The organism is Lelliottia sp. RWM.1 (genome assembly GCF_016859735.1).
In the GTDB taxonomy this organism is placed as follows: Bacteria; Pseudomonadota; Gammaproteobacteria; order Enterobacterales; family Enterobacteriaceae; genus Enterobacter.
Genome location: NZ_WLVC01000007.1, coordinates 1 through 57,671, shown reverse-complemented (window position 1 = coordinate 57,671; position 57,671 = coordinate 1). Strand labels below are relative to the sequence as shown.

Sequence of the window (57,671 nt, the reverse complement as noted above, 5' to 3'; positions counted from 1 at the left end):
CTGACCTGCGATATCCCTCAGGTGAAACCACTGAACATCGTCATAAAACTGGTGGAATGTAACGGTAAGCCGGTCGCGAAACTTTCTGACAGCCCAGGCAAAACCATCTGCCATGACAAAGCGTTTGTGCGTGCATTACGTAAAGCCTTCGATTTGCCGCAGGTTAAAAAAGCCAGTTAACCGCTTTCGGGAGCCTGACCAGCTCCCTCCTTCCTATTTATTTCCGATTTCTTCTCTTTTGACTGCGAAATCTGCTTGTCTGACGGCGGATGCCAGGTAACATAGATATCCCCCCTATGAGGGCGGACAAGTGTTTATTTTTTCCGACTATTAACAGAGAGAATATTATGAGCGTTGTGCCTGTAGCCGACGTACTCCAGGGCCGTGTCGCCGTTGACCAAGAAGTCACCGTGCGCGGATGGGTGCGTACTCGCCGAGATTCTAAAGCTGGCATCTCCTTCCTTGCCGTCTATGACGGTTCCTGCTTTGATCCTGTACAGGCCGTCATTAATAATTCTCTGCCCAATTACAATGACGACGTCCTGCACCTGACTACCGGTTGCTCCGTTATCGTGACCGGTGTGGTGGTTGCTTCCCCGGGCCAGGGCCAAAGCTTCGAAATTCAGGCAACGGCAATTGAAGTCACCGGTTGGGTTGACGATCCAGATACCTATCCAATGGCAGCTAAACGCCACAGCATCGAATATCTGCGTGAAGTTGCGCACCTGCGTCCACGTACGAACCTGATCGGTGCTGTTGCCCGTGTTCGCCATACTCTGGCGCAGGCGCTGCATCGTTTCTTCGACGAGCAAGGCTATTTCTGGGTTTCGACTCCGCTTATTACCGCATCAGACACTGAAGGTGCAGGCGAGATGTTCCGTGTATCCACACTGGATATGGAAAACCTGCCGCGCACGCCAGAAGGCAAAGTGGATTATGACAAAGACTTCTTTGGTAAAGAGGCCTTCCTGACCGTATCCGGCCAGCTTAACGGTGAAACTTACGCCTGTGCGCTGTCAAAAGTTTATACTTTTGGTCCAACGTTCCGTGCGGAAAACTCCAACACCAGTCGTCACCTTGCTGAGTTCTGGATGCTGGAGCCTGAAGTTGCCTTCGCTAATCTGAACGATGTGGCAGGTCTGGCGGAAGCAATGCTGAAATACGTGTTTAAAACTGTGCTTGAAGAACGTGCCGACGACATGAAATTCTTCGCCGAGCGTGTAGACAGCGATGCGATTGCTCGTCTTGAGCGTTTCGTCTCTGCTGACTTTGCACAAGTGGACTACACCGATGCGGTGGCGATCCTCGAAAAATGCGGTGAGAAATTCGAGAACCCGGTTTACTGGGGTGTTGATCTCTCTTCTGAGCATGAACGCTACCTGGCTGAGAAACACTTTAAAGCACCAGTTGTCGTGAAAAACTACCCGAAAGACATTAAGGCCTTCTATATGCGCCTTAACGAAGACGGTAAAACCGTTGCCGCGATGGACGTACTTGCCCCTGGTATTGGCGAAATCATCGGGGGTTCTCAGCGTGAAGAGCGTCTGGACGTACTTGACGCCCGTATGGAAGAGATGGGGTTAAACCCAGCCGACTACAGCTGGTATCGTGATCTACGCCGTTACGGCACGGTCCCACATTCCGGTTTTGGTTTGGGCTTCGAACGTCTGATCGCTTATGTCACCGGTGTTCAGAACGTGCGTGATGTTATTCCATTCCCACGTACACCACGTAACGCAAGCTTCTAATCCACATAATTCATAATGGCCAGCATCTGCTGGCCATTATTTTATTCTGCATTGTCAGCTTTCGTCAGTTCAAAGTCAGCATCTTTAAACTACAACCCCGTCATAACCACTACCTGTTACGTTTTGTTTCCACGAAATATCTACGAACAAAAAATAAACCGCACCTTTATTGCACCTAATACAAATCTTAAGCTTTAGCACAAATTTCAACCAACAAAACAGGTGTCTGGAAGTCTGAACGCCAACATAAGAAAAAATGAGCTGTTTAACTTCTGTTTATATGAAATGCCTTTATCGAAATTAAATATAAGCAATTCATATATATAGGAATGGGTTAGCGTTTTAATTCGCCAATCAGTTCTGAAATATGAGATGGTTCACAAAGTTCCTCAAAATACACAAACTCTTACACATTATTTCTTTTTGTTACCCAATCTTTATCTTTGTAGCACTTTCAGGCTAGCGAAACGGTTATATGAATGGAAAGATGCCTGTCAGATACATAAAGACACCAAACTCTCATCAATAGTTCCGGAAATATTTATTGACAGAATTTATTGGCGGCAGTGGCGAGTGTCATAAAAAAAAACCAATGAGGGTAATAAATGATGATGAAGCGCAATATTCTGGCAGTGGTAACCCTGCTCTGCTGGTAGCCGGTGCAGCTAACGCTGCAGAAATCTATAACAAAAGCGGCAACAAACTGGACTTCTACGGCAAAGTTAACGCCGAGCACGACTTCGTGACGTCTGGTGAAGAAACCAACAACAACGACGCAACTTATGCGCAGATCGGTTTCAAAGGCGAAACTCAGATCAACGACCAACTGACCGGTTACGGTCAATGGGAATACCGTTTTGCAGCTAACCAGGCTGAAGGTGGCAACCAGACTAACAAAAACCGTCTGGCATTTGCAGGTCTGAAAGCTGGCGACGCTGGTAGCATCGACTACGGTCGTAACTACGGTATCGTATACGACGTAGAATCTTACACCGATATGGCTCCGTCCTTCTCCGGTATGACCTGGGGCGGTAACTACGTTGATAACTTTATGACCAGCCGTAGCACCGGCCTGCTGACCTACCGTAACAGCGATTTCTTCGGTCTGGTTGATGGTCTGAGCCTGGGCGTACAGTATCAGGGCAAAAACGACCGCTCTGACGTTAAAACCGCTAACGGTGACGGTGTAGGTTACTCTCTGGGTTATGACTTCGGCGAAGGCTTCGGTGCAATCGCATCTTACAGCAACGCTAACCGTACTCTGGATCAGAAAAAAGACGGCGAAGGTGACAAAGCTGAAGCATGGGGTCTGGGTCTGAAATACGACGCAAACAACATCTACCTGGCAACCACCTATGCAGAAACCCGCAACACTACCCGTACCGGTAGCAGCGGTGATGCTGGTTTTGCTAACAAAACCCAGAACTTCGAAGTTGTTGCTCAGTACCAGTTCGACTTCGGCCTGCGTCCAGCAATCTCCTATGTTCAGACCAAAGGTAAAGACCTGGTTGGCGTGACCAACTCTAAAGGTACTTTCAAAGGTGGCGATGCAGATCTGGCTAAATTCATCCAGGTTGGCGCAACTTACTACTTCAACAAAAACTTCAACGTGTGGGCTGACTACTACATCAACCTGCTGGATAAAGACACTGCATACGCTGAAACCGTTGGCGGCCTGAACGGCAACGACGACATGGCTGCTGTTGGTGTGACGTACCAGTTCTAATCAGTACACCACTTTGTTATATGCTTAAAAAACAGGGCTTCGGCCCTGTTTTTTTATGTCTGAAAGCAAAAAATGGCGACTTTTGAAAAGGCGCACGCTTTTTGTCGCAAACGGTTGGCATTTTGTAAATCTACCGTTAACCTGATAGCGGATTTCACTTCTGTAATCACAATGGAACTTCGTCATGTTTGAGAACATTACCGCCGCCCCTGCCGACCCTATTCTGGGCCTGGCCGATCTGTTTCGTGCCGATGACCGCCCTGGAAAAATCAACCTCGGTATTGGTGTATATAAAGATGAAACCGGCAAAACACCGGTACTGACCAGCGTTAAAAAAGCTGAGCAGTATTTGCTGGAAAATGAAACCACCAAGAACTACCTCGGTATCGACGGTATCCCGGAATTTGGTCGTTGTACTCAGGAGTTGCTGTTCGGAAAAGGCAGCGCGATCATTAGCGATAAACGCGCCCGCACAGCGCAAACCCCTGGCGGTACTGGCGCGCTGCGTGTTGCGGCGGATTTCCTTGCGAAAAACACCTCCGTTAAGCGCGTATGGGTAAGCAACCCAAGCTGGCCAAACCATAAAAGTGTCTTTAACTCTGCGGGCCTGGAAGTGTGTGAATACGCGTACTACGACGCATCCAAACACGCACTGGACTTCGACGGCCTGCTGGCGAGCCTGAACGACGCTCAGGCCGGAGACGTTGTTCTGTTCCACGGCTGCTGCCACAACCCAACAGGTATCGACCCAACGCTGGAACAGTGGGAAACCTTAGCCAAACTGTCCGTTGAAAAAGGCTGGCTGCCGCTGTTCGACTTCGCTTATCAGGGCTTTGCCCGTGGCCTGGAAGAAGATGCTGAAGGCCTGCGCGCCTTCGCTGCCGTGCATCAGGAACTGATTGTGGCAAGTTCGTACTCCAAGAACTTCGGTCTGTACAATGAGCGTGTTGGTGCTTGTACTCTGGTTGCCGCTGATGAGCAGACCGTTGATCGTGCGTTCAGCCAGATGAAATCCGTGATCCGCGCAAACTACTCCAACCCACCAGCACACGGTGCATCTGTCGTTGCCACTATTTTGAGCAATGATGCATTACGTGCTATCTGGGAACAGGAGCTGAATGATATGCGTCAACGCATTCAACGCATGCGCCTGCTGTTTGTAAGTACCCTGGCTGAGAAAGGTGCTGATCGCGACTTCAGCTTTATTATCAAACAGAACGGTATGTTCTCATTCAGCGGTCTGACGAAAGAACAGGTTCTGCGTCTGCGTGAAGAGTTTGGTGTTTACGCTGTCGCATCCGGCCGTGTTAACGTTGCAGGAATGACGCCGGACAACATGGCGCCGCTGTGCGAAGCCATTGTCGCCGTACTGTAAGTACGATATAAAAAAACAAAGCCCGCTGATGCGGGCTTTTTTAATGTGAGTTACCAGACAGGCATTTCATCCTGAAGGAACGGGTTATGTGTACGTTCATATCCCAGCGTCGACATTGGGCCATGACCCGGAATAAACGTGACATCATCACCTAACGGTAATAACTTCTGTTTAATCGACTGGATCAACTGGCCGTGGTCGCCACGCGGGAAGTCGCTGCGTCCTACGCCACCTTTGAAAATCACGTCACCGGAGATCAGCAAACGCGACTTATCATCAAAGAAGACGATATGTCCTGGCGTATGTCCCGGACAATGCAGTACCTGTAAGGCCACATTCCCTACGCTGACGTTCTCTCCTTCATTCAACCAACGATCGGGCGTCAAGGGAAGACACTCATCAAGACCAAACATGCGGCTTTGGGCCGGTAACCCCTGCAGCCAGAACTCATCTTCTTTTTCCGGGCCGATGATTGGCACACCGTAGTGTTGCGCCAGCTCCGCCGCTGCTCCGACATGATCAAGATGACCATGGGTCAGCAAGATTTGCATCAGCGTCACACCACTTGCGGCGACTTCTTGCTTGATTTTCTCGGCGTCACCACCGGGATCAACAAGCGCGGCCAGTTTGGTTTGTTCACACCAGATAAGCGAACAGTTCTGGGAGAACGCGGTAACCGGAATAATACGATAGTTCATACTGCTCCTGTGTTTTGTTATTACCAGTGCCGAACTGGCCCGGTATCAATATGCACAAAGTTGCTGCTGGGGTAATATCCTACACCACCTGCGCGCATAGATAACGCAGCTTTGCGAATATTGGCTAACGAAACACCTTCAATATGGAAATCCATCGCCTGCCCTTTCGTGTGGTAGCTTTTTTTGGCTACGCCACGGCTATGGGCACGCAGTTCATTATTGGTATCAATTGAACGATAACCGGAAACAAGCTGCACAGGCCTGCTGGTTCCAAGCAGTCCCTGGAGGCGGAAGAGTTGGTCAAATAATCCTGGATCGATGGTCTTTATTTTATTCGCGCGGAAGTCACGGAAAAAATGGTTTAGTTTTGCTAATTCATCCTGAATATAGCCTCTGCCATCGAAAAACTCCGCTTTGAGCGACTCTCCAGTGTGAAGATTGTTGAGCGTCAAAATACGCGGACGAGGTGTCGAGAGGGTGGCAAATGCTGGCGTAGGCAAGATGGCCGCCGCGCCAAGCGCAACACCACCTAACGCCAGCAGTTTGCGGCGATTAGCGTCAAATTTGTCCATGATAATCAGGTCTACAGGTCAATGTTATCGTATATATGCTTAGCGCACGAAGGGCACCTTAACTGGCAAAACAACCTGCGTCAAGGCGCCCGACCCCAGTAAATACGCGGCTTGTAGCCATATTGCTGCGTACTCACCATCACTTACGACAACCAATTTTCCCGAACTACTTCATTTACCTGATTAATTGTTCAGCTTTTGGCAAAATTTGTGCACCCGATCGCGCGGTGAGATCGTAATTGTAAATATCTGTACGATATTGCGTACGCCCATCTTCGCCAACAAACGCTGTGAGATAGTAAAGATTCACTGGAATGTTGTTCCGGATATTAACGTAGCGGGTATCACCCTGTTTTAATGCGTCTGAAATCCGTGTGTCATTCCAGCCAGCATCCTGTAGCAACATATTTGCCAGTTCTGAGGCTTTATTCACACGCACACAACCCGAGCTCAGTGCGCGAGTATCTTTCTGGAACAGGTTATGATTCGGCGTATCGTGCAGATAAATCGCATCTGAGCTCGGCATATTGAACTTATACCGACCAAGCGAGTTATGTTCACCCGGAGCTTGCTGGAAACGGAACGGTAAATTCGACGGGGTAATCGTCGCCCAGTCAACCTGATACGGATCGATCGCCTCTTTGCTGTTCCAGCCACGCATCACTGTGTAACCATGACGCTCCAGATAACCGGGGTCGTTCCATACTTTTGGCAAAATATCTTTGCGTGCCAGCGTCGGCGGAACGTTCCATGGAGGGTTAACCACCACATTATTCATGGCGCTACTCATCATTGGCGTTTTACGATCTGGGCGACCGACGATAACGCGTGATGCCAGTACTTCACTGCCATTCTGATAATAGACCAGCGAGTATGCCGGGATATTCACCATGATACCGGTCGACAACGTACCCGGCAGCAGTCGTAGACGCTGGATATTTAAGGCCAGCACGCCTGCTCGCTGTGCGGGTGTAACATTCAACCAGTCACGCGTTGACTGCCCGATAACACCGTCCGCCCCCAGTCCTTGCGCCGTCTGGAACTGCTTAACCGCGGCCACCAGCTCACGATCGTAGGAAGCAGGTTTGTCACTGATCGCCAGCGTCTTCTTCTCTTTTACAGGAGCAGAAGGGCTCACGACCACACTTTGCAGGTCATCGCCAGGAAGCGCGATTTTAGGCCCTCCATCCAGTATGCCGGAACGTTTGAGGATCTCACGCAGAGCAGGAACATCACTGCTCCACTGACCAGGACGCAGCGATCCTGCTGCGCGTAATTGCGGCCACGGGCGAGTATCCGAAACCAGCGCGAGCAGTGATTGGTGCATCGCGCCATACTGCGGATGTGCGGGCGCCAGGCTTGTAATAAAACGCGGCAAATCACCGTTATCCAGAGACAATTGCCACTGGTTAATCACCGAGAGCGCGGGGGTTGCCAGTTTGTAAGGCTTGTCGCTGTACAACCAGCGGTTGCCATTAACCGGGATGCCTGCGACGAACTGGAGATAACCCATCATGGCATCAGAAAGCACCACATCGCGTGCCTGCCCTGTCACTGTCGGATCGGTAAGCAATTCAACCCAGGTTGTAAACTGTGGCTGGAATCCGGCAATAGCGACTTCTGCCAGTTGCTGCTGGAAAGCACGCACAGCATCGCGATTTTCCCACATCGGTTTCATATCGCGCGCAGCATACAGCAGCGTCAATTGATTAATGTACGCAGGCGTGTAACCGGATGGCAGCCCGGATTGCAGCTGTTGACGGAGTGTTTCCGTGTTGATGCCTTCAGGCAATGGCTTAATGCCCGCCATAATGGCCGTGGCTGGAGACTGATCCAACGGTTGCGACAGCGACGTTGGCTGTGCCCCCGTTGTTGCGGAACTGTCAGTCGGAACAATTTCAGGCTCATCGGCCTGCACAGTAAACAGTGGAGCAAACATCACTGCCAGGCACAAACTCAGCGCCGACAGTTGACGACCACGCATTTTCTTTAGCAACATCCCTTGCCCCCTGTTTTCTTTACGACATGCCCATCACTCTGGGGCTTTACTTCATTATAGAAAGGCGCAGACGCTGTTGCCTTACCTTATGTAAAGAAGTTTAAAGATAACGCAGCCGTAAACACAAGTTAAGTGAATAAAAAAAGCGGCGCTGTTGCGCCGCTCTGTGTAACAAAATGCTTTACGAAGCGTCAGCCGTGCCAGGTAACGACTCCGGAGGTTGCGGCGCAAAACCTCGCAGGCCAACCACGTGGACGTGTTCACTGTTCTGGTAAACTTTACGCACCAGCTTATAGGTGGTCCCTTTTTCCGGACTGATGTTCTCCGGCGCTGCAATGATCAACTGCATATCGAGACGATCGCAAAGCTCAAACAGCGTGGCAATGGAGCGAGCATCAAGACGAGCGGCTTCATCAAGGAACAACAAACGGCATGGAGAGATATCTTTTCCGCGCAAACGGCGTGCTTCATCTTCCCAGCTCTGTACCACCATCACCAGAATCGACATCCCTGTACCGATCGCCTCACCGGTTGACAAAGCGCCAGATTCCGCACGCAGCCAGCCATCCGAACCACGGTTAACCTCAACTTCCATTTCCAGATAGTTACGGTAATCCAGCAGCTCTTCACCGATGGTTTGCGGTGTACGTTGTCCCATATCAATCTGTGGATTCAGTCGTTGATACAGTTTTGCCAGCGCTTCAGAGAAGGTCAGACGGTTGCTGTTGAACAGATCCTGATGCTGTTCATGTTGCTCAGACAGCACCTCCAGCAGCGTGGAGTGCGCTTCACGCACATTCACGTTCAGACGCACGCTGTTAACCTGGCCAAAGGATACGCTTTGCAGACCCTGGTTCAGTTGGCGAATACGGTTCTGTTCACGCTGAATGGTTTTACGAATGATGTTCGCCACGCTACGTGAACTGATCGCCAGCTTCTGCTCGCGCGAGGTCAGCTCTTCCGTCAGACGACCCAGTTCGATTTCCATCTGTTCGATGGCCTCAACTGGATCGTCGGTACGGATTATGTCCTGACGGATACGTTCACGCAGGTGCTGGTAAACAGCCACGAAGAACTGAATTTTACGCTCAGGACGCTTCGGATCTTCCGACATACGCAGCACATCGCGCAGATGCTCGTTATCCGCTACGGCCAGACGCAACGCCCCCAGGGCCTTATCCGACATCGAACGCAGTTCATCCGCAGACAGATAGGCCAGTTCACGGCGATGCAGACGGCGTTCAACACCATTGTCTTTCACCATGCGCATCACGGCACACCAGCCCGCCTTTGCGGTCACGACTTGCTCACGCATTTCGTGATAATCACGTTCGAGCTTACGCAGACGCCGGGTCAGGTTATCCATTTCCGCTTCGCAGAAGGTCAGCGCTTTTTCCAGTTGGTTGCGGCGTGCCCGGTTATTGCTGAGTTGGCTATGCAGCTCATCACGACGGATCCGCGCCCTCTCCTCCGCACCACTGTCAGCACGCACACCGATATCCTGCAGCTCTTTATGCAGATCGTTCAGCAGCTCTTTCTTGGTATCAAACGAGCTTTTCAGCGAGGCCATTACCTGGCTGTACTGACTCAGTTGTGCGGCATGGCTGCGCATCGCCTCACGCGCACGAGTACGTTCAGCTTCAGCCTGCTCAAGACGCTGGCGCAGTTTCTCGTTCAAATCGCTGTTACCACTCAGCATGTCAGCTGAATCGGAATAACCGAAATGGGCACGACGCTGAACCACTTCTGTCAGGGCAAACGCCTGCTGGCGAGCATCACGCTGAACCTGTTGCGAATACGCGTAATCTTCTTTTAACTGTTCAAACTGTTCCGGGTCGCTTTGCAGGACAGAAAGCAGTGGCTCCAGTTTTGCCAGTTGATTACCGTGTTGCTGAACAAATCTCGCGGCTTCCTGAGCCTCGTCCAGACGTTCCTGAATTTCATCCACGCGATCGGCGAGCGTCTCATCCGCCAGCAGGTTCAGACGCGGCAGGATACGGTTGAGAGCAGCAACGCCCTCTTTTGCCTGCTCAAACTGCACGCGGCTTTGCTGGTTATCATTTTCATGATTGGCAATGGCACGTTCCAGCTCACCACGACGGGTGTTAAGTTTGCGAATTTCCGCTTCTGGATCAGCGTCAAATGCGACTGCCAGATGGCTACCGATAAAGCGGCTAAAGGCCTGGTGCAGACGCTGCGTTTTCTGGACGTCAAACGACAATGTTGCGAAACGTTCGGAAAGCGTTTCACGTTCGGCGTGAAGCGTCTCGATACGGTTTTCACGCGCCGCGCGGCCGAACAATGGCAGAGACGGGAAGCGGGAATAACGCCACTGGCGATCGGCGATTTTCACCACCACCGCTTTTTCCAGTTCGTCGACGCTAAATACGCTGTCATCGAACGACTGCGGATCGCCTTCGATCAGGTAGAGATCTTCAGGGCAATCTTCCAGCCCCTCAAGTTGATCGGCAATCAACGAGAGGTCCGGAACCACAATCGCGTTACGTGAAGGTCCATACAGCGCTGAGAAGTAAGGCGCATCATCCAGACCAACATCATCATAAATTTCAGACAACAGCACGCCGCCAAACCGCTCCGCCAGGGTATTCAGGCGCGCATCTTCTGCACCTCCCGGCTGGCTTAAGCGTTCAATTTCTTCGTCAACGTCACGTTTACGCGCACCGACTTCATCGCGCTCAACAATGGCTTCACGTTCACGCTCCAGCAATTGTTGCAGGTATTCAGTCACTTGCTGGCTTGATTCGAACTCTTCACCGCACTGCTCGCTGAGCTGATTCAGGCTGCTCTGCGCGGCCAGCCAGACAGGCGCACGCTGTAGCAAGGTTTGCGAACGCGACTGGAGTTGCTCCATCTCCTGGCGCAGAACCATACGCTGCTCGCTGGCGTTTGAAACACTATCGGACAGAGAAGCGATTCGCGCCTCCAGTTCCTGATGCAGGGTTTCGAGATCGTCAATATCGATCTGTTTCCCCTGGCGCTTGCAGAACTCTGCCAGTAAACGCTCAGCTTCTTGCTGTTCACGCAGGCGCTGTTCCAGTTCATTCAGACGCATACGCAGCGGCTGAACTTGCTCCGCCAAATGACGCTGGTTCACGCCATCCCTGAGCAATTCGCGAGCCACGTTCCAGGCCTCACTGCGCGCCAGAGGGCCATTAATGGCAACCACCAGCTGGTAAGCCTGTTCAAACTGGCTGTGTGCGGTTTGCGCCACACTCATTTTTTGGTCAAGAGAAAGCAGTTTTTCTGTCGCTTCCTGCTCTTTTGCCTGGAAAGTCTCCAGCCACTCCTCAGCACTATCAGGCGTTAAATCCGGAAGATGACACAGCTCTTTTGCGCGCTGCAATGCCTGCAGCGCCTGGGTGTACTGGATTGCACGCGTCTGCTGTACGTCCAGCGCCTGCTGGTAGTCAGCAAGCTGGTTCTTCAGCTCATCCACTTCCAGTTCAGCAGCTTCTGCACGCGCCTCGTTCTCTTCCTGCATGTCGGCAGCTTCAGCCACCACTTCATTTTGTTCTTCGAGGCGAATTTGCAGCTCATCAAGATCGGCTTCGTAGCGCTCGATTTTTTCCTGCTGCCGCAGTGCGGTCTGCACCAGATTCAGATGATCGCTGGCAGCCTGGTAGTCCGCCTCCAGATCACCTTCCGCACCATTCTGTTCGCCGAGTTCGCGTGCCATTTCGACGTGTTTATATTGTTCTGCCACCAGTTGTTTGCGGGAGGTAAACAGTTCACGACGGAACTCAAGCGCCTGATCCAGATGAATGCGGCGCTCGTTGGCGTGGCGCATATAGTCTGCGGCCACATAATTGGTGGCTTCACTGATCAGGTGTTTAAACAGGTCGCGATCAGATTGAGTGACCCGGATCGCTTCCAGCGTCATGCGGTTTTCACGCAGCGCCGCTTCCATGTCCTGGAAAGCCTTACGCACACCGCTATTCTCTGGCAGCAGATAGTCGCGCAATGAGCGGGTGATGGCACTGGAAATACCCCCGTAGAGGGACGCTTCAATCAGACGATAATATTTGCTACGGTCAGATGCGGTACGCAGACGACGCGCCACCACGCCCAGGTCAAACATCAGGGAGTGATAGTCAGTAATCGAGTTGAACTGCTTGAACTGCACACCTTCGATGGTTTCGAGCTTGTCTTTCAGCTCCTGTAGCGACAGTACACGCGCCTGGCGTTCATTCAGAGTTTCCGTTAACAATGCGGTTGGCTGAACCGAAGTTGGTAACCCCTGAATAGCAAACGGTTTGATGTCAACTTTACGATCGCGCCCCGCGACCTGCTGCAAGCGCACCCCGACAACCACACGCTGATGGCGGGAGTTGATCACATCCAACACGGAATAGCAGACGCCTGCTTTCAGTTTACCGTGCAGGCCTTTGTCGCGGGAACCGCTTGTCGCCCCCGCTTCGGTGGTATTACGGAAGTGCAACAGAGTCAGATCGGGGATCAACGCCGTAACGAATGCCGCCATGGTGGTGGATTTACCCGCACCGTTACCGCCGGAAAGCGTCGTGACCAGCTCATCCAGATCGAAGGTTCGGGCAAAGAAGCCGTTCCAGTTAATCAGCGTTAGTGAGCGAAATTTACCGCGTTCAATCATTACTCTTCCTCCCCGCTATCCGGCTGGTTGTCTTCATGCTCATCATTGAGCTGCAAATGGTTTTCCACCGGCATTGCTTCACCATCACGGATCATGCGCAGTTGCGCTTCACGCGCATCATCGCCTGCACGCACATCAGCGCCAAAGCGGAAGACTGATTCGGTGATGCGGAATTTGCTGCTGTCATGGCCCATAAACCAGACCATCCCCAGTCGGCGTAAGCGGTTCAGGGAAGAGCGAACTTTTTCCTGTAACTTCTGACGATCGAGATCCGATCCGGTTGAACGGTTGTTCACCAGCTTAAGCAGTTTGGATTCATCTGCCAGGCTTAACAGCTCATCGTAGAGTTCCTGCTGGGTGAAAATACCTTCATTTGCCAGACGCTCAGGGCTGAGATAGAGATAACAAAGTATTTTACCTACCATCATATCCAGTTCAGAGAGCACAGAACGTGGGATCAGCGTTGTGGAACGTGGGCGCAGGTAGAAAAAACCTTCCGGGGCACGAATCAACTCAACGTTATAACGCGCATAAAACTCTTCCAGATATTCCTGGAAATCCATCAAAAAGGCGTGATTATCCAGCTCGTCAAGGCCAATGTGACGACCGGCACGCAGCTGGCTGTCCAGCGCCGGAAACAACGGATTCGCCAGCGCCTGTGCCAGCTTCACTGGCATCACTTGTTCAATATTTGTCAATGACATGCGCCTGTACCTTGGCTCCGTAATCGTTAATCGGCTGCCACTTCGGCGGCAGGCCGGTGAAATCTGCTTGCGCTACGCCCAGGCGTACGGCCTGGTCGACAACAATACGTGCAATATCGAAATGACGCGCACGGGGATATTGCGCCAGATAGTCGCGCACCACGATGCCGAGATCCAGAGGCACTTGTCTGGATTTGTACACGGCCAATTGCTCTTCGATCATTGCTGCAAGTTGTTCACGAATTTCGTTGAACTCTTCATATTCCAGGTCCGGTGGTAGCTCACCCGTCACCTCTTCATCACGCAACGTCATCTCTTCGTCGCGCATATCCAGCAGGCGATCGGCATTCGCGTAGGTCAGCGCCCACGGCGCATCAAAATAACTCTGCACAGACTGGCGAAGGCGCTGAGCAAACACGCGGTTTTTATCCATATCAATCGCCGTACGGATAAATTTGTGCACATGGCGGTCGTAGCCGATCCACAGATCAATAGACTGCTGTCCCCAACTGATAATGCGGTCGAGTTTACTTTGTAAATCAAAGACAAGCCTGTCGACAAAATGCAGATCGTCATGAGCCAGTGTGGCATCCTGAATACGTAACAGGTTGGCCTGCAGCTTATCTCCTGCAGCCTCCAGCGTATCTTGCAGTTCACGTAACGTACCGGACGTTTCTGACAGTAAAAGTTCACAGCTAGAAATGGCTGCGCGCCAGTCCTTATTCAGCAACTGAGCAATATCATCTTTTACCTGCTGCTGCTGCTCGTCCATCAGACGCTGAGTCAGATCGATACTGTCGAAGATTTCCGCCACCGAGTACTTAAGGGGTGCATAGACGTTACGATGCCAATGGAATTCATCACCGTTTTCATCTGCTGCGTCGGCAGCTCGCTTCAACTCACCCGCCACGATAGATAGCTGCATAGACAAGCGCAGCGTAGAGAATTCACGTTGGCGGATATAGTAATCAGTGATCCCAATGCCCAGTGGTGTCAGGCGATAAATGGCGTTTCCTTCCGCCTGTTCGCTGGTAAAGCGGTTCAGCAGACGTTGACGCACCATCTCGTTGATTGCGTTGTTGGCACGCACGCTAATGGTTTCGCTGGTTTGCTCAAACGCATCACTGACATGGCGGAACGCGTCCACCAGTTCACCCTCGCTCATCTCTCCATCCAGACGCTCACCGTTCAGCGTCGCTACCGCCAGCAAGAAAGAGAGGCGATCGACGGGCAGCGAAATAGAGAAATCATTTTTCCTGGCCCAGGCAACCAGTTCGGGGACTGTCTGGGAAAACTCACTCATAGGTTATCCTTGCATCTGCGGTTTGCGCGCAGTGACGTGAATATAACGGCCAAGGCTGACATAGGGCTCCTGACGGCAATACCGCGTTTCTATTTCTGTTAAGGCGTCAAAACAGTCATGCTGTTTTTGTTTATCACGCAGATAATCATGAAACACTCTTACACCCGTTTTCCCGGTGATCTCCCATCCGATCTCTTCCAGCCAGCCATAGACCTGCTGAGGATCGCGCGGAAAATCAGGAGATAACGTGCGCCTTTTCTTTTTATACATTCCCTGCTGCACATAGCCAAAATTGCCTACAAGCACATTACGCATCAACAGACCGTTTGCATTGTAGAACATCAGCGACAGCGCACCGCCGGGGTTCAGCACCGACCACAGTGTTTTTAATACGTCTTGTGGTTCAGCAACCCACTCCAGCACAGCGTGAAACAATATCAGATCAACCTGTGTTTCCAAATGCTGCGCAATGTCCTGAGCGGCGCAATGTATAAAATGCATGTTGTCGCTCACACCTTTTTCTTCTGCTGCACGCTTAGCGCGACCGACCATCTCGGCGGAAAGATCGCACAGTGTGACGTGATGACCGCGCTCTGCCATTAAAATCGCAGTCTGGCCTTCCCCACCGCCAGCATCAAGAACACGCAATTTTTGGCTTCCGTAAGAGGCAAGCAGTTTGTCCAGATCCTGCCAAAGGATCGTTTGACGTAACTGCCCCTTGGTCGTGCCATAAATGTTTCGCGAAAACTTTTCCGCGATATCATCAAAATTGCGATCCCGCATTGGGAGAGCTCCACCCGCTAACAGCAAAACCGCTATTTTGTCACACCCACGCGGAGAATGAACCTCTCTGGTGTAATATCACTATCAATCGCCTGCTGTATGGTTAAAAAAGGAACCAAAAAGGATGCTTTTCACCCTAAAGAAAGTGATTGGCGGCATGATGCTTCCCCTTCCTCTGTTGCTCTCGGTCATTGCTCTGGGGCTGCTGCTGGTATGGTTCACCCGCTTTCAGAGAAGTGGTAAAACGCTTATCACGACAGGGTGGGTTGTCTTACTCTTGTTGAGTCTGCAGCCTGTCGCGGACGGGTTATTACGTCCTGTTGAAGATAAGTACCCGACCTGGCAGGGAAATCAGAAAGTAGAGTACATCGTGGTGCTTGGTGGCGGGTATACCTGGGATCCGCAGTGGGCCCCTAGCTCAAATTTAATCAGTAACAGTCTGCCCCGGCTTAACGAAGGTATTCGACTATGGCTGGCAAATCCGGGATCTAAACTGATCTTCACTGGAGCGGCAGCGAAAACAAACCCCGTGAGTACTGCCGAAGCGGGTGCGCGGGTGGCTGAATCGTTGGGAGTCCCCCGCTCAGCCATTATTACGCTGGACAACCCAAAAGATACCGAGGAAGAAGCCATCGCCGTAAAACACGCGATTGGTGATGCACCGTTTTTGCTGGTGACCTCCGCCGCACATCTTCCTCGCGCCATGATTTTCTTTGAGCATCAAGGGCTACACCCGCTCCCTGCTCCGGCGAATCAACTGGCGGTTACCGCTCCCCTGAATCCCTGGGAGCGGGCTATTCCGTCGCCAGTGTGGCTGATGCACAGCGATCGCGTGGGCTATGAGATGCTTGGGCGTTTCTGGCAGTGGCTTAAAGGCTCGTCAGGCGAGCCAGGGCATGAGTGATTTTGCAGCAAGGTCGAAGTTGCTACGATTAAAACGTCCCGTATTCACCAGTTGCGCGACTTCATCCCAGAGCAGGTAGAGCCAGCGCCGCCAGAGAAATGCCTCTGCAACCGGCGCACGCTGCAGATAGTGCCACAGTAGCCCTTCCGCTAACGCGCTGTCACTGAGCCTGAAAAGTTCATACTCGCGCGGCGCCCAAAGCATAATGCCCGGCCCAACCATTGCCAGCAACTGGTCAGTGCGCGAGTCCTTCAACATACTGCGCAAGGTAAAGTTACCGTGCACCAATACACAGTTGTCGTTAAAACCCTCGAACAGTGCAGGTAAACACTCCCGAGTGCGGAACAAGATGCGTTTGTCCTGCATCGTTAACCCGGTGTTATTAAACTGGTTGAGTGTTCCCCACAGGACCTCAACCCGCTGGCGATACCAGAGGGGCCAGAGATTCTCCTGCGTGCTATCAACCGGGCCCACCAGCCCACCACGGTCCTGACGATGCCAGCTCAGCAGAGCCTCGACAATCTGATCTTTCAGTTGCTCCCAGCGATCGGGTGTCCGTGCTGGCGCTTCAACTGATACCCCCCGTAAACGTTCAATCAGGAGCACATCCGGACCGGGGTGTTCCTCATGCGTCATCACACCATAAACCGTGGGCATACGGATCGTCCCTTCCCGCGCCAACATTGACATTTTCCATGCCAGTTGCCGTGCAACGCCAGGCGAGGTAAAACTTCGAGCCATCAACGGCATCGGGTTTCCCTGGCTGTCATATAACGCCCACAGTGCGGTATCCGCCTTCTCGTTCACGCATTCAACCCGGCTTAATTTCTCACCGAGCAGATGGCTTAGTTCGGCACGCAGTTGTTCCATATGAGATTACCCCCATCAAGACTACTGCTTTTATAATGAGCGTGCGGGGTGCAGATGTCACCCGAAGAGATCAATTAGAGAAAAGAAAGTGGCGAAAAAACCGGAGGAATGGCTATCCCCCCAGACGAGAGGGGATAGAAATGAAACTAACGCAGCTCCGCGCGAACGCGCTCAAGATCTTCAGGTGTGTCCACCCCTGTACCAGGGACTTCCTGTGCAACGGCAACGTGAATCTTCTCGCCGTACCACAGAACACGAAGCTGTTCGAGCATCTCAATATGTTCCAGCGGGCTTGGCGTCCAGGTCACATAGCGGCGAATAAAGCCAGCACGGTAACCGTAGATCCCCAGATGGCGCAGGAAGGTATCACCAATAGTCTCTTTTGAAACGGCAAAGCGATCGCGATCCCAGGGAATTGTCGCTCGGGAGAAATAGAGCGCGTAGCCTTCAGCGTCCATAACAACCTTCACCGCATTAGGATTGAACGCCTCTTCGGCATGCTGGATAGGCACAGCAAGCGTTGCCATTCCCACCTGGCGCTGGGCCAGATTTTCAGCGACCTGACGGATAATAACCGCCGGGATCATCGGCTCATCGCCCTGGACGTTAACAATGACCGTATCGTCACTGAAACCACATTTTTCCACGACCTCCGCCAGCCGTTCAGTACCAGATTGGTGATCGGCACGGGTCATGCACACTTCACCGCCAGCAGCTTCAACGGCACGCGCAACATCCGGGTGATCGGTTGCGACAATCACGCGGTCAGCACCGGATTCACGGGCGCGCTCCAGAACATGAACAATCATTGGTTTGCCGTTGATATCAACCAGCGGCTTTCCTGGCAAACGCGTTGAAGCATAACGCGCAGGAATAATCACAACAAAACTCATGGTCTGCTCTCTTCTGCCACCAGTGAGCGGGCTTCGTTTTCCAGCAGAACCGGGATACCCTCACGCAGAGGGAACGCCAGGCTATCCAGCTTGCAAATCAGCTCTTGTTTATCCTGGCTGTAGTAAAGTTTGCCGTTGCACACCGGGCAGGCAATAATTTCAAGTAAACGGTGATCCATAGTTCCTCCGTATAGGTATTCGCTAAAGCTTAACACATTCCTTTTTCAGGCCGTGCCTATTTCCCAGCCACTTCGACAAGAGGTAAATAACCCGTCAGGCAGACGTGCCAGCGTGACCACACGCGCGCCTTGCCACGCGGCGAACTCTGTAATTGCCGATGCTAACCCTCTTTCCAGTGATACAGTGACGTTAACACCGTCTTCCAGATACAGCGCGATGATCTCAAGAATTCCCGTTTTACGGTGCATCTTGGCATCCATGCGTCCAGCCAGTTGCCCTTTATGTAATAACGGCAACACAAAGTAGCCGTACTGGCGCTTGGCTGCGGGAGTGTAACACTCCAGCCGGTAGCTGAAATTAAACAGTTGTTCTGCGCGTTTGCGATCCCAGACGACAGGGTCAAACGGGGATAAAACCGCACTGCGTGAAGCCGTAAGTTTGCCTTCCTGAGCGGGTGATAACAGTGGGAGTAGGTCTGCGTGGAGCCACATTTCGCCTAACGTTTCGACCTCAACGGGGATAATGCGTTGCTGCAGTTGCAGGTTTACCAGCAACGGTTTCAGTGCAGGCTGTCGCAACCGATAATAGTCCGCAAGCCACTGGGGACGGAATATTCCCAGGCTACGGGCACTTTTCTCCAGCATGATGGCTTCAGCGTCTGCCTGAGTGAGCAGGTCACGGCTGTCATCCCAGTGTGGCATGACACGGTGCGTCAGATCATAAACCCGCTGAAAATTACGACGTTCAACCACCATGACCTGGCCGGAGGTAAAAAGCCCTTCGAGATGACGTTTATGGGGTTTCCACTCCCACCATCCGCTTGTCCCTTTTTGGGGATGTTCGAAATCAGCTGAACGAACTGGTCCATTGTCCTGAATATGCGCAATAAGTTGCTCAATTTCAGCAGCATGCTCCTGCATCCATTCCTGGCGATATTTCCATCCCATTTTCTCAGGAGAGAGCATACGGTGGCGGATCAAAGCAAAATCATCACGGGGTAAAAAGCAGGCTTCATGTGCCCAGTATTCCATGATTTCCCCCTGGCTCAGCGCATTATCCAGCCACTGCTGTGGGTATTCCCCCAGACGGCTAAACAGTACCAGGTAGGGACTGCGAGCAACGATATTAATGGTGTCAATTTGCAGCAGCGACATGCGCTGTATGGTAGAGAGAATATCGGCAGGCTGGGCGCGACGTCGGGGCTTTTTTAACAGCCCCTGTGCGGTAAGATGTAAGTTACGTGCGGCTGAGAGTGAGAGTTGCGGTAAAGACATGCGTTTTCCTGTCAGTCAAAGCGCTACCAGAACCGTATTCGCGATTATGACTTCGCCAGCGCAACCAGTTCTCTGAGCAATTGTTCCGGTTGCTCGCCGCTGAGTTCAGCGTCAACCGGCAGATACCACCAGTTTTCTTTCGCAAAGGCGCGGCATTTCACTGCGTCTTTTTCCGTCATGATTAACGTTTGCCCCGGTATTGTCAGGGCTGCAATCTCCTCAGGAACCAAAGCCTGGTGATCGGCAAGTGGGACCTGTTTTTCAACCTGTGCACCGCATTGTTCAAGCGTGGCAAAAAAACGAGGTGGATGTCCAATTCCCGCCATAGCCACCAACGCAGGCAGCATAGCGACATCTTTCCGCTCCCCACTTAACAGATTGACCGCCAGCCCTGGACGGAGTTGCATCGAAATTTCATCCCCCTGCGCTTTGCCGCCATTCACAATCACAGCATCAACCGAATGAAGACGAGACTCTCGCTCACGCATGGGGCCTGCAGGAAGCCACCAGCCGTTGCCAAAACGCCGGACACCATCAACCACGACAATTTCTTTATCACGCGCTAATGCGTAATGCTGCAAGCCGTCATCGGTGATAATAAGCTGTAGGGAGTGTGCGGCAAGCAGCGCCTGAACGGCGTCGCGGCGCTTAGGCGAGACTGCAACTGGCGCCCCCGTACGCTGATAGATCAGTACAGGTTCATCCCCTGCTTCAGCCGTCGAAGTATGAGGTGTCAGCAACAACGGATATTGCTCTGCTTTGCCACCATATCCACGTGACACGACCCCAACACGGATGCCCTGCTTTTTCAGTTGTTCCACTAACCAAATCACGACCGGGGTTTTGCCATTTCCCCCGGCGGTCAGATTACCGACAACCACAACCGGTACTGGCGAACGCCAGGTGCGTCTCAGCCCCAGGCGATATGACAAGTGAATCGCACCACTCACCAGGCCATAAAGCCAGGAGAGCGGCAGAAGCAACCACCACAGTGGAGACTCGCCAGACCAGATGCGGGCAATCATTGGCCAAACTGCATTTTATGAAGCTGGGCGTAAACGCCACGATGTGCCAGCAGATCGGCATGGCTTCCGCGCTCGACAATCAGGCCGTCTTCCACAACGACGATTTCATCAGCCTGTTCAATCGTGGAAAGACGATGCGCAATCACCAAAGAGGTACGGTTCTTTTGCAGCTCATCCAGCGCTGACTGAATCGCACGCTCGGACTCAGTATCCAGCGCTGACGTCGCTTCATCCAGAATCAGAATCGGGCTATCACGCAGCAAAGCACGGGCGATAGCAATACGCTGACGTTGTCCACCGGAAAGAAGCACTCCGTTTTCGCCAATGACCGTATCAAGGCCGTTATCCATTTTATTGATAAAGTCCATCGCATAGGCCATGCGCGCAGCATTCTCAATCTGCTCGCGACTGTACTCTTCAGTACGTGCATACGCGATGTTGTTCGCCACCGTATCGTTAAACAGATGAACGTTTTGGGATACCAATGCCACCTGATTACGCAGTGACTGCAGGGTATATTCCCGTAAGTCATGGCCATCTAACAGGATTTCGCCTTCGTTGATATCGTAAAAACGCGTGATCAAGCTGGCAATGGTAGATTTACCCGAACCTGACCGCCCAACCAGCGCAACCGTTTTGCCCGCAGGGATAGTCAGATTGATATTACGCAGTGCCGGCGTTTCGCGACCTGGATAAGTGAACGTCACATTGCGGAATTCTACATCGCCATTTGCACGCTCAATAACCCGTGTACCTTCGTCTTTTTCCTGCTCGGAATCCAGAATGCTGAACAGCGTCTGACATGCCGCCATACCACGCTGGAATTGAGCGTTCACGTTAGTCAGTGATTTGAGCGGACGCATCAATGCAATCATTGATGAGAAGACAACGGTGATCGTACCGGCGGTCAGTGTCTCCATCACACTCGGGAAGCTCGCAGCGTAAAGTACAAACGCCAGCGCCAAAGAAGCAATCAACTGAATGATAGGATCAGAGATTGACGAGGCAGAGACCATTTTCATCCCCTGCAGACGCATCTTGTTGCTGACCTTATCAAAGCGTTTAGTTTCGACATTTTGACCGCCGAAAATTAACACTTCTTTGTGCCCCTTCAACATCTGTTCTGCACTGGTTGTTACCTGGCCCATCGTGTTCTGCATGTTCTTGCTGATGTTGCGAAAACGCTTAGAGACGACACGAATTGCCACGGAAACAATAGGTGCAAGAACGATCAGGATGATAGACAGCTGCCAACTGTAATAGAACATCATCACAAACAGACCGATAATTGATGCACCTTCGCGCACAACGGTTATCAATGCGCTGGAGGAGGAGGAGGCCACCTGCTCTGAATCGTAAGTAATACGCGAAAGCAAGGTCCCGGTGGACTGTTTGTCAAAGAAAGAGACTGGCATGCCCATCATGTGGCTGAACAGGCGACGACGCATGCTCATCACGACTTTCCCTGATACCCACGAAATGCAGTAGCTGGAAACATAGCTGGTGATGCCGCGTAAGATCATCAGGCCGATAACCACCAGAGGCATCCAAAGCAACACTGAGCGATCCGTTTTACCAAAACCGTCGTCCAGTAACGGTTTGAGGAGCGATAGCATAAAAGTATCGCTGGCTGCGTTGAGAATTAACGCTACGCCCGCCACGATCAAGCCTGTTTTAAAGGGTGCAATCATCGGCCAGAGTCGGCGGAAGGTCTGCCACGTGGAGAGATCTTTGTCGTTATGCATTCAAAAAACCAGCATTTGTTGAAATAGCCGCATATTCTACCCGTTATCTACGGGCGCGCCAAACCACTGATGATACCAACGTGGTAAATAATGTTCTCGTAAGCGGCGGATTTGCCAGCTATGTTGCGAAAAGGTCACGGAGATTTGTCCAGATTGAGGTGTATCATGCCAAATATAGCCCTCTTTTCTGTAGCGCCTGGACACTTTTATTGACGGAAATCGCCACGCGTTGTAACGCGCAGCTGATGCCAGCGCAATGTTCCCATCCGTACGCTGTACCAGGGGAAGCGATGAAGAGGTATTGCTGCCATGATGCGGGACCTGAATGAGTGTAGACGCAAGATCGCGCCAGTGGCGACTTAACATCGCCAGTTCAGCCTGTGCTTCTATATCACCAGTTAACAACACGCTGTGTTCTCCATCATCAATTTTAACCACGCAGGAACGATTATTACCGGTTGCCACGGATGTTTCCGGTGGCCAATGAACTGAGAACGTTAACCCGTGCCATCGCCACTTCTCTCCACGAAAACAGGGAAGATGACCAGCCCAGCGTAACGGGCTTCGTATCCACATATCAGGCCAGGTAGCATGCAGTGACTGTAGCCCACCAGCATGATCAAGATGTTCATGACTCAGCACGACACCCTCAGGCGTCAGATGATGCCAGCGCAACCAAGGGATGATCAGTTGCTGCGCACTATCGCCGCCCGGCCATGCAAGCCCGGTATCGTATAAAATGGCCTTCCCCTGACGCTCAACAACCATTGCCAGTCCTTGTCCGACATCGAGCATATGCACCGTCCAGCTTTCGTTCTTGACCGCTTTCCAGAACGGAAACGTCAACAATACTGACATCGTCAGACATATTGCTGGCACAGCTTTCCAGGCGCGGAGACGCCAGCCAATAACCCACAACCAAGGGAACAACGTCAGGTATTGCCACCGTTCATCAACAACCTGCCAACCATCAGGCAATCGTGTTAGCAGACCAAAAAGGAAGGACAGAGATTTATCTGCTGCGAACCAGGCAACTGATTCTGCCGAAGATAATGTGCATAAATGCAGCACCATACCCAGCAGGATCAATGGCACAGAGATAAAGGTGACCAGGGGGACAGCAAAAAGGTTAGCCACCAGTGAAGACAAGCTAACCCCATGAAACATGAGCACCTGCAACGGTAATAACAGGAACAACATACCCAGTTGCAGATACCCCAGATTGATCAGTGGCCTTATCCGACGGACGCGAGGCCAGTGTGGTAATGGTAACCACTGATACCAAAATATCAGTGCCGCCACCGCGAAAGCAGACAATGCAAGACTCTGCGAGAGCACCGCCATCGGATCGATAACCAGGATCGTCGCCACGCAACAGGCCCAAATCTGCCAGGAAGACCATTGTCGACCGCTCATTCGCAGAGCAGCCAGCACGAGAAGAGAAATCGCTGTTCGAAATGCCGGTGGCTGCATTCCCGTTAACCAGGCGTAAAAAGTGGCAAAAAGAACGCCAGCGAGCAAAGGTATACGCCAGTTAATCCAGTGACAAGGTAAACAAAACTGCAGTCCCCGAACCAGTAGCCAAACGACGGAGGCCCCAAGCGCGATATGTAATCCAGAAATTGCCATCAGGTGTAGTGTTCCCGTTTCCCGCATCAGATTCTTTGTCTCGCGCGAAACGGCCAACCGCTCTCCCATTCCCAGCCCGAGAATGACACTCCCCCACTGATATTCTGCAAGTTTTTTTTGCAGTGAAATAAGGTAACGTTCGCGTAAACTGCAGCTCGCATCGATAACCTCAGCATGGGTAAATCGGCCACTTAGCGTTTGATGTCGTGACAACGCACTTTGTTGTGCATCGAAACCACCGTCATTCAACTCGCCATGCACAGCTCGAAGCCTGAGATCCATAGCCCAACGTTGCCCGGTGCAGACTGCCTGCGGCAGATAATTGCCATAAAGCGTCACCCCCGTCTTTGCCAACCAGGGATGGCCATTTAGTCGCACAATTTGTCCCTGATGCATTGTTGCACCATCTGTTCCCGTAATAACAAGTTCAGCCTGTTGCAAGCCGCTCGTTAGGTTCTGCATCGGCCACACGCTCTCTTGCGCCGCTAATATTCCCCAGGCAAAAAATAATGACCAAAGACCAAACACTCGCAGCCAGGAGCGCTTTTGAATAGCTAACCATACACCTGCGGCCATCATTATCCAGACAGCGTGAATCCCAGGCAGTACTGGCAGCCAAAGCAACGGCAGTATTGCCAGAATGGCATACACGCTAATAGCGGGGATCCCCATATACACCTCCCTGTTTCAGGGAAAGTATGTAGCGGGAACAAAATGGTGTCAGGCAGGAAAGATGAAGCATACGGCAGGTACTACAGAATTTTTATCGTTTTGCAGAAATGTCAATCCAACGCTGCGAGCCTTATTCAGGATAAGGTGCGGAAAAACAAAAAAAGCACCCGCAGGTGCTTTTTTTTTAACTCAGTTTATCTCAGAAGGGTAAACTCAGTTTCCATAAATATTGGCGCGATCGCGCAGTTCTTTACCTGGCTTAAAGTGCGGAACGTACTTACCTTCCAGCTCAACTTTATCGCCTGTCTTCGGGTTACGCCCGGTTCGTGGAGCACGATAGTGCAGGGAGAAGCTACCGAAACCGCGGATTTCAATGCGCTCGCCCTGGGCAAGAGTGGTGGCCATATGCTCCAGCATCTCTTTTACAGCATCCTCCACTGCCTTTGCAGGGATATGCGGTTGCTGACTGGCAAGTCTCTCAATCAATTCTGACTTGGTCATGATTCCTCCGGTTCCTTCAAACCAATTAGCTAAACAGCTTATTAAACAAGGGCGGCCGTAGCCGCCCTTTGTTATTGATTACAGGACGAATCCTGCAATCTGTCAAGTCTGCTCGTTATACTTTGAGGTGTAATTACGTTACCACTCAAAATGATGCCGAGAACTTGATATTACTCGCCTTTAGCTGCTTTGAAAGCTTCAGCCATTGCGTTGTTAGAGAAGTTTGCATCTTCCTGCTTGTTAACAGTTGCGATTGCATCTTTCTCATCAGCTTCGTCTTTAGCACGAACAGACAGGCTGATTGCACGGTTCTTGCGGTCAACGCCGGTGAATTTAGCTTCAACGTCGTCACCAACACTCAGAACCAGAGTTGCATCTTCAACGCGGTCACGTGAAGCTTCGGAAGCGCGCAGGTAACCTTCAACGCCGTCAGCCAGTTCTACGGTTGCGCCTTTAGCGTCAACTGCAGTCACTTTACCGTTTACGATTGCGCCTTTCTTGTTCAGTGCAACCCAGTTGTTGAACGGATCTTCTGCGAGCTGTTTAACGCCCAGAGAGATACGCTCACGTTCTGCGTCAACCTGCAGAACAACTGCTGCGATTTCGTCGCCTTTTTTGTATTCACGTACTGCTTCTTCGCCTGCAACGTTCCAGGAGATGTCAGACAGGTGAACTAGGCCGTCGATGCCGCCGTCCAGGCCGATGAAGATACCGAAGTCAGTGATAGACTTGATTTTACCTTCAACACGGTCGCCCTTGTTGTGGGTTTCCGCGAACTGCTGCCATGGGTTGTTTTTGCACTGTTTCAGGCCCAGGGAGATACGACGACGTTCTTCGTCGATATCCAGAACCATAACTTCCACAACATCACCAACGTTAACAACTTTGGATGGGTGGATGTTTTTGTTGGTCCAGTCCATTTCGGAAACGTGAACCAGGCCTTCAACGCCTTCTTCGATTTCAACGAAACAGCCGTAGTCGGTCAGGTTGGTAACGCGACCAGTCAGTTTAGTACCTTCTGGGTAACGTTTAGCGATAGCAACCCATGGATCTTCGCCCAGCTGTTTCAGGCCCAGGGACACACGGGTACGCTCGCGGTCGAACTTCAGCACTTTAACAGTGATTTCGTCGCCCACGTTCACGATTTCGCTTGGGTGCTTAACGCGTTTCCACGCCATGTCGGTGATGTGCAGCAGGCCATCAACGCCGCCCAGATCAACGAATGCGCCGTAGTCAGTGAGGTTCTTAACGATACCTTTGACTTCCATGCCTTCCTGCAGGTTTTCCAGCAGTTGATCGCGTTCTGCACTGTTCTCGGATTCGATAACGGCACGACGAGAAACAACAACGTTGTTACGTTTCTGGTCAAGCTTGATTACTTTGAATTCAAGCTCTTTGCCTTCCAGGTGCAGAGTGTCGCGAACCGGACGAACGTCTACCAAAGAACCTGGCAGGAACGCGCGAATACCGTTCAGCTCAACAGTGAAGCCACCTTTAACTTTGCCGTTGATAACACCGACTACAGTTTCAGCTTCTTCGTAAGCTTTTTCCAGCGTGATCCAAGCTTCGTGACGTTTAGCTTTTTCACGGGACAGCAGAGTTTCACCGAAGCCGTCTTCTACTGCATCCAGCGCAACGTCAACTTCGTCACCGACCTGGATTTCCAGCTCGCCCTGTGCGTTTTTGAACTGCTCTGCTGGGATAGCAGATTCAGATTTCAGACCGGCGTCAACCAGTACGATATCTTTATCAATAGCAACAACAACACCACGAACGATGGAACCCGGACGGGTTTCGATTGTTTTTAAGGATTCTTCAAAGAGTTGAGCAAAAGATTCAGTCATGTTTAATCTTCAGGTTAATATAACGTCCACCTGGCTCCATGCCGGATGGGGTTGTTTCACATACCCGCCGTCAATCCATTGCAACGGGGTACTACAAATCTGTCGCGGTTACGCGAGTGCCAGTTTTTGGCGCGCGTATTGTAACGCTTTTTCAATCACTTGCTCAATAGTTAAACTGGTCGAATCCAGCACTAAAGCATCTTCTGCAGGAACAAGTGGTGCAACAGCACGATTTCGATCGCGATCATCGCGCTCTTTTATCTCGGATAAAAGGCGATCAAAGTTAACACTAAAGCCCTTTTCCTGCAACTGAAGCATGCGACGATGAGCACGTTCTTCCGAGGAGGCATCAAGGAAAATTTTAACAGGTGCATCCGGGAAAACGACCGTCCCCATATCGCGGCCGTCAGCAATCAAACCCGGCGCTTCGCGGAAACCGCGTTGACGGCGTAAAAGGGCTTCACGAACACGCGGGAAAGCAGCAACCTGCGATGCCGCATTCGCTACTTCCTGAGTGCGGATCTCACCGCTCACGTCTTCACCTTCAAGAATCACTTCCAGATTACCGTCAGTGGAGATAAAGCGAACATCAAGATGCGCAGCCAGAGGAACCAGCGCCTCTTCAGAGGCCACATCAACGTGGTGATGCAGCGCGGCCAGAGCCAACACGCGATAAATTGCTCCCGAATCTAAAAGATGCCATTGCAATGCTTCCGCCATCGCTTTACACAGAGTACCTTTCCCTGCGCCACTTGGCCCATCAATGGTGATTACCGGGGCAACTGCCGTCATCTTTTTCTCCTTAATCAAGGCGTACCGTTAACATGAACGCCGCGCATTATACGCGCCAACGCCTGCAACTGTTATCTTTGCGTGCAAATTACGGAATTATTGAAGCTGAGTGTAGAAGAAATGGGCGAGGATGATCGTCAGGAAACGTAAGGGATCGCCGCACCCAAAGGTGCGGCTGGCAAAGCTTAGGCAAGTGTACTGATGCGTGCTAACTGTTCAAAATAATCAGGGAACGTTTTAGCCGTACACTTCGGATCAAGAATAGTTACTGGCGTGTCAGACAGCGCAACCAGCGAAAAACACATCGCCATCCGGTGATCGTTATATGTGCCAATCTCGGCAAACTGCAGTTTTGCCGGTGGTGTTATGCGAATGAAATCCTCGCCCTCTTCCACTTCAGCACCAACCTTACGCAACTCCGTCGCCATTGCAAACAGGCGGTCAGTCTCTTTCACGCGCCAGTTGTAGATATTACGCAGAGTTGTGGTTCCTTTGGCAAACAGGGCCGCCGTCGCAATCGTCATGGCCGCATCGGGAATATGATTCATATCCATATCGATGGCATCAAGTTTGCCATGCGTGCAGGAGATGAAGTCATCGCCCCAGGTGACAACAGCGCCCATTTTCTCCAGCACATCAGCAAAGCGAATATCGCCCTGAACGCTGTTACGACCAATACCCGTGACTTTCACCGTACCGCCTTTAATCGCCCCGGCAGCAAGAAAATATGACGCAGAGGATGCATCCCCTTCAACCAGATAATGACCTGGTGACTGGTATTGCTGCGCACCTCGCACGACGAAACGCTGGTACGCCTGGTTATCCACCACAACACCAAATGTTTTCATCAGGTGCAACGTGATATCAATATACGGTTTAGAGACCAGTTCACCTTTAATGGTGATCACCGTGTCCTGCTCAGCCAGGGGAGCCGTCATCAGCAATGCGGTCAAAAACTGGCTTGAGACACTGCCATCAACATCAACGGAACCGCCGGTAAAACCACCGCGAAGACGTAGTGGCGGATAGTTTTCTTGTTCCAGATAATCAATCTGGGCCCCACCCTGACGCAGAGCATCAACCAGATGGCCGATCGGTCGCTCTTTCATGCGAGGCTCGCCAGTCAGCACGATGTCATTACTTCCCAGGCACAGGGCGGCCGCCAGCGGACGCATTGCTGTCCCGGCATTTCCCAGGAAAAGCTCAAGTGCGCCTGCAGAGCGCAGCGCACCACCGTTCCCCGTCACTTCACAACGAGTACGATCGTCAGACAGCGTGTAATGAACTCCCAACGCCTTCAGCGCATTGAGCATATGGCGAACATCATCGCTGTCCAGAAGGTTGGTGAGGACAGTCGTACCATTTGCCAGAGCAGCCAGCAGCAGAGCGCGGTTCGAGACACTTTTTGAACCAGGCAGATTAATCGTGCCATCCACCCGCGCGATAGGGTTTAACGTCAGGGATTCCATGAAACTTAACTCTCAAATCAACATAATAAAAACCCCGCAGCAGAACTGCGGGGGTGAAAAAAACGCAATTAGCCGTGACGACGTTCGAAGTCAATCATGAAATCGGTCAGCGCCTTAACGCCTTCCAGCGGCATCGCATTATAAATAGAGGCACGCATACCCCCTACCACCCGGTGGCCTTTCAACGCATGCAGGCCAGCAGCAAACGACTCTTCGAGGAAGACTTTATCCAGATTGCCATCCGCTAACTGGAAAGGCACGTTCATACGAGATCGGTTGGTCTTCGCTACGTCGTTACGGTAGAAATCGCTCTTATCAATCACGCCGTACAACAAATCCGCTTTTTGTTGGTTGACCTTGTCCATTTGCGCCACACCACCATTTTGCTTCAGCCATTTAAAGACCAGGCCGGAGAGATACCAGGCAAATGTCGGTGGGGTGTTGAACATGGAATCGTTATCGTTCAGCACGGTATAATCGAGAATTGACGGACAAGACTGATGGGCTTTACCCAGCAGGTCTTCACGCACGATAACGAGGGTCAGGCCGGCAGGGCCGATATTTTTCTGCGCACCCGCATAGATTACGCCATAGCGGCTAACATCCAGCGGTGTGGAAAGAATAGTAGAAGAAAGATCCGCGGTCACAACCACGTTCTTGTCAAAATTGGGCTCTTCGTGAATAGCAATACCATCAATTGTTTCGTTCGGGCAGTAGTGCAGGTACGCAGCGTCGCTGGAAAGCTGCCACTCGCTCATCGGCTTAACGGCACGCAGACCCTCAACGGTCACTTTGGCATCAATAACGTTCGGAGTGCAGTATTTGTGCGCTTCTTTTACCGCGCTGGCAGCCCAGTAGCCTGCATCAACATAGTCAGCAGTGGTTTTGTTACCCAATAGATTAAGTGGGATACCCGCAAACTGACCGCGTCCGCCGCCGTGGCAGAACAATACTTTATAGTTCGAGGGAATATTCAGCAGATCGCGAAAATCCTTTTCTGCCTCTTCAGCCACCTGAATAAATTCTTTACCACGGTGGCTGATTTCCATCACCGATGTACCCAGACCGTTCCAGTCACAAAGTTCCTGTTGAGCCTGTTTAAGCACATCTGCCGGTAACATTGCCGGACCTGAACTGAAATTAAAGACTTGAGCCATTTCCCCTCACCACGCTAAAAGCCATAAGTTATAACTGTGGATATCGGTTTTATCATTCAGTGACACGCGCCGCAATGTCTAAAACTTATGACCTGAGAAATGTGTTCGTCGTCACACAATATAATCTGCCAGAGGGCTGTCACAAAACCGACAAAATGGCTGTCAGCTAATGCGTTTAGCCCAGCTAACCTTCGACCATTCTGGATTTGCACAGCGGGGACATAATTGGCGATCGCCTGCCTGCAAGTTGATAACAACGCTACAGCGCACACACGCATATTCCCCACCTTCCGGGATGACCCTGAAGCGCTCAATGCAGCGTTCCGGCAAAATACACAATCCTGGTTTGACCGCATCATCCTCATAGTAATAGACGCTGATTTGGCCATTTGTTTCCAGAATGGCCAGCCTGACCTGGCCAAGCTGTTCAATATTGCTCAGACGTAGCTCCATAAAAAACTCAAATTCCGTCATATGCGCTTCACGGAGTTTCTGCCAGGCCAGTTGCCCCTCTTCTACGATGATGACCGGCTTTCCTTCCAGCAAATCCTCCAGTTTTTCGCTTTTTGACATCAGCCACATCACCAGGCGGTACATCAGTGCAAGAGACACAAAAACCACCAGTACAGGGATCATTGGTACGTTGTCATAAAATGCCACGTCCCCTGCCGCCGATCCCAGTGTCAGAATAATCAACACTTCAAATAACGACATCTGCCGAACACCGCGACGCCCGGTGATTTTCAGAAACAGGAAGACCAAAACGAAGGTATAGAGACAACGCAATGCAACTTCCCATAAGAAATCGGGAGGGGCTTTATCAAAAGCCATTCTGTGAAGATCGAATGCTTTCATTTTTATATGCCTTTACAGTCAGTTACTGTATCTAAGAATAGCCCAGGCTTTTATTTACGCCGCACGCCTCGCGAAGATAGCACCTGTCACGCAAAACCCGTATCATTGCGCGCTTTACGTACGATAAAAGTGAACGCTATGACTCAAACGTTTATCCCCGGCAAAGACGCCGCCCTGGAAGATTCCATCGCTCGCTTCCAGCAGAAACTGACCGACCTCGGCTTTAATATCGAAGAGGCCTCCTGGCTGAATCCTGTTCCTCACGTCTGGTCCGTCCATATTCGTGACAAAGACTGTGCGTTGTGCTTTACCAATGGGAAAGGCGCGACCAAAAAAGCCGCATTGGCTTCTGCTCTGGGTGAGTATTTTGAGCGTCTGTCGACGAACTATTTCTTCGCCGATTTCTGGCTGGGTGACACCGTTGCTAACGGTCCATTCGTTCATTACCCGAATGAAAAATGGTTTCCACTGACCGAAGATGACGAACTGCCGGAAGGCATTCTGGATGCTCGCCTTCGTGCGTTTTACGATGCCGATAACGAACTTACCGCCAGCATGCTGATCGACCTGCAATCGGGTAACGAGGAGCGTGGGATCTGCGCCCTGCCGTTTACTCGTCAGTCTGATGAACAAACTGTTTATATTCCGATGAACATCGTCGGCAACCTGTATGTTTCGAACGGCATGTCTGCGGGTAACACCCGTAATGAAGCGCGCGTGCAGGGTCTGTCTGAAGTCTTCGAACGCCACATCAAAAACCGCATTATTGCGGAATCCATCAGTCTGCCTGAAATTCCGGCGGATGTGCTGGCGCGTTATCCGGGCGTGGTGGAATCCATCGCTAAACTGGAAGCTGAAGGTTTCCCAATCTTTGCGTATGACGGTTCTCTCGGTGGCAAGTATCCAGTCATCTGCGTAGTGCTGTTCAATCCGGCGAACGGAACCTGCTTCGCCTCCTTTGGTGCACACCCAGACTTCGGCGTGGCACTTGAGCGTACAGTGACCGAACTGCTACAAGGCCGTAGCCTGAAGGATCTCGATGTGTTCACGCCACCAACCTTCGATGATGAAGAAGTGGCAGAGCATACCAACCTGGAGACGCACTTCATCGATTCCAGCGGTTTGATCTCCTGGGATATGTTTAAGCAAGATGCAGATTATCCGTTTGTTGACTGGAGCTTCTCTGGCACGACAGAAGAAGAGTTTGCCACGCTGATGGCTATCTTCAAGGCTGAAGACCAGGAAGTGTATATTGCCGACTACGAGCACCTTAGCGTCTATGCCTGCCGTATTATTGTGCCGGGTATGTCTGATATCTATCCAGCAGAAGATCTGTGGCTGGCGAACAACAGCATGGGTGCGCATCTCCGTGAAACGCTGCTGGCCTTGCCTGGCAGCGAGTGGGAAAAAGAAGATTATCTTAACCTGATCGCCCAACTGGACGATGAAGGCCATGATGACTTCACCCGCGTACGCGAGCTGCTGGGCCTGGCAACCGGCAAAGATAATGGCTGGTATACTCTGCGTATTGGTGAACTGAAAGCGATGCTTGCCCTGGCGGGTGGGGATCTGGATCAGGCACTGGCATGGACTGAATGGACAATGGAATTCAACCAGTCCGTGTTCTCTGCAGAACGCACCAACTACTACCGTTGTTTGCAAACGCTACTGTTGCTGGCGCAGGAAGAAGATCGTCAACCGTTGCAATACCTGAATGCGTTTGTGCGCATGTATGGCGCAGACGCCGTCGAAGCGGCCAGCGCGGCACTGAGCGGCGAAGAGCCCTTCTATGGCCTGCAGGCAGTCGATAGCAATCTTAAAGCGTTCCCTGCACACCAGTCTCTGCTGAATGCGTATGAGAAATTACAGAAAGCAAAAGCCGCTTACTGGTCAAAATAAGCGCATATAACATTAGCAACTGTAGGCGGATTCAATCGTCTGGGCTATATTACGGGGCAATTTCATTGCCCCGTTTTTTATTTCCTTCAGCAATGACACTTGTTTGTAATAATAAAGTTAAATACAGGTAAATATAATAATTATTGCCTGCGTATTACTGTTACTTTTTATGGGTAATACTCCATTTTAATTAACTGTTTAACAGGGGGGCGGGAGAAAAAATTCAACTCTTTTCATAACTTTTAAAATTTATTTTTATACGGATAATCAAAAACTTACACCCACATTGTTGCAAAACCATGCGCTTTGAGGGCCTATAAGCCAGGCGAGATATGATCTATATCAATTTCTCTTCTATAATGCTTTGTTAGTATCTCGTCGCCGACTTAATAAAGAGAGAGTTAGTGTGAAAGCTGACAACCCTTTTGATCTATTACTCCCAGCTGCGATGGCCAAAGTTGCCGAAGAAGCGGGTGTCTATAAAGCAACAAAACACCCGATGAAGACGTTCTATCTGGCGATTACTGCTGGTGTGTTCATCTCCATTGCTTTTGTCTTCTACATTACTGCCACCACCGGTACAGCCGGAATGCCTTTTGGGATTGCCAAATTCATCGGTGGTATCTGCTTCTCACTGGGTTTGATCCTGTGTGTGATTTGTGGCGCTGACCTTTTCACCTCGACGGTTCTGATTGTCGTCGCGAAAGCCAGCGGAAGAATTACCTGGGGACAACTGGCGCGTAACTGGCTTAACGTTTACGTTGGGAACCTGATTGGCGCACTACTCTTTGTTCTGTTGATGTGGTTATCAGGCGAGTATATGACCGCTAACGGTGGCTGGGGCCTTAATGTCCTGCAAACTGCCGACCACAAAATGCACCATACATTTATCGAAGCCGTTGCTCTTGGCATTCTTGCGAACCTTATGGTCTGCCTGGCTGTCTGGATGAGCTATTCTGGTCGTAGCCTGATGGATAAAGCCATGATTATGGTTCTACCGGTTGCGATGTTTGTTGCCAGCGGCTTTGAGCACAGTATCGCAAACATGTTTATGATCCCTATGGGTATTGTAATCCGTCATTTTGCGAGCCCGGAGTTCTGGACTGCAGTTGGTTCAACCCCGGAAAGTTTCTCTCACCTGACTGTTATGAACTTCATTACTGATAACCTGATCCCGGTCACTATCGGGAACATTATTGGTGGGGGTTTGTTAGTTGGGTTGACATACTGGGTCATTTACCTGCGTGGCGACGACCATCATTGATGGATGGTTTTCTCAGGCAGTAAATAAAAAATCCACTTAAGAAGGTAGGTGTTACATGTCCGAGCTTAATGAAAAGTTAGCCACAGCCTGGGAAGGTTTTACGAAAGGTGACTGGCAGAATGAAGTAAACGTACGTGACTTCATTCAGAAAAACTATACCCCGTATGAAGGCGACGAATCCTTCCTGGCTGGTGCGACCGACGCAACAACCAAGCTGTGGGACAACGTAATGGAAGGCGTTAAACTGGAAAACCGCACTCACGCGCCAGTTGATTTTGACACCTCTGTTGCATCCACCATCACTTCTCACGACGCTGGCTACATCAACAAAGCGCTTGAGAAAATTGTTGGTCTGCAGACTGAAGCGCCACTGAAACGTGCAATTATCCCGTTTGGTGGTATCAAAATGGTTGAAGGTTCCTGCAAAGCGTACAATCGCGAACTGGACCCGATGCTGAAAAAAATCTTCACCGAATACCGTAAGACCCATAACCAGGGCGTATTTGATGTTTACACCAAAGACATCCTGAACTGCCGTAAATCTGGCGTTCTGACTGGTCTGCCAGATGCGTATGGCCGTGGCCGTATCATTGGTGACTACCGTCGTGTTGCGCTGTACGGTATCGACTTCCTCCTGAAAGACAAATATGCACAGTTCGTTTCCCTGCAGTCTGATCTGGAAAACGGTGTAAATCTGGAAGCCACTATCCGTCTGCGTGAAGAAATCGCAGAACAGCACCGGGCGCTGGGTCAGATCAAAGAAATGGCTGCTAAATATGGCTGCGATATCTCTGGTCCTGCCACCAACGCTCAGGAAGCTATCCAGTGGACTTACTTCGGCTACCTGGCTGCGGTTAAATCTCAGAATGGTGCAGCAATGTCCTTCGGTCGTGTATCCACCTTCCTGGATGCATACATCGAACGCGACATCAAAGCAGGCAAAATCACCGAACAAGACGCTCAGGAAATGATTGACCACCTGGTCATGAAACTGCGTATGGTTCGCTTCCTGCGTACCCCTGAATATGATGAACTGTTCTCCGGTGACCCAATCTGGGCAACTGAATCTATCGGTGGTATGGGCGTTGATGGCCGTACTCTGGTTACCAAAAACAGCTTCCGCTTCCTGAATACCCTGTACACCATGGGTCCTTCTCCGGAGCCAAACATCACTGTTCTGTGGTCTGAAAAACTGCCTCTGAACTTCAAGAAATTTGCCGCTAAAGTGTCCATCGACACCTCTTCTCTGCAGTATGAGAATGATGACCTGATGCGTCCGGACTTCAACAACGATGACTACGCTATCGCTTGCTGCGTAAGCCCAATGGTCGTTGGTAAACAAATGCAGTTCTTCGGTGCACGTGCAAACCTGGCGAAAACCATGTTGTACGCAATCAACGGCGGCGTTGATGAAAAACTGAAAATGCAGGTTGGCCCTAAATCTGAACCGATCAAAGGCGATGTTCTGAACTTCGACGAAGTGATGGACCGCATGGATCACTTCATGGACTGGCTGGCTAAACAGTATGTTACCGCGCTGAACGTGATTCACTACATGCACGACAAATACAGCTACGAAGCCTCTCTGATGGCACTGCACGACCGTGACGTTGTTCGTACTATGGCGTGTGGTATCGCTGGTCTGTCCGTTGCTGCTGACTCCCTGTCCGCAATCAAATATGCGAAAGTTAAACCAATTCGTGACGAAGACGGCCTGGCTGTTGATTTCGAAATCGAAGGTGAATACCCGCAATTTGGTAACAACGATTCACGTGTTGATGACATGGCGGTTGACCTGGTAGAACGTTTCATGAAGAAAATTCAGAAACTGAACACCTACCGTAACGCTATCCCGACTCAGTCTGTTCTGACCATCACCTCTAACGTTGTGTATGGTAAGAAAACGGGTAACACCCCAGACGGTCGTCGTGCTGGTGCGCCATTTGGCCCAGGTGCTAACCCAATGCACGGTCGTGACCAGAAAGGTGCTGTAGCCTCTTTGACCTCTGTTGCTAAACTGCCGTTTGCTTACGCGAAAGATGGTATTTCTTATACCTTCTCTATCGTTCCAAACGCCCTGGGTAAAGACGACGAAGTGCGTAAAACCAACCTGGCGGGTCTGATGGATGGTTACTTCCATCACGAAGCGTCCATCGAAGGTGGTCAGCACCTGAACGTGAACGTTATGAACCGTGAAATGTTGCTCGACGCGATGGAAAACCCGGAAAAATATCCGCAGCTGACCATCCGCGTATCTGGCTACGCAGTACGTTTTAACTCCCTGACGAAAGAACAGCAGCAGGACGTTATCACCCGTACTTTCACTCAATCCATCTAACTGGAATTGACTGAAATCACGCGTTAAAAAGCGTAGAATAAAGGCTCCACTTCAGTGGGGCCTTTTTAACACCCTCTCCACCTCAGTCTCTTTTGTCCGCTATCTATACTCATGGATATCAGCCAAAATAGACTTAAACACAGCCGGTTTTGAGCTGTGCATGCACAGGCCCCGGACGGGCCGAATCTGGAGATATCACCGCAATGTCAACTATTGGTCGCATTCACTCCTTTGAATCCTGTGGCACTGTCGATGGCCCAGGGATCCGTTTTATCACTTTCTTCCAGGGCTGCCTGATGCGCTGCCTGTACTGCCATAACCGCGATACATGGGACACGCACGGCGGCAAAGAAGTTACCGTTGAAGAGTTAATGAAAGAGGTGGTGACCTATCGCCACTTTATGAATGCTTCCGGTGGTGGCGTTACCGCATCCGGCGGCGAAGCCATTCTACAGGCCGAATTTGTGCGTGACTGGTTCCGCGCTTGTCACAAAGAAGGCATTCATACTTGCCTCGACACCAATGGTTTTGTTCGCCGTTATGATCCCGTCATTGATGAACTGCTTGAAGTGACGGACCTGGTGATGCTCGATCTCAAACAGATGAACGATGAGATCCACCAAAACCTGGTGGGTGTTTCTAACCATCGTACGCTTGAGTTCGCGAAGTACATCTCTGGTAAAGGCATTAAAACCTGGATCCGCTATGTTGTCGTTCCTGGCTGGTCAGATGATGACGAATCGGCTCATCGTCTTGGTGAGTTTACCCGCGATATGGGCAACGTAGAAAAAATCGAACTGTTGCCCTATCACGAACTGGGTAAACATAAATGGGTGGCGATGGGCGAAGAGTACAAGCTCGATGGCGTGAAACCGCCGAAGAAAGAGACAATGGAACGCGTGAAAGGCATCCTTGAGCAGTACGGCCACAAGGTTATGTATTAAAAAAAGCCCGGTGAAAACCGGGCTTTTTTGTTTCAGGCGTGCGCCACAGGAGTGGGATGCTCCCCCACTTTGCGCAGCAGCATCAGAAGATAAATAAACGACACGCTGGCAATCATAATAAACAGCAAATTGTCGGAATAGTTCTGCATCAACATCGCTGTTAACGTTGGGCCAAGCAGACTTCCTATGGTATAGCTCAACAGTAATGCCTGATTCATGGCAACCAGTTGGTGGTGCTCGACTTTTTCGCAAGCCCACGCCATTGCAACCGGATACAAGGTAAAACCTGCTGCCCCCAGAATAAACAGTGCTGGTGCCATCGCCGCATTGCTCAGCATCGCCATGCATCCCATGATCACCACAAAGACCTGCACGCGTAAAATCAGCAAACGCCCAAATCGATCGGCCAGACGTCCAATGGGCCATTGCCCCACAATACCGGCGCTGACCATCACGGCCATCCAGAAACCAATTCCTGAATCGCTAACGCCCTGGTGGTTTAAATAGAGCGGCATCAGACCATAAAGCGAGCCAAGAACAATACCCGAGATCACGCAGCCATTAACCCCGAGACGTGCCTGGCGCAGTTTCAGCATAGGCCAGACATGCGTGGCCTCCTGATGCTCGCTTTGCTGATTGACAATACGTGTAAAAAGTAATGGCAGAATAGCGGCCAGTACCATGCCTGTGACCCAGGGCAGAACGCTCATCAAGTCTGTCGGCAGTTTACTGACCATCAGTTGCCCGAGTACCGTGCCAACGTAATAAACCATCATGTAAGCCGCAAGCAAACGTCCCCGGTTACGTGAAGTTCCGCTACACATCAGTGCACTTTCCACCACAACCCAAATCATGGCGCAACCCACACCCGCGATAAATCGCCAGGAGAGCCAGCTCCAGAAGCCCATCATTAGCCCCAGCCCGACACAACCCGCAGCGAAAATCAGCGATGCCAGATAGTAACAACGGTTAAAACCGACACGCTTGATAAGCTTACCCGCAAGAACGGTTCCCAGCAGATTGCCGGTAAAATAGGATGAACCAATCATTCCAACTTGCCAGGTAGGCAAATTATCATGGGCGAGCCAAAGCGGGACGAGGGTGTTTAACACCGCAATCGCCAACGTCAGCAAAAGCAGGCCACAGAGCAACAACAGCACTGGGCGGGTATAGGTGGACATGAATTAAAAACCGTGAGGAAGTTCAGATTTCGTGCGCATCATGCCACTGGCAAAAACAAAGTCAATCCACTGGTTCAGGCCACACGCACAATATGCGCCCTGTCGATTTGAAAAACTAATCCTACTGATGCCATGTCTGCTATCAGCATGAGTTATCTATTTGTTTTTATTTATTTATATTAATAATTAAAACCAAACGACAGTTGAAAAATTTCATGATTGAAAAAAGAAAAGCCGGGTACTAAGTCCCGGCTTTTTATACCAAAAAAATAACGCTAACTGGCGATCGCCATCCCGACGGTCATATGAAGACCGTAGAAAACCCCGCGACCGATCAATTCCCCCGCCAGCACGAGCACAAATGCCAGTGATAATAGCGGCAGTGCCGGTTGATAACCTTTGATCTGAGGGATAATCCAGCACACCAATGCAGCCACCAGCAGTGCGATACGCCACGCCATCAATGAACCGTAATCAGGCACTAGCGCAGATGCTTGCTGGATTGAACTATGGATACTTGCCAGTTCAGCGCCTTGCATCATAACGACAATCGCACTGATCACCAGCGCCAGCATCGAAACCGCAGGTAATAAACGCATCGCCCATCCCTCAACCTGCGCGACGCGCAGGAGCAGGAAGCCCAACAGAGGCCCACCGATGAACATGGTCAGGAAGAAACTCAATGGCGTCCACACGCTATACCAGGTCGGTACGGTATCAATAGTGTTATACACCCGAACCATCATCCAAACGAAGACTACGCCCAGAACCATCGTCAGGATCAGCCAAATATTGCGCAATCCCGACGGGAGTTTTTTCAGAACGGCCAGTAACCAGCCTAAACCGCCAATAGCAAAGAAAATCGCTCCGCTGGCAATTTCATTACTCAGCGATGATGCGCCAACGCGATTCAGGGAATTAAATGCGCGCAGTGGTGAACCGAGGTGCAGAGTGGAGGCAAGAAATCCAATCCCCATTAGCACCCACAAGCCAAACATGCTCAGTACCAGGCGCTGCTGTTGCTCAGCATTCAGATTGCCTTTTAGCAGTGCCAAAGCGAGTACGATAAACCCACCGGCAACACATTGCCCAAAGACCGTGAAGATCATCAGCGGCCATTCATGCCATCCACTACCCATCTCACACCTCCTTCGGGTTCGCCAGATAGCCGGTGGTATCACCTGTCGGACGGCTGTTGGCATTAGGTTTAATCACAATACTCGGCTTAGTGAAGTGCGCGGATGGCAATGGCGCGACAGCCGCGAGCTGACCATGTTTCTGGCGCAGCGCCTCGATTGGGCCAAAGTCCAGCGCTCGCAGCGGGCAAGATTCCACGCAGATTGGCTTTTTGCCGTCTGCCACACGCGTATAGCAGCCGTCGCACTTCGTCATGTGACCTTTGGCCGCGTTGTACTGTGGCGCACCATACGGGCAAGCCATATGACAGTAACGACAGCCAATGCAGACATCTTCGTCCACCACGACAAAACCGTCATCACGCTTATGCATTGCACCACTCGGACACACTTTTGTGCATGCCGGATCTTCACAGTGGTTACAGGCGATCGACAGATAGTAAGCAAACACGTTTTGATGCCAGACACCATTGTCCTCCTGCCAGTCTCCGCCAGCGTATTCGTAAATACGGCGGAAGCTGACATCCGGAGTCAGGTCTTTGTAATCTTTGCAGGCCAGCTCGCAGGTTTTGCAACCGGTGCAACGACTGGAATCAATAAAAAATCCATACTGGGTTGTCATCGGTTACTCCTTACACCTTTTCAACCTGAACAAGGTTTGTGTGGGACGGATTGCCTTTCGCCAGTGGCGACGGGCGCTGCGTAGTCAGCACATTAATGCTGCCAGCCTGATCGATGCGATTAGCATCCGGGTTATACCAGGCCCCTTCTCCCAGCGCGACAACGCCAGGCATCATGCGCGGTGTGACTTTCGCTTCAATGTGCACTTCACCACGACCATTAAAGATGCGCACACGATCGCCATTTCCGATTCCGCGCGCTTTTGCATCCATAGGGTTGATCCACATTTCCTGACGACATGACGCCTTCAGGACATCAACGTTGCCATAAGTGGAGTGAACACGTGCTTTGTAGTGAAAACCGGTTAGCTGCAGCGGGAATTTTTCCGTCAGTGGATCGTTATAGTTCTCAAATCCAGGCGTATAAACGGGCAATGGATCGATAACGTCGCCCTCGGGTAGCTCCCAGGTTGCAGCAATTTTCGCCAACTCTTCGGAATAAATTTCAATTTTACCTGACGGTGTCGTCAGTGGGTTCGCGTGAGGATCCTCACGGAACGCTTTATAGGCGACATGATGACCTTCTGGATCACGTTGTTTAAACATGCCCTGCTCACGGAACGTTTCAAAATCAGGCAAATCCGGGACAGCCTTACGTGAAAGTTCGTGCAGATAACGCATCCAGCCTTCCTGAGTTCGTCCTTCGGTAAACTGCTGCTCTACGCCAAGACGTTTTGCCAGTTCAGACGTCATTTCATAGATGGTTTTACACTCAAAGCGAGGTTTGATGGCCTGATCGGTGAAGATAACGTAAGACATGTTGCCGCAGGAGGCATCCAGCGCGAAATCCATCTGCTCCGATGCCGTACAATCCGGCAGAAGAATATCGGCATATTTTGCCGACGAGGTCATGTGGCAGTCGATCACCACAATCATCTCGCATTTCTTATCATCCTGCAGGATATCGTGGGTGCGGTTGATCTCAGAGTGCTGGTTAATAAGGCAGTTGCCGGCATAGTTCCAGATCATCTTAATGGGCACATCCAGCTTATCTTTCCCACGCACCCCATCGCGCAGCGCGGTCATTTCCGGGCCGCGTTCAATGGCATCAGTCCACATAAACATGGAAATGCTTGTCTGTACCGGATTTTCGAGAGTCGGCATGCGTTCGAAGGGGACTTCATAAGAACCTTCGCGCGCGCCTGTGTTTCCACCGTGAATCCCGACATTACCGGTCAAAATGGAAAGCATCGATATCGCGCGCGTGGCAATTTCACCATTTGCGTGGCGCTGCGGCCCCCACCCCTGACTAATAAACGCGGGTTTAGCCGAACCGATCTCACGAGCCAGTTGCACAATGCGCGCTACCGGAATACCGGTGATGGTAGACGCCCATTGTGGGGTCTTCGCAATACCATCACTGCCCTGGCCGAGAATGTACGCCTTGTAGTGACCATTCGCGGGGGCACTGGCAGGCAATGTTTTCTCATCGTAACCGACACAATATTTATCAAGGAATGGCTGATCCACGAGGTTTTCAGTGATCATTACCCATGCCAGAGCACTGACGAGCGCAGCATCTGTACCCGGTCGGATAGGGATCCATTCATCTTCACGGCCCGCACCAGTATCGGTATATCGTGGGTCAATGATGATCATCCGCGCGTTAGATTTCGCACGAGCCTGTTCAACATAGTAGGTTACCCCGCCACCGCTCATGCGGGTTTCACCAGGGTTGTTACCGAACAGCACCACCAGCTTGCTATTTTCAATATCTGACGGACTGTTGCCATCGGCCCAGCCACCATAGGTATAGTTCAAACCAGCAGCGATCTGTGCTGAGGAGTAATCGCCATAATGGTTGAGATAGCCACCACAGCAGTTCATCAGGCGAGCGACCAGTGTGTTTCCTGGCGGCCACGAACGGGTCATCGTACCGCCCAGTGTGCCTGTGCCATAGTTCAGATAGATGGATTCATTGCCGTACTCTTTAATCAAACGCTGTATATTGGTCGCGATGATGTCATAAGCTTCATCCCAGCTAATTTGCTCGAATTTGCCTTCACCGCGCTTACCCACACGTTTCATTGGATACTTCAGGCGATCGGGGTTATAGACTCGGCGACGCATAGAGCGACCACGCAAGCAGGCACGAACCTGATGTAACCCTTCATAGTCGTCGTCACCTGTATTGTCGGTTTCGACATATTGGATTTCGCCGTCCACGATGTGCATACGCAGCGGGCAACGGCTCCCACAGTTTACTGTGCAGGCACTCCACACGACTTTCTCAGGAGCACTGGCTGGGGACAATGCATCTGCCGCCGATGCCAGGCGAGAGAAAGGTAGCGTGAACGCACTGCTGGCAACAGCCAGACCGCCAATGGCCGTGGTTTTCATCAACCCACGGCGACTTACTTCGGCAGTCAGCAAAGCATCTGGCGCTTGTATTTTCATAGATACTCACTTTGGTTGCTCACAAATAAAAGATGCGGCGCAAACCGCTATATAGTTTTATATATAACGAATTTCTTCGTTATCAGTTTTTTATTCTGACTTTCATTCGGAGGAGTATTACTACTTTAGAGGGAGGCGTTATTGCTTCGGGTCAAAGCGGGGGCATAAAAAAAGCGCCTTAAGGCGCTTTTTTGTTTTAAGGCAAATTAACCAATGTACTGTTGGCCTTTCATGTACGGACGCAGTACTTCGGGGATCTCAATACGACCGTCTGCCTGCTGATAGTTTTCCAGCACCGCAACCAGTGTACGACCTACAGCCAGACCCGAACCATTCAGGGTATGAACCAGACGGGTTTTCTTGTCTGATTTAGTCCGGCAACGAGCCTGCATACGGCGCGCCTGGAAATCACCCACGTTCGAGCAAGAAGAGATTTCACGGTAGGTATTCTGCGCCGGGACCCATACTTCAAGATCGAAGGTTTTGCACGCGCCGAAGCCCATGTCACCAGTACACAGCGCTACGCGACGGTATGGCAGACCCAGCAGCTCCAGAACTTTCTCAGCATGGCCTGTCATCGCTTCCAGCGCATCCATAGACTCTTCTGGACGCACAATCTGCACCATCTCTACTTTATCAAACTGGTGCATACGGATCAGGCCACGAGTATCGCGACCATAGGAACCGGCCTCAGAACGGAAGCATGGCGAGTGTGCTGTCAGTTTAATTGGCAGATCGTCTTCGTCAATGATCTCATCACGAACAAGGTTTGTCAGCGGAACTTCCGCCGTTGGGATCAGCGCGTAGTTACTGCTGTCGGCTTCTTCATCGAGAGGACGAGTATGGAACAGATCGCCTGCAAATTTCGGCAACTGCCCTGTACCGTACAGCGTGTCGTGGTTCACCAGATACGGTACGTAGGTTTCACTATAGCCGTGCTGTTCGGTGTGCAGATCCAGCATGAACTGTGCCAGCGCACGGTGCAGATGTGCAATCTGGCCTTTCATCACGACAAAACGAGAACCAGTCAGCTTCACAGCCGCTGCAAAATCAAGGCCCGCGTGCATTTCGCCTAATGTAACGTGGTCACGAACTTCAAAGTCGAACTCGCGAGGCGTGCCCCAGCGTTTGACTTCGACGTTGTCATTTTCGTCTTTACCGACAGGAACGCTGTCATCAGGAATATTCGGGATCGCCAGCGCGATATCACGAATTTCAGTCTGAAGAAGATCCAGTTCAGCTTTTGCCTGATCCAGTTCTTCACCCAGTTTATTCACTTCCAGACGCAATGGCTCAATGTCTTCCCCGCGCGCTTTTGCCTGGCCGATGGATTTCGATCGAGAGTTACGCTCTGCCTGCAGATTTTCGGTTTGTACCTGCAGAACTTTACGACGCTCTTCAAGAGCGCGCAGCTTATCTACATCCAGCTTAAAGCCCCGGCGTGCCAGTTTTTCAGCGACTGCGTCTGGCTCGTTACGCAGCAGATTGGGATCGAGCATGCTTATCCTGTGCTTATCGAATTAAAATAGGAAAAAGTGACCACAGCCTGCGGTCACAGGGATACATTGCCAACATTACCGCAACGATCGCACTAACGGTAGCGTTTTATAGGGCTATTTTGATCCTGTCCGGCCAGCCAGGCGAGCTTTTCGCCAATCTTGCCTTCAAGACCTCTGTTTGTGGGGTGATAATAGCGCGTTTGTGCCATCTCCTGCGGAAAGTACTCCTCTCCGGCAGCATAAGCATTAGGCTCATCGTGGGCATAACGATATTCTTGTCCGTATCCCATCTCTTTCATCAGCTTCGTCGGCGCATTACGCAAATGCACCGGAACATCGTAGTCAGGACGCTCACGGGCATCCGCCATCGCAGCCTTAAATGCGGTGTACACAGCATTACTTTTTGGCGCACACGCCAGATAAACAATCGCCTGCGCAATAGCTCGCTCACCTTCGGCAGGCCCTACGCGGGTAAAACAATCCCAGGCGGAAATCGCCACCTGCATCGCGCGCGGATCGGCATTACCGACATCTTCAGACGCAATAGCCAGACAACGACGCGCGACATAAAGAGGATCGCCGCCTGCGCTGATAATTCGCGCATACCAGTAAAGCGCAGCATCCGGCGCGCTACCACGAACGGATTTATGCAAAGCCGAGATGAGATCGTAAAACCTGTCGCCTTTATTGTCGAAACGCGCGCTACGTTCTCCGGCAATTTCGGTAAGTAACTCGGGTTTCAGAATACGTTTACCGGAACCATCCAGTTCGGCCATATCAGCCATCATTTCCAGCGTATTCAACGCACGACGAGCATCACCGTTCACCAGTTCCGCAATTGCCCGCCGCGTTTCATCAGGCAGAAGGATATCCTGACCGCCATAGCCGCGCGCTTTATCATCCATAGCCTGCGTCAGAACCTGTTCAATATCGTCTGTCGTAAGTGACTTCAGCAAGTAAACGCGGGCACGGGAAAGGAGTGCAGAATTGAGCTCAAAAGAGGGATTTTCAGTCGTCGCGCCAATAAAAAAAATCGTACCGTCTTCTATATGAGGCAGGAAAGCATCCTGCTGGCTTTTATTGAAACGGTGGACTTCATCGACGAAGAGGATAGTACGACGCCCGGCATGACGATTTTGACGTGCACGTTCAATAGCTTCTCGGATCTCTTTCACTCCGGAAGTGACTGCAGAGAGGCGTTCTACGTCAGCATCAGCGTAGCGGGCAATAACTTCTGCCAGCGTGGTCTTGCCTGTACCCGGCGGTCCCCACAAGATCATCGAATGCAGATGACCTGCTTCTATTGCACGCGGCAACGGTTTACCTGCAGCCAGCAAATGTTGCTGGCCGATATACTGCGCTAAATTTTCTGGCCGCATACGCGCGGCCAGAGGTTGAAACGCATTATCCGAAAAATCGAGCGACAGATTGCTCACTCACGCCTCTTACTTACGTTGATCATCCACCGTTACGCCCTGCGGCGGGGTAAACGTGAATTTCGATGCGTCGATTGCGCCGTTTTGCTGGGACTTCAGTTGATAGCTACTGCGCTGATCGTCCTGCTCCACTGCACTGAACTGATTGATAGTCCCGCTGCTGCTCACATTAATAGTGAACTGTTTGAGGTTGCCGTTGTTGCCTTTCGGCGTCAGCACAAAATCGTCACCATTTTGTTTGATGTTGTACTGCTGCCAGTCACTGGACTGGTTACGGGCAATCAGCATAAACGGAGTGTTACTGGTGGCATCTTTCAGCCATGTGGCCGTCGCCTGTTCGACAAACGGGTTAAAGAACCACAACGTTTTACCATCAGAAACCAAAATACTTTCATCCGGTTGTGTCATATGCCAGTTGAAAAGATTCGGGCGCTTAACCCATAAATCACCCTGACCTTCCTGCACTGCATTACCGCTGCCGTCAGTGACCTTCTGCGTAAAGCTGGCATGGAAGCTGCTCACTTTATCCAGTCGGCTTTTAAGGTCGCTGGCGGCATCAGCCCAAACGCTACTGGCAACAAAACTGGTCAATAATGCACAGGTGATGGCGAATTTTTTCATTGTTATTCCTTAAAAACATCATCCCGGTATGGGGTTTCTGTCATCTATTCTGAACCTGCCAGCAGGCAGGCGACAGAAGAAAATGCTTAATTTTTGCTGATTTACCCATCTTTGCATTCGCTGAAAGGTCAATCAAACGGCGGCGGAGCCAACACCTCACGGTTACCGTTATGCCCCTGCTCACTCACGATACCCTGGGCTTCCATCTGTTCGATGATACGCGCCGCGCGGTTATAACCGATACGGAACTGACGCTGTACACCGGAGATAGAGGCTTTACGTTTCTCAGTAACAAAGTTAACAGCCTGGTCGAATAACGGATCCAGCTCTTCTGCACCGTCAAAACCACCGCCACCACCTTCGTTTTCACTCTCGGAGGTAATACCATCCACGTACTGTGGGCGACCACGTGCTTTCCAGTCCTGAACAACCGCATGTACTTCCTGATCGCGTACAAATGCACCGTGAACACGGACAGGAGACGTCGAGTTCGGCCCGGAATAAAGCATATCCCCCATCCCCAGCAACGACTCTGCGCCGCCCTGGTCGAGGATAGTGCGTGAGTCGATCTTGCTCGACACGGTAAACGCAATACGCGTGGGAATGTTCGCCTTGATAAGACCGGTAATGACATCTACAGAAGGACGCTGTGTTGCCAGAACAAGGTGAATACCGGCCGCACGCGCTTTCTGCGCAAGGCGCGCAATCAACTCTTCCACTTTCTTGCCAACAGTCATCATCAGGTCGGCAAATTCATCTACCAGCACAACGATATACGGCAGTTTTTCCAGCACAGGATGCTGCGCATCCATGCTGTCTCCGGGCTTCCAGTATGGGTCCGGAATTGGACGGCCCATACGCGCCGCCTCTGCAATTTTCTCGTTATAACCGGCAAGGTTACGCACCCCCAGCGCCGACATCAGTTTGTAGCGACGCTCCATCTCATTAACGCTCCAGCGCAGAGCATTGGCAGCGTCCTTCATGTCAGTCACAACTTCAGTCAGCAGATGCGGAATGCCCTCATAAACCGACAGCTCCAGCATTTTCGGGTCGATCATGATGAAGCGTACATCTTCCGGTTGTGCTTTATAGAGCATGCTGAGGATCATGGCGTTCACACCAACCGATTTACCCGAACCGGTAGTACCAGCCACCAGCAGGTGCGGCATCTTAGCCAAATCGGCCACGACCGGGTCACCCGCAATGTCTTTCCCTAATACAACCGTCAGCGGCGACGGATTTTCGCGGAACTTCGCGTTATCCAGCACTTCACGCAGATAGACGGTTTGACGCTTCTTGTTCGGCAACTCAAGCCCGACATACGGCTTACCTGGAATGACTTCCACTACACGTACGGCAACGGTCGAGAGTGAACGCGCCAGGTCACGGGACAGGTTAGAAATACGCGCCGCTTTTACGCCAGGCGCCAGGTTCAACTCGAAGCGGGTGATCACCGGGCCAGGAGAGTAATTCACCACATCCGCTTTGATACGGAAATCAGCCAGACGAGCTTCCACCAGGCGGGCCATCTGCTCAAGAGCAAAGGTGTCGACCGGCTCGACTTCAGACGGCGGTGGCGTTAACAGATCCAGTGACGGCAACGGCGTGCTCGGTTTTTGCATTGGACGGCTATCGCCGTTACGCATCAACAACGGATGGATCAGGCTCTCCTGCGGCTGCGCCGTAGGTTGCTGGAATTGCGGTTGCTGCGGTTGCACATAAGCCTGCGGAGCCCTCTGTTGCAGCTGCGCCTGCGGTGCTGGAGCTGGCGGCTGACGAACCGGTTCAGCTTCTGGCATCACGCTCGGCGTGAATAACGGTTCACTCGGGCCATCATCCACCAAATCTTTCATCGGAGAGAATTCAAAATCCGATAGCGAGAACGGATTCGCCCCCGTTGGCTGTTCACCAGAGTAACGTTGCTGCTGAGTGGCAGCGAACTGTCGTGCCAGCTCAGCTTCCGCCGCATCATCTTCGTCGTCATGCGCATGGCCAATCTGCGTATCGTGTTGATAGTCTTCACCATAACGATGCTGCTGTGTGGCGGCAAACTGGCGAGCGAGCTCATCCTGCTGCATTTCATCCGCGTCGTCGTACTCAGATTCGCGCGCTTTTTCCTCCGCCATACGCTGAGAAGGCAGTTTGATACCAAATGAAGCGAGCTCTCGGCGTGTTGGCACGCGAACCCGATTGGGTCGCGGCAATTGTGGGCCAATTCCTTCCTTCACCTGTGGACGTGGCGCGCCGCCTGTTGCAAGGCTAAAGACAGGTGCAGCTACAGCGGCGGCAGAAACTGCGGGCGCAACTGAATGTTTGACACTCTCCGCTACAGGGGAGACGAATGCCGTTGGATCTACAACCGGCGCTGAAACAGAAGGCGGCGCAGAATGACGAATAGTCGGTTCCTGAACCGGTTCCGGCACAGGCTGATACCAGGCAGCAAGCTGTTCGCGCTCCCGGGCTCGCTTCTCTTCCACTTCTTCAAAATAGTACATCGGTGGACGCGCGGGCTTCACCTCTTCAGCATCAGCAAGAGGTTCCACAACAGGTTGTTCAGGCTCAACTGACTCTGGTGTGTATTCCTGGTAAGAAGGAGAAACCGGAGGTTCGTATTCCGCAAAAGGCTGGGATTCATAGACCGGTTCAGGTTGATAAGGTTGCTGCCAGTGTTCTTGCTGCTGAGCAGGCGCGTAGCTATGCGGTTCAGAGGCAATGACAGGTTCAGGTGAGTGAACGGCTGGCGCAGAGTGCCACTCAACCACAGGCTGCTCCATGACCGGCACAGGTGTAGGGGCAGGCGCAGAAGGCATAACGGCATCAACAGGCGCTGCATAGGCTTGTGTTGCTGTCATCGCGGCAGCCGCAACAGCAACCGGTTCCGTAACCGAATGGCCATTTAGCAGCGGATCATACTCGTCATAGTCGTCCGGTGTGGCGCGATTACCTGAGAAGAGCACATCATCGGGATCGACAGCCACGCCCCCAGTGCTATACGCAATCTGCTCGTCATCATCCATACGCTTGCCAGAGAAGAGCGCCGCATCGGTTTTGCGACCAAGCGGATTGGCAAATTTTTCAGCAACGCGCTTACGCCGTGCCAGCGCACCGCGCAGAATCCGGGCCCGACGGGACTCACCACGAGGTGTTACAGGTGAATCGTCCTCATCATCTTCATACTCGTCTTCATCGACCCACGTATCATCACGACGCGTACGGTTGCTGGCAAAAGTCAGAATATTAAGGATGAGGCTGCCGAGTTTCTCGGCGATACTGACCCATGACCAGCCTGTAAACAACGTCAGTCCCGCAGCCCAAATACACAACAGCGTTATTGTTCCGCCACTGCTGTGCAGCATCGGTTGAAGCGCGGTACTCAGCAAACTGCCGATAACCCCGCCCGAAGCGAAATACCAGATGTCATCCGCATTGATTGCCGCCAACCCGCAAGAGGTCAGAATGATTGCCAATGCGCCAATCAGGCGTAGCGAAACAGCAAAGTAATCGATGTATTCATCGTTTTGACGGTGACGCCAGGCAAACCAACATCCGCCAATGATAATGACGGGAATGGTATAGGCCATGACACCGAAGATGAAAAACAGAGTGTCGGCAAGCCACGCACCTGGAATGCCACCTAAATTATGGATAGGCTCATGCCAGGCAGTTTGTGACCAACTGGGATCCGAAGGATTGAAACTGAGTAAGGCTGCCATCAGCCAGACGGCAAAAAGGGCAATAACTATCAGCAACGCCTCAAGAAGGCGGCGTCCACTGCTTAGCTTCGATAATGTGACTTCTTTGTCTTCAGTATATTCCTGGCTCAAGAAAGGCTCTCCAGGTATCAGGCATGTCCTGCCTGTTTGCTAAAACGGACAACAGCGCCGGGTAACCCCGGCACTGTTGCTGTATGGATTAACAGGAGTGTAATCAAACTATGCTGATTTTGCACCTGTTCCGTGTTAGCGCGTCTTAATTACCAGACGATTGCTCTGTTTTACTTCTTCCATCACCACATAGGTGCGGGTGTCATTCACGCCAGGCAGACGCAGCAGGGTTTCACCCAGCAGCTTACGATAGGCGGACATATCCGGCACACGGGTTTTCAACAGATAGTCGAAATCGCCTGAAACCAGATGACACTCTTGAATTTCTTCAAGTTTTTGCACGGCGGTGTTAAATTGCTCAAACACATCCGGTGCACCACGATTCAGAGTAATCTCAACAAATACCAGAAGTGAGGCATCCAGATAATGCGGGTTTAACAGAGCCGTATAGCCCTGAATAAAACCCTGTCTTTCCAGTCGGCGCACACGCTCAAGGCACGGCGTCGGGGAAAGTCCCACACGTTTTGAAAGCTCGACGTTGGAAATACGCCCATCCTTTTGCAATTCATTAAGAATGTTACGATCGATACGGTCGAGATCTTTGCCAGGGCGCTTCTTGCTATCTACCATTATTATTGTCTCTCTGTATTCCTTCCCTACTCCTGCCTGGACCCTGTGCACATCACTGTTCAGAGCCTGTACCCGTTGCTCATCACATCGCCTGGTTATGTAATATACGCGATGCGAGTGCGGGTTCTACGGTAAGAAGACCGTTGCCGAAAAGGCAGCCACCAACATCACGTATGGCATCTGTCCACACCATGCGTAGATTTCGTTGACCCGGTAAAAATGGCATTTACGTGCATGCCTATGCGGCACACTGTTAACGCGGCTTTTTTTCTTCCTTCAATGTTTTCGCAAAAGCGCAGGGGATTGTCAAAGCAAAACATCGATTTTTAGTACAACATGCCGGATATTCATTACCGCCGGGGAATAAACCTCATTTTATTGCCTTATAAACAACCGGTTTTCAGTAGAAAGCGTTATGTTATAGCGCTCGATCCATCGTCAATGTCTATTGCACATATCGATATCAAAATCGCTGTGCTCTTTTTTTACGGCAACAAATTCCCTACAATCCAGCCAAATGTCTGCCAACAACAATGGGGATCTCATGGGCACGGCTAAACACAGTAAGCTGCTAATCCTTGGTTCTGGACCTGCGGGATACACCGCAGCGGTCTATGCTGCACGCGCTAACCTGCAACCGGTGTTAATTACCGGCATGGAAAAAGGCGGTCAGTTGACCACCACCACCGAAGTAGAAAACTGGCCAGGCGATCCGAATGACCTGACCGGGCCGCTGCTGATGGAGCGTATGCACGAACACGCGACCAAATTCGATACTGAAATTCTGTTCGACCATATCAATAAGGTCGATCTGCAAAACCGTCCATTCCGTTTGACAGGCGACAGCGGTGAGTACACCTGCGATGCACTGATCATCGCGACGGGCGCATCTGCGCGCTACCTGGGCCTGCCGTCAGAAGAGGCGTTCAAAGGCCGTGGCGTCTCCGCCTGCGCAACCTGTGACGGATTCTTCTATCGCAACCAGAAAGTTGCCGTCATCGGCGGTGGCAACACGGCCGTTGAAGAAGCGCTGTATCTGGCAAATATTGCCTCCGAAGTACACCTGATCCACCGCCGTGAGACGTTCCGCGCGGAAAAAATTCTGATCAAACGTCTGATGGACAAAGTGGCGAGTGGCAATATCGTTCTGCACACAAACCGCACGCTGGAAGAAGTAACAGGCGATCAGATGGGCGTTTCCGGGCTGCGTCTTCGTGATACCCAGAATACCGATAACGTGGACTCACTGGATGTTGCAGGCCTCTTCGTTGCAATCGGACACAGTCCGAACACCGCCATCTTTGAAGGTCAACTGGCGCTGGAAAACGGCTACATCAAAGTGCAGTCAGGTATTCATGGCAATGCCACGCAGACCAGCATCCCAGGTGTCTTTGCTGCGGGTGATGTTATGGACCACATTTACCGTCAGGCAATCACCTCTGCGGGCACTGGCTGTATGGCAGCATTAGATGCCGAGCGTTATCTTGATGGACTGGCTGAGCAAGGTAAATAATCTTTACAAGTCAGTAACAAACGTAAATAAAGGCGGCCACAGGTCGCCTTTATTTTTTCTGACGTGTAACATTGCGATGCCCAATTTCTTATAACTCACCTGCAAAGCACGCAATGGAAAAAACCCGTCAACAAGAGTTAACTCGCTGGCTGAAACAGCAAAGCGTTCTTTCCCGCCGCTGGCTGAATATTTCCCGTCTTTTGGGACTTATCAGCGGTCTGTTGATTGTTGCCCAGGCATGGCTGCTGGCCCGCATTCTCAATCATATGATCATGGAGAACATCCCGCGCGAAGCGCTCCTGCTTCCCTTTATCGTGCTGGTGCTGATTTTCGTCCTGCGCGCCTGGGTCGTCTGGCTACGCGAACGTGTCGGTTTTCACGCCGGACAACATATTCGCTATGAGATACGCCGTCAGGTGCTGGACAGGCTTCATGACGCCGGGCCTGCCTGGATTCAGGGAAAACCCGCCGGAAGCTGGGCTACGTTGATCCTCGAACAGATCGACGATATGCATGATTACTATGCACGCTATCTCCCGCAGATGGCGCTGGCCGTCTGCGTCCCGCTTCTGATTGTTGCCATTATTTTCCCGTCTAACTGGGTGGCCGCACTTATTTTACTGTGCACCGCCCCACTGATCCCACTGTTCATGGCGATGGTAGGGATGGGAGCGGCGGATGCCAACCGTCGTAATTTCCTGGCCCTGGGACGATTAAGCGGTCATTTTCTGGATCGACTGCGCGGCATGGAAACATTGCGTATTTTTGGTCGCGGTGAAGCCGAGACAGAAAACATTCGCCTCGCATCGCAGGATTTTCGCCAGCGCACCATGGAAGTCTTGCGTCTGGCCTTCCTCTCCTCTGGTGTCCTCGAGTTCTTCACCTCGTTGTCCATTGCACTCGTCGCTGTTTACTTTGGTTTCTCCTATCTCGGCGCACTGGATTTCGGGCACTACGGTACGGCCGTTACCCTTTCAGCCGGTTTCCTGGCACTGATTCTGGCTCCAGAGTTTTTCCAGCCACTTCGCGATCTCGGGACGTTCTATCATGCCAAAGCGCAGGCTGTGGGCGCGGCAGATAGTCTGAAAACCTTCCTTGAGACACCATTGGCTCATCCTGAACGCGGTGAAGTAACGCTAAACGCCAAAGAGCCCGTGAGCGTTGAAGCGACCGATTTCTCTATTCTGTCGCCTGAAGGCAACGTGCTGGCGGGTCCGCTGAATTTTACTCTCTCTGCAGGTCAGCGCGTGGTATTGGTAGGTATCAGTGGTTCGGGTAAAAGCTCGCTTCTGAACGCGTTATCTGGCTTTATGGCCTACACAGGATCCCTTCGTATCAATAAGACAGAGTTGCGCGATCTTGACCCGGAAGCCTGGCATAAGCAGCTAAGCTGGGTGGGGCAAAACCCGCAGTTGCCTGCCCCGACATTGCGTGAAAACGTGCTGCTTGCCCGTCCGGATGCACGCGAAGATGAACTGCAATCGGTTCTCGACCGCGCCTGGGTCAGCGAGTTTCTACCGTTACTCCCGCAAGGTGTTGATACCGTCGTTGGCGATCAGGCGGCCGGTTTATCCGTCGGCCAGGCTCAGCGTATTGCCGTTGCGCGTGCTCTGCTTAACCCTTGCCAGTTGCTGCTTCTGGATGAACCCGCAGCAAGCCTTGATGCGCACAGCGAACAGCGCGTCATGCAGGCCCTCAATGCCGCTTCTCTTCAGCAAACCACGCTAATGGTTACCCATCAACTGGAAGGCATTACCGACTGGGATCAGATTTGGGTGATGGAGAATGGCCATATTGTAGAGCAAGGCGATTACGCCACACTCTCTGCCGCACAGGGACCCTTTGCCACCCTGCTGGCTAACCGTCAGGAGGATATCTGATGCGCGCCTTACTCCCATATCTTGCACTGTATAAGCGCCACAAATGGATGCTGACACTTGGTATTATTCTGGCAATTGTAACCCTGCTTGCCAGCATCGGTTTACTGACACTTTCCGGTTGGTTTCTGTCAGCATCTGCCGTTGTTGGCGTCGCCGGGTTGTACAGCTTTAACTATATGCTTCCAGCTGCGGGTGTCCGTGGTGCAGCGATCACCCGTACTGCCGGACGTTATTTTGAACGTCTGGTGAGCCATGATGCGACCTTCCGTGTACTGCAACATCTACGCATCTATACCTTCAGCAAACTGCTGCCACTCTCCCCTGCTGGGTTGGCACGTTTTCGTCAGGGAGAATTACTTAACCGCGTTGTCGCAGATGTCGATACGCTTGATCATCTTTATTTGCGGGTAATCTCACCACTGGTGGGCGCGTTTGTGGTGATCGTCGTCGTGACGCTTGGTCTTTGCGTACTGGATGTCCCTATCGCTCTGGCGTTGGGTGGCATCATGTTACTGACACTGCTCCTTCTGCCCCCGCTGTTTTATCGCGCCGGTAAACCTACCGGGGAAAATCTGACTCGCCTGCGCGGTGAATACCGTCAGCAATTGACATCATGGCTACAGGGGCAGGCGGAGCTAACCATTTTTGGTGCAAGCCAGCGCTACCGCGCGCGGATGGAGAGTACGGAACTTAACTGGCACGAGGCACAGCGTAAACAGTCCGAACTCTCGGCGTTTTCACAGGCACTGATGATGTTAATTGGCGGTTTCGCTGTCATTGTCATGCTATGGATGGCATCTGGTGGCGTGGGTGGCAATACTCAGCCTGGTGCGCTAATTGCGCTCTTTGTTTTCTGCGCCCTCGCAGCATTCGAAGCACTCGCACCCGTAACCGGAGCATTCCAGCATCTCGGCCAGGTTATTGCCTCAGCTCTGCGCGTAACACAAATTGCAGAACAAGAGCCGGAGGTGCGTTTTGATGCACAACATGCCTGCGTACCTGAACGAGTCACTCTGCACCTCAACGACGTCACCTTCAATTATGCCGGGCAAGCCCAAAACGCGCTGGAGGGGATTACCTTATCCGTTCAGGCAGGAAAACGTATTGCGCTTCTGGGGCGTACAGGTTGTGGTAAATCGACACTTCTGCAGTTATTAACGCGTGCCTGGGATCCCCGGAACGGGCAAATTCTGTTTAATGACCTTCCACTGACTGAATTCAGCGAACAGGCATTACGAAAAACAGTCAGTGTCGTTCCTCAACGTGTACATCTGTTCAGCGCAACCCTGCGTGACAACCTGCTGCTGGCAGCCCCTCAGGCTTCTGACGAGGAGTTGCGCACGATGCTGGAGCGTGTGGGTCTGCATAAACTGCTCGAAGACGACGGGCTGAATAGCTGGCTGGGTGAAGGGGGACGCCAGCTCTCCGGTGGAGAGCTGCGTCGCCTGGCGGTTGCCCGTGCACTGTTGCATGACGCACCGCTGATGTTGCTGGATGAGCCAACTGAAGGTCTGGATGCGACAACCGAAAGCCAAATCCTTGATTTACTGGCTAATGCCATGAAAGGAAAAACGGTGATCATGGTGACACATCGCCTGCGCGGGCTGGCAAGTTTCGATCAAATAATTGTGATGGACAACGGACACATTATTGAGCAAGGTAGTCACGCAGAACTGTTAGCGAAACAGGGTCGCTACTACCAGTTTAAACAGCGTCTGTAGACTATATTTGAACCGATCCTAACTCGCGTATTGGAGTTCTTCTGTCATGCGCCTGGTCCAGCTTTCTCGTCATAATATTGCGTTCCCTTCCCCCGAAGGGGCGCTACGTGAACCCAACGGACTGCTGGCGCTTGGCGGCGATCTCAGTCCCGCGCGGCTATTAATGGCCTACCAGCGCGGGATTTTCCCCTGGTTTTCTCCTGGAGACCCTATCTTGTGGTGGTCTCCCGATCCCAGGGCAGTATTGTGGCCCGCCCAGTTTCATCTCAGCCGGAGCATGACGCGTTTTCACGCAAAATCCCCTTATCGTGTGACTCTTAATCACGCTTTCGGCCAAGTGATTGAAGGTTGCGCCAGCGATCGTCATGAGGGAACCTGGATCACCCACGACATTATCGACGCCTATCATCGCTTGCATGAACTAGGCCATGCCCACTCAATCGAAGTGTGGAAGGAGGGTGAGTTAGTTGGCGGGATGTATGGTGTAGCACAAGGGACGCTCTTCTGTGGCGAATCGATGTTCTCCCGCGCCATTAACGCCTCCAAAACCGCGTTGCTGGTCTTTTGCCGCGAATTTGCCCATCACGGGGGCCAGTTGCTTGATTGTCAGGTCCTGAATGAGCATACCGCTTCGCTGGGTGCTGTCGAGATTGCCCGACGTCAGTATATTGAACACCTTGATGTCTACCGCCAGGAAACATTGCCACGCAACTTCTGGATACCCCGAACACTCTTTCTGCCCAATGCATAAATGTTTTCCGCATATTTTTTATGAGGGTGTTATAATTACGCCGCAGAGTAGCTTCTGCCTGTTGCCCCGCCGCCGTTTGGGAATTCTTCGCATTAGATAACGTTCTGACGTTTATCCTGTCGTCTCCCCTTTACGAATGCGCTTCTCGTGCGGTTATACCGTGACGACTGGGCAATGCGCCGAAACTGTTTTGCTGCGTTTTAAACGCGCAATTCTTTACTTAATTGATGAATTTCGGCATTATCTTGCCGGTTCAAAACTTGGTAGTGATACCCCAGAGGATTAGATGGCCAAAGAAGACAATATTGAAATGCAGGGTACCGTACTTGATACGTTGCCTAATACCATGTTTCGCGTAGAACTGGAAAACGGTCACGTGGTAACTGCGCACATCTCCGGCAAAATGCGCAAAAACTACATCCGCATTTTAACGGGCGACAAAGTGACTGTTGAGCTGACCCCGTACGACCTGAGCAAAGGCCGCATTGTCTTCCGTAGTCGCTAATTTTTTCGCCTGTAATGGCTGATGAATAATAAATATCCTCCGGCATAGCCGGAGGTTTTTCTGATGCGCCTGTAAGGCTCTCTTACCAGCCACGCCCTAACAGG

Annotated in this window: 42 protein-coding genes and 2 pseudogenes (1 of these 44 running past the window's edge); 15 read left to right on the top strand and 29 right to left on the bottom strand. The window is 51.6% G+C overall.

Translation table 11 applies throughout. From position 1 onward, the window contains the following. The 4 genes and pseudogenes from pncB to GF617_RS08210 all read left to right on the top strand — a co-directional run. A protein-coding gene (gene pncB / locus GF617_RS08225) for a nicotinate phosphoribosyltransferase (protein WP_181622920.1) crosses the window boundary here: on the top strand, positions 1-180 show its 3' portion. The gene continues 1,023 nt to the left of window position 1, outside the view; 180 of the gene's 1,203 nt are visible here — the last part of the coding sequence; the start codon falls outside the window, past its left edge; its stop codon occupies positions 178-180. Positions 181-347: 167 nt separating this feature from the next. Next, on the top strand, positions 348-1,748 hold the full coding sequence (asnS, locus tag GF617_RS08220) for an asparagine--tRNA ligase (RefSeq protein WP_181622919.1): 1,401 nt from the start codon (positions 348-350) through the stop codon (positions 1,746-1,748). A 608-nt stretch (positions 1,749-2,356) separates the two neighbouring features. Continuing rightward, positions 2,357-3,474: pseudogene (locus tag GF617_RS08215) on the top strand (porin). A 184-nt stretch (positions 3,475-3,658) separates the two neighbouring features. Then, positions 3,659-4,849 carry an amino acid aminotransferase gene (locus GF617_RS08210; protein WP_181622918.1) on the top strand — a complete coding sequence of 397 codons (1,191 nt, stop codon included), beginning with the start codon at positions 3,659-3,661 and terminating at the stop codon, positions 4,847-4,849. A 50-nt stretch (positions 4,850-4,899) separates the two neighbouring features. Here GF617_RS08210 and GF617_RS08205 read toward each other — a convergent pair whose 3' ends face one another. The 7 genes from GF617_RS08205 to cmoM all read right to left on the bottom strand — a co-directional run bounded on the left by GF617_RS08205 (position 4,900) and on the right by cmoM (position 15,538). Then, positions 4,900-5,547: an MBL fold metallo-hydrolase gene (locus GF617_RS08205; RefSeq protein WP_181622917.1), complete on the bottom strand. Its 648-nt coding sequence runs from the start codon at positions 5,545-5,547 to the stop codon at positions 4,900-4,902. A 20-nt stretch (positions 5,548-5,567) separates the two neighbouring features. After that, positions 5,568-6,119, bottom strand: a complete 552-nt coding sequence (locus GF617_RS08200) for a YcbK family protein (RefSeq protein ID WP_181622916.1) — start codon at positions 6,117-6,119, stop codon at positions 5,568-5,570. 175 nt (positions 6,120-6,294) lie between these two features. Then, entirely contained in the window at positions 6,295-8,118 is a 1,824-nt protein-coding gene (gene ldtD, locus GF617_RS08195; protein WP_203451477.1) for a L,D-transpeptidase, read from the bottom strand. 181 nt (positions 8,119-8,299) lie between these two features. After that, positions 8,300-12,748 carry a chromosome partition protein MukB gene (gene mukB, locus GF617_RS08190; RefSeq protein WP_203451476.1) on the bottom strand — a complete coding sequence of 1,483 codons (4,449 nt, stop codon included), beginning with the start codon at positions 12,746-12,748 and terminating at the stop codon, positions 8,300-8,302. Next, the gene (mukE, locus tag GF617_RS08185; protein ID WP_181622913.1) at positions 12,748-13,452 is read right to left on the bottom strand and encodes a chromosome partition protein MukE; all 705 of its coding nucleotides are present in this window, start codon (positions 13,450-13,452) and stop codon (positions 12,748-12,750) included. The genes mukB and mukE overlap by 1 nt, the downstream gene beginning before the upstream one ends. Further along, positions 13,433-14,755, bottom strand: coding sequence for a chromosome partition protein MukF (mukF, locus tag GF617_RS08180; RefSeq protein ID WP_181622912.1), 1,323 nt, complete (start codon positions 14,753-14,755; stop codon positions 13,433-13,435). The genes mukE and mukF overlap by 20 nt, the downstream gene beginning before the upstream one ends. 3 nt (positions 14,756-14,758) lie before the next feature. Then, entirely contained in the window at positions 14,759-15,538 is a 780-nt protein-coding gene (gene cmoM, locus GF617_RS08175) for a tRNA uridine 5-oxyacetic acid(34) methyltransferase CmoM (RefSeq protein WP_181622911.1), read from the bottom strand. Positions 15,539-15,662: 124 nt separating this feature from the next. On the opposite strand from cmoM, the gene elyC reads away from it, so the two are divergent. Beyond that, entirely contained in the window at positions 15,663-16,442 is a 780-nt protein-coding gene (gene elyC / locus GF617_RS08170) for an envelope biogenesis factor ElyC (RefSeq protein WP_203451475.1), read from the top strand. On the opposite strand, the gene GF617_RS08165 is transcribed toward elyC, so the two are convergent. From GF617_RS08165 to GF617_RS08105, 13 genes are all read right to left on the bottom strand, one after another. Beyond that, positions 16,419-17,312, bottom strand: a complete 894-nt coding sequence (locus GF617_RS08165) for a YcbJ family phosphotransferase (protein ID WP_203451474.1) — start codon at positions 17,310-17,312, stop codon at positions 16,419-16,421. The genes elyC and GF617_RS08165 overlap by 24 nt on opposite strands. A gap of 146 nt (positions 17,313-17,458) precedes the next feature. Then, positions 17,459-18,205: a 3-deoxy-manno-octulosonate cytidylyltransferase gene (gene kdsB / locus GF617_RS08160; protein ID WP_181622908.1), complete on the bottom strand. Its 747-nt coding sequence runs from the start codon at positions 18,203-18,205 to the stop codon at positions 17,459-17,461. Continuing rightward, a complete protein-coding gene (gene ycaR, locus GF617_RS08155) occupies positions 18,202-18,384 on the bottom strand; it encodes a protein YcaR (protein WP_181622907.1) in 183 nt (60 codons plus the stop codon). The genes kdsB and ycaR overlap by 4 nt, the downstream gene beginning before the upstream one ends. 45 nt (positions 18,385-18,429) lie before the next feature. Continuing rightward, positions 18,430-19,659, bottom strand: a complete 1,230-nt coding sequence (locus GF617_RS08150) for a winged helix-turn-helix domain-containing protein (RefSeq protein WP_203451473.1) — start codon at positions 19,657-19,659, stop codon at positions 18,430-18,432. Between the two features lie 44 nt (positions 19,660-19,703). Further along, a complete protein-coding gene (gene lpxK / locus GF617_RS08145) occupies positions 19,704-20,684 on the bottom strand; it encodes a tetraacyldisaccharide 4'-kinase (protein WP_203451472.1) in 981 nt (326 codons plus the stop codon). Further along, positions 20,681-22,429, bottom strand: a complete 1,749-nt coding sequence (msbA, locus tag GF617_RS08140; RefSeq protein ID WP_203451471.1) for a lipid A ABC transporter ATP-binding protein/permease MsbA — start codon at positions 22,427-22,429, stop codon at positions 20,681-20,683. The genes lpxK and msbA overlap by 4 nt, the downstream gene beginning before the upstream one ends. A 36-nt stretch (positions 22,430-22,465) precedes the next feature. Further along, on the bottom strand, positions 22,466-24,730 hold the full coding sequence (locus GF617_RS08135) for a ComEC family protein (RefSeq protein WP_203451470.1): 2,265 nt from the start codon (positions 24,728-24,730) through the stop codon (positions 22,466-22,468). Between the two features lie 213 nt (positions 24,731-24,943). After that, entirely contained in the window at positions 24,944-25,231 is a 288-nt protein-coding gene (ihfB, locus tag GF617_RS08130; protein ID WP_003858233.1) for an integration host factor subunit beta, read from the bottom strand. Positions 25,232-25,401: 170 nt separating this feature from the next. Beyond that, positions 25,402-27,075 carry a 30S ribosomal protein S1 gene (rpsA, locus tag GF617_RS08125; RefSeq protein ID WP_004860074.1) on the bottom strand — a complete coding sequence of 558 codons (1,674 nt, stop codon included), beginning with the start codon at positions 27,073-27,075 and terminating at the stop codon, positions 25,402-25,404. A gap of 108 nt (positions 27,076-27,183) precedes the next feature. Beyond that, on the bottom strand, positions 27,184-27,867 hold the full coding sequence (gene cmk, locus GF617_RS08120) for a (d)CMP kinase (RefSeq protein WP_181622902.1): 684 nt from the start codon (positions 27,865-27,867) through the stop codon (positions 27,184-27,186). A 185-nt stretch (positions 27,868-28,052) separates the two neighbouring features. Beyond that, complete coding sequence (gene aroA / locus GF617_RS08115; protein ID WP_203451469.1) at positions 28,053-29,336, bottom strand: 3-phosphoshikimate 1-carboxyvinyltransferase; 1,284 nt, start codon at positions 29,334-29,336, stop codon at positions 28,053-28,055. Between the two features lie 68 nt (positions 29,337-29,404). After that, positions 29,405-30,493 (bottom strand): 3-phosphoserine/phosphohydroxythreonine transaminase, encoded by a 1,089-nt coding sequence (gene serC, locus GF617_RS08110; protein WP_181622900.1) that lies wholly within the window; start codon positions 30,491-30,493, stop codon positions 29,405-29,407. Positions 30,494-30,655: 162 nt separating this feature from the next. Beyond that, positions 30,656-31,348: a DUF421 domain-containing protein gene (locus GF617_RS08105; RefSeq protein WP_203451468.1), complete on the bottom strand. Its 693-nt coding sequence runs from the start codon at positions 31,346-31,348 to the stop codon at positions 30,656-30,658. 138 nt (positions 31,349-31,486) lie between these two features. Between GF617_RS08105 and ycaO the strand changes: the two genes are divergently transcribed. The 4 genes from ycaO (at position 31,487) to pflA (ending at position 37,793) form a co-directional block, all read left to right on the top strand. Then, the gene (ycaO, locus tag GF617_RS08100; protein ID WP_181622898.1) at positions 31,487-33,247 is read left to right on the top strand and encodes a 30S ribosomal protein S12 methylthiotransferase accessory factor YcaO; all 1,761 of its coding nucleotides are present in this window, start codon (positions 31,487-31,489) and stop codon (positions 33,245-33,247) included. Between the two features lie 406 nt (positions 33,248-33,653). Further along, positions 33,654-34,511 carry a formate transporter FocA gene (gene focA / locus GF617_RS08095; protein ID WP_181622897.1) on the top strand — a complete coding sequence of 286 codons (858 nt, stop codon included), beginning with the start codon at positions 33,654-33,656 and terminating at the stop codon, positions 34,509-34,511. Between the two features lie 55 nt (positions 34,512-34,566). Then, the gene (pflB, locus tag GF617_RS08090; protein ID WP_181622896.1) at positions 34,567-36,849 is read left to right on the top strand and encodes a formate C-acetyltransferase; all 2,283 of its coding nucleotides are present in this window, start codon (positions 34,567-34,569) and stop codon (positions 36,847-36,849) included. A gap of 203 nt (positions 36,850-37,052) precedes the next feature. Then, a complete protein-coding gene (gene pflA / locus GF617_RS08085; protein WP_181622895.1) occupies positions 37,053-37,793 on the top strand; it encodes a pyruvate formate lyase 1-activating protein in 741 nt (246 codons plus the stop codon). Between the two features lie 32 nt (positions 37,794-37,825). Here the strand turns inward: pflA and GF617_RS08080 are convergent, their stop codons facing one another. The 9 genes from GF617_RS08080 to lrp all read right to left on the bottom strand — a co-directional run bounded on the left by GF617_RS08080 (position 37,826) and on the right by lrp (position 51,197). Further along, entirely contained in the window at positions 37,826-38,974 is a 1,149-nt protein-coding gene (locus GF617_RS08080; protein ID WP_181622894.1) for an MFS transporter, read from the bottom strand. A 275-nt stretch (positions 38,975-39,249) separates the two neighbouring features. Next, a complete protein-coding gene (locus GF617_RS08075; protein WP_203451467.1) occupies positions 39,250-40,113 on the bottom strand; it encodes a dimethyl sulfoxide reductase anchor subunit family protein in 864 nt (287 codons plus the stop codon). A 1-nt stretch (position 40,114) separates the two neighbouring features. Further along, positions 40,115-40,732, bottom strand: coding sequence for a DMSO/selenate family reductase complex B subunit (locus tag GF617_RS08070; RefSeq protein WP_181622892.1), 618 nt, complete (start codon positions 40,730-40,732; stop codon positions 40,115-40,117). A gap of 10 nt (positions 40,733-40,742) precedes the next feature. Then, positions 40,743-43,187 (bottom strand): dimethylsulfoxide reductase subunit A, encoded by a 2,445-nt coding sequence (gene dmsA, locus GF617_RS08065; protein WP_203451466.1) that lies wholly within the window; start codon positions 43,185-43,187, stop codon positions 40,743-40,745. A gap of 206 nt (positions 43,188-43,393) precedes the next feature. Continuing rightward, complete coding sequence (serS, locus tag GF617_RS08060; RefSeq protein WP_181622890.1) at positions 43,394-44,686, bottom strand: serine--tRNA ligase; 1,293 nt, start codon at positions 44,684-44,686, stop codon at positions 43,394-43,396. 92 nt (positions 44,687-44,778) lie between these two features. Next, complete coding sequence (rarA, locus tag GF617_RS08055; RefSeq protein ID WP_181622889.1) at positions 44,779-46,122, bottom strand: replication-associated recombination protein RarA; 1,344 nt, start codon at positions 46,120-46,122, stop codon at positions 44,779-44,781. 9 nt (positions 46,123-46,131) lie between these two features. Continuing rightward, a complete protein-coding gene (gene lolA, locus GF617_RS08050; protein ID WP_181622888.1) occupies positions 46,132-46,743 on the bottom strand; it encodes an outer membrane lipoprotein chaperone LolA in 612 nt (203 codons plus the stop codon). Between the two features lie 128 nt (positions 46,744-46,871). Continuing rightward, entirely contained in the window at positions 46,872-50,567 is a 3,696-nt protein-coding gene (locus tag GF617_RS08045; RefSeq protein ID WP_203451465.1) for a DNA translocase FtsK 4TM domain-containing protein, read from the bottom strand. A gap of 135 nt (positions 50,568-50,702) precedes the next feature. Beyond that, on the bottom strand, positions 50,703-51,197 hold the full coding sequence (lrp, locus tag GF617_RS08040) for a leucine-responsive transcriptional regulator Lrp (protein WP_000228473.1): 495 nt from the start codon (positions 51,195-51,197) through the stop codon (positions 50,703-50,705). Between the two features lie 544 nt (positions 51,198-51,741). Between lrp and trxB the strand changes: the two genes are divergently transcribed. The 6 genes and pseudogenes from trxB (at position 51,742) to infA (ending at position 57,567) form a co-directional block, all read left to right on the top strand. After that, positions 51,742-52,710, top strand: a complete 969-nt coding sequence (gene trxB, locus GF617_RS08035) for a thioredoxin-disulfide reductase (protein WP_181622886.1) — start codon at positions 51,742-51,744, stop codon at positions 52,708-52,710. Positions 52,711-52,823: 113 nt separating this feature from the next. Continuing rightward, on the top strand, positions 52,824-54,590 hold the full coding sequence (gene cydD, locus GF617_RS08030) for a cysteine/glutathione ABC transporter permease/ATP-binding protein CydD (RefSeq protein WP_203451464.1): 1,767 nt from the start codon (positions 52,824-52,826) through the stop codon (positions 54,588-54,590). Continuing rightward, on the top strand, positions 54,590-56,311 hold the full coding sequence (cydC, locus tag GF617_RS08025) for a cysteine/glutathione ABC transporter ATP-binding protein/permease CydC (protein WP_203451463.1): 1,722 nt from the start codon (positions 54,590-54,592) through the stop codon (positions 56,309-56,311). Before cydD ends, cydC begins: the two co-directional genes overlap by 1 nt. Before the next feature lie 46 nt (positions 56,312-56,357). Further along, entirely contained in the window at positions 56,358-57,062 is a 705-nt protein-coding gene (aat, locus tag GF617_RS08020; RefSeq protein WP_203451462.1) for a leucyl/phenylalanyl-tRNA--protein transferase, read from the top strand. Positions 57,063-57,247: 185 nt separating this feature from the next. Beyond that, positions 57,248-57,421 (top strand): annotated as a pseudogene (locus GF617_RS27075) (hypothetical protein); the annotation flags it as partial. Next, the gene (infA, locus tag GF617_RS08015; RefSeq protein WP_002211347.1) at positions 57,349-57,567 is read left to right on the top strand and encodes a translation initiation factor IF-1; all 219 of its coding nucleotides are present in this window, start codon (positions 57,349-57,351) and stop codon (positions 57,565-57,567) included. The pseudogene GF617_RS27075 and the gene infA, both read left to right, overlap by 73 nt. Positions 57,568-57,671: the final 104 nt, after the last annotated feature.

Excerpts from the sequence above, each read along its gene's own strand:
- msbA (WP_203451471.1), bottom strand. The coding sequence starts at position 22,429 with ATGCATAACGACAAAGATCTCTCCACGTGGCAGACCTTCCGCCGACTC.
- pflB (WP_181622896.1), top strand. The coding sequence starts at position 34,567 with ATGTCCGAGCTTAATGAAAAGTTAGCCACAGCCTGGGAAGGTTTTACG.
- GF617_RS08165 (WP_203451474.1), bottom strand. The coding sequence starts at position 17,312 with ATGGAACAACTGCGTGCCGAACTAAGCCATCTGCTCGGTGAGAAATTA.
- asnS (WP_181622919.1), top strand. The coding sequence starts at position 348 with ATGAGCGTTGTGCCTGTAGCCGACGTACTCCAGGGCCGTGTCGCCGTT.
- trxB (WP_181622886.1), top strand. The coding sequence starts at position 51,742 with ATGGGCACGGCTAAACACAGTAAGCTGCTAATCCTTGGTTCTGGACCT.
- cydD (WP_203451464.1), top strand. The coding sequence starts at position 52,824 with ATGGAAAAAACCCGTCAACAAGAGTTAACTCGCTGGCTGAAACAGCAA.
- GF617_RS08135 (WP_203451470.1), bottom strand. The coding sequence starts at position 24,730 with ATGGGGATCCCCGCTATTAGCGTGTATGCCATTCTGGCAATACTGCCG.
- GF617_RS08205 (WP_181622917.1), bottom strand. The coding sequence starts at position 5,547 with ATGAACTATCGTATTATTCCGGTTACCGCGTTCTCCCAGAACTGTTCG.
- lrp (WP_000228473.1), bottom strand. The coding sequence starts at position 51,197 with ATGGTAGATAGCAAGAAGCGCCCTGGCAAAGATCTCGACCGTATCGAT.
- GF617_RS08200 (WP_181622916.1), bottom strand. The coding sequence starts at position 6,119 with ATGGACAAATTTGACGCTAATCGCCGCAAACTGCTGGCGTTAGGTGGT.
- cmoM (WP_181622911.1), bottom strand. The coding sequence starts at position 15,538 with ATGCGGGATCGCAATTTTGATGATATCGCGGAAAAGTTTTCGCGAAAC.
- GF617_RS08105 (WP_203451468.1), bottom strand. The coding sequence starts at position 31,348 with ATGAAAGCATTCGATCTTCACAGAATGGCTTTTGATAAAGCCCCTCCC.
- ycaO (WP_181622898.1), top strand. The coding sequence starts at position 31,487 with ATGACTCAAACGTTTATCCCCGGCAAAGACGCCGCCCTGGAAGATTCC.
- pflA (WP_181622895.1), top strand. The coding sequence starts at position 37,053 with ATGTCAACTATTGGTCGCATTCACTCCTTTGAATCCTGTGGCACTGTC.
- GF617_RS08210 (WP_181622918.1), top strand. The coding sequence starts at position 3,659 with ATGTTTGAGAACATTACCGCCGCCCCTGCCGACCCTATTCTGGGCCTG.
- ycaR (WP_181622907.1), bottom strand. The coding sequence starts at position 18,384 with ATGGATCACCGTTTACTTGAAATTATTGCCTGCCCGGTGTGCAACGGC.
- lolA (WP_181622888.1), bottom strand. The coding sequence starts at position 46,743 with ATGAAAAAATTCGCCATCACCTGTGCATTATTGACCAGTTTTGTTGCC.
- aat (WP_203451462.1), top strand. The coding sequence starts at position 56,358 with ATGCGCCTGGTCCAGCTTTCTCGTCATAATATTGCGTTCCCTTCCCCC.
- GF617_RS08150 (WP_203451473.1), bottom strand. The coding sequence starts at position 19,659 with ATGTCTTTACCGCAACTCTCACTCTCAGCCGCACGTAACTTACATCTT.
- serS (WP_181622890.1), bottom strand. The coding sequence starts at position 44,686 with ATGCTCGATCCCAATCTGCTGCGTAACGAGCCAGACGCAGTCGCTGAA.
- serC (WP_181622900.1), bottom strand. The coding sequence starts at position 30,493 with ATGGCTCAAGTCTTTAATTTCAGTTCAGGTCCGGCAATGTTACCGGCA.
- rpsA (WP_004860074.1), bottom strand. The coding sequence starts at position 27,075 with ATGACTGAATCTTTTGCTCAACTCTTTGAAGAATCCTTAAAAACAATC.
- mukF (WP_181622912.1), bottom strand. The coding sequence starts at position 14,755 with ATGAGTGAGTTTTCCCAGACAGTCCCCGAACTGGTTGCCTGGGCCAGG.
- ihfB (WP_003858233.1), bottom strand. The coding sequence starts at position 25,231 with ATGACCAAGTCAGAATTGATTGAGAGACTTGCCAGTCAGCAACCGCAT.
- dmsA (WP_203451466.1), bottom strand. The coding sequence starts at position 43,187 with ATGAAAATACAAGCGCCAGATGCTTTGCTGACTGCCGAAGTAAGTCGC.
- ldtD (WP_203451477.1), bottom strand. The coding sequence starts at position 8,118 with ATGTTGCTAAAGAAAATGCGTGGTCGTCAACTGTCGGCGCTGAGTTTG.
- elyC (WP_203451475.1), top strand. The coding sequence starts at position 15,663 with ATGCTTTTCACCCTAAAGAAAGTGATTGGCGGCATGATGCTTCCCCTT.
- GF617_RS08070 (WP_181622892.1), bottom strand. The coding sequence starts at position 40,732 with ATGACAACCCAGTATGGATTTTTTATTGATTCCAGTCGTTGCACCGGT.
- mukB (WP_203451476.1), bottom strand. The coding sequence starts at position 12,748 with ATGATTGAACGCGGTAAATTTCGCTCACTAACGCTGATTAACTGGAAC.
- cmk (WP_181622902.1), bottom strand. The coding sequence starts at position 27,867 with ATGACGGCAGTTGCCCCGGTAATCACCATTGATGGGCCAAGTGGCGCA.
- cydC (WP_203451463.1), top strand. The coding sequence starts at position 54,590 with ATGCGCGCCTTACTCCCATATCTTGCACTGTATAAGCGCCACAAATGG.
- kdsB (WP_181622908.1), bottom strand. The coding sequence starts at position 18,205 with ATGAGTTTTGTTGTGATTATTCCTGCGCGTTATGCTTCAACGCGTTTG.
- GF617_RS08080 (WP_181622894.1), bottom strand. The coding sequence starts at position 38,974 with ATGTCCACCTATACCCGCCCAGTGCTGTTGTTGCTCTGTGGCCTGCTT.
- GF617_RS08075 (WP_203451467.1), bottom strand. The coding sequence starts at position 40,113 with ATGGGTAGTGGATGGCATGAATGGCCGCTGATGATCTTCACGGTCTTT.
- mukE (WP_181622913.1), bottom strand. The coding sequence starts at position 13,452 with ATGTCATTGACAAATATTGAACAAGTGATGCCAGTGAAGCTGGCACAG.
- lpxK (WP_203451472.1), bottom strand. The coding sequence starts at position 20,684 with ATGATTGCCCGCATCTGGTCTGGCGAGTCTCCACTGTGGTGGTTGCTT.
- aroA (WP_203451469.1), bottom strand. The coding sequence starts at position 29,336 with ATGGAATCCCTGACGTTAAACCCTATCGCGCGGGTGGATGGCACGATT.
- infA (WP_002211347.1), top strand. The coding sequence starts at position 57,349 with ATGGCCAAAGAAGACAATATTGAAATGCAGGGTACCGTACTTGATACG.